This window comes from candidate division KSB1 bacterium, from assembly GCA_022566355.1.
In the GTDB taxonomy this organism is placed as follows: domain Bacteria; phylum Zhuqueibacterota; class JdFR-76; order JdFR-76; family DREG01; genus JADFJB01.
The window spans coordinates 1-57,671 of record JADFJB010000011.1 but is presented as its reverse complement, the minus strand read 5'-3'; the positions used below and the strand labels follow the sequence as shown (position 1 = coordinate 57,671).

Genomic DNA, 57,671 nt, shown 5'->3' with positions numbered 1-57,671 from the left:
TTGGATTTGGTGAACAAAACGCCAGCCAGCTTTGGTACCCCGAAGCAAGTTGATTTGATGTTATTTCACTCCGATCTGAATAATTTACTAACAACCGACCTTTCGATGAATTGGCAACGAATTCATCTTTGCAGATTATGCTTAACTTTGTTTTTTTAAATTCGTGCTGCGAAAACCAATCCAATAATTGGATCAACTGAAGCTGATCGTATAAATCGTGTTCGAACCATAGGATCACTTCTTCATAATCTCCAGACGTAGCTAACCTTTTATCCCGTTCTTTAAAATTATTGATCGCATCTTCATACTCACCCCAACCTCGTTCTGAAATAAATTTAGCCCGGATGATCGATAATTCTTCTAGAGTGAGATTTGCTGGTACAGGGCCATCATGCAAAACATCACGCCAGGGCAGAAAATCTGCAACAATCCCTGCTTCTTTGAGTGTATCAACAGCGCTATCGCCGTTCGTGATAATAAGTATTCGATCTGACATTTATGTGCAGCTAGTTAGTGAATAAATGTTATTTGCCGGTTTTTGAACCGCGCTTAGTCAACAAGTGATACGAGGTTCACCTTTTGGTAATTTCGTATTGGCAATGTACAGGAATGTGTGCCAACCTGCAATAATTTATTGAATTAGACACAGGCTGATTTTATCTTACTTTGTGTTTAAACATAGGTCCAGAAATTTGATCGATCAAATAATTAGATATCATAGATTTCAAAATTTGTCATCGGAACCTAATTTCCAAAAAATGTGAGGAACAATAAATGGCGCAAATAAAACGAGTATGTGTGTATTGTGCTTCAAGCAATAAATGTAATAAATCCTATTTGGAAGCGGCTTATAAGCTGGGCATTCAGTTGGCACAAAATGGGATTGTAACTTATTATGGCGGCGGTGCAGTTGGATTGATGGGAAGTCTTGCTGATGGTGCCATTTCCGCAGGTGGAGAGGTGGTCGGAATTATACCTGATTTTATGCAACAACTGGAATGGGGACACAAGGGAATTACTAAACTTCATATTGTAAACACTATGCATGAGCGCAAAAGTATGATTGTTTCTGAATCAGATGCTTTTGTTGCACTACCGGGAGGATGCGGAACACTTGAGGAATTACTTGAAGTCATCACCTGGAAAAGATTGGGATTACATAGTAAGCCAATAATAATCACTAACCTTAAGGGATTTTTTAATCCCTGTATTGAAATGCTTAACCAGTGTGTCCGGGAGCATTTCATGCATGAAAAACATCTGCAAATGTGGACGGTAGTAGATTCTGTCGATGAAATTATCCCGGCACTAAGCAATGGTGAAGCATGGTATAAAGATGCCCGGGATTTTGCCGTATTAAAATAAGCAAGCTCATTTTTAGACAGGATAAACAGGATTATCAGGATAAAAATCCAGTATATCTTGTTAATCCTGTCAAAAAGAAAAAGAATAAAGGTCTAAATAGATCCCTCCTGGACGACAGTGCCGATACTACCGAAGTATCCAGGTTAATTATGAAACTTTTAAAAAATTCAGGATTCGTACAAATTGCCGGTGTGATGGATTGGGTGGAAGCAAAACTGCTCATGGATGAAGGAGTGGATGCAATCGGTTTTCCACTCGGATTACCTGTTCATAGAAAAGATTTAACAATTTCTAAGTCTCATAAAATCGTTAAGAAATTAAGCAATCAAGTACCTGCAGTTTTAATCACATATTTCAATAAAGCACGGCAAATTCATGAAATTTGTCAAGCCACAGGAATTGAAGTGATTCAAATCCATGGCAGGATATCTATTGTGGAAATCAGGAAGTTGTTTACGTTTAATCCGGAATATAAACTTATTAAGAGCTTTGTGTTAAAGGAATAACATCGATGAATTAATGCAGAGCATTACACAATTCTCGCCTTTCGTAGAAGGAATTTTTACCGACACACATGATCCAATTACCGGAGCCGATGGTGCAACAGGAAAAAACCTACGATTGGAATATTAGTCGACAGTTAGTTGAAAAATCAAAACATCCAGTAATTTTAGCTGGAGGACTAAATCCTCAAAATGTAGGGTTAGCAATAACCCGAGTTAAACCTTCTGGTGTTGATGTTCACACCGGGGTTGAGGGAAAAGACGGCAGGAAAAATAGGGATTTGGTTAGAAAAATGGTTCATGAAGCCAAACTAGCATTTTCACAAAACATTTGACCATCAATTTTATTACCCGAATAAGCAAGGTTCTGCAATATATCATTGAAACGATTTCTTAATTTGAACGTTAGAGTAAACTCTTTGTTAAAACGATATTCCAATAAGAACTGGGAAAATAGCTATGAAAAAAAACCTGCTCTTGTATTTCGTAATCTGTAACCTCTGCATTATATCACACACAGTCCATGCTGATAACCTGGTAAGTGTTTTGGGATTTTACAGTATTGCACCAGCTGATGGTGCCGATATCTGGGGATATGTTGATCCCAATACCGGAAAAGAATATGCCTTAATGGGCCGTTTGAGTAATGGTTTGATGATTTTCGATGTTACTGATCCTACAAACCCAATTCTTGTTTCTCATATGCGATCGGTTCCCGGTTTTGATGTCAAAGTATGGAAAAACTATGCTTATACCGTTACCGGTAGTGGTGGGGGATTTGGAGCCATTATCGATTTAACCAATCCTGCTGAGCCGGTTCAAGTTGGCTCTTTTAATTCTTCACATAACATTTTTATCTCTGAGAATGGATACATGTTTCAGTCAGGTCCGGGTACTCGAATAATGGATTTGAATAATGATCCTACAAATCCTGTACAAATATGGCGAGTCGGCACAGATGGCCACGATGCAGCCGTTATTGGTAACCGGCTATACGATTTTCATGGTTCACCCGGAACATTTATTTATGATATTTCTGATATCTCCAATCCGAACCTCATAGGCTCGATTACCAATTCAACTATATTTTATCATCACAGTGGCTGGACTTCTAAAGATGGCGATTACTTATTTATAACGGATGAGGGCTCAAGACATCCATTCCCGGATATTACTGTTTGGGACATTCGCAATGTTAGCGAACCTCAAAGAGTTGGTGAGTGGGGAGATGCAAGAGGAATTGTGCACAATTTATATATAATTGGAGATTATGCTTTTACTTCATATTATTATTCCGGATTCCGTGTTTTCGATATTTCTGACCCAACTAACATCAAAGTAGTTGCTGAATATGATACATCACCCATTTCGCGTGAAGGCTTTGGCGGCGCCTTTGGCGTTTATCCATTTGCGCCTTCAGGGAATATCTATGTAAGTGATCAATCAGGTTTATTTATCTTTAAATTTGACCGTCAAATTACTGATATTTCACCAACTGAATCTTACGAAATACCCACAGAATTCACCTTAGGACAAAATTATCCAAATCCATTCAACCCGAAAACTCAAATTGATTATTCCATTGCTACCAGTTCTGATGTTAATATTATTGTTTACAATATTCTTGGTCAGCCGATTAGATCCCTGGTTGATCAATACCAGACAGCCGGACAGTACACAGTTACCTGGAATGGTAAAGATGATTTTGGCATCGATGTGAGCGCTGGTTATTATATCTACAAAATGCAGGCCGGTGCTTTTGTTGAAAATAAGAGGATGGTTTATTTAAAATAAGTAGAGATTACTTCAAACATTATTTTTTGATGTTCTGGCTCGTATATTTCCTTTCCTTCCAATTAACTGAATGACTAAACAAAAAAAACGGGGCAAGAATTAATGGGTAAATTATTACAAATAATTCAAATAAAAAGAACGATCTTAATTGTTCCTTTCTTTGCAATATTAAGACAGCAAAAATTAGAATTAGAAAATCTGAAAATAAAATTATTAGAAGTGCAATGATTGCGGCCAAAAAGGTATTTAAGATCACCAAAATCAGAGGAATGATTTTCGCAATAAAACTAAGTAGCATTAAGAATCTTGCAGAAAAAGAAAATCCCCTGCTTCCAATTGCCCAGCGTTTGCGCTGTAAATATAACTTTTTTAAAGTATCGACTGGATTTGTTTGTACAATCATTTCAGGTTCCGGCTGGAGAATTATCTTGTAATCCGTCTGCTTTTTAATCGCATTCATCAAGGCGTAATCCTCAACCAGGCTAAAACCAATGTTTGGAAAACCACCAATGAGGTCATATGCATCTCTGCGAAAGCTCAAGTTATTACCAAATATACCTAACGGTTTTTTTAAGCCGGAAAAGCCACTTCCGACAGATGTAGCAAAAAGCCATTCTAAAGATTGAATTCTGGCAAATAGATTGGATGGTGCCTCCTTATCGGTTAATAATGTGAAACCTCCAACCATGCCTGTCTCTGTTGTGTAATACAACAAATGTGATTTAACCCAATTTGCAGGAACCCTGCAATCCGCATCTGTGATAAAAATAAATTCGCCCATTGTCTCCTGCAAGGCAGTATGAATCGCGCTGGCCTTGCCGTTCAGGTTTGCGATTCTTTCTCTCGATTGAATCAATTTCACATGGTTATGTTTTGCACAAAACTTGGAGACTATATCTGAAGTATTATCGTGTGAGTCATCATCAACGACAAAGATTTCAAATTTCTCCGTTGGATAATCGATTGCCAGGATGCTTTCCAGGGTTTTGGCGATGTTATTAGACTCATTCCTGGCAGCAACGATGATAGAAACAAAAGGCTTATCTTTTGGTTTGTTTTTAGGAGTTTTGTTCGCCATCCATAAACCAAAGCAAACGAACAATGCCTGAAAAAAATATAAAAGGGTGATTGCTAAAAAAGGCAATTGCCAGTTATCGATAATCATTGTGAGCTATTCGGTAATAGATTTAATTCCCATATTCCTACAGATCCTGATCTAGCGAGAATCAACAATATTATCCCGAATGGTTTCTGTTGTTTTTAGAAATGCCTGATCTTTCCATTGAAATCGATTAAATAATCCAAGAAATCCAAAGAAAAGTAAATAAGGTGGATGAAGAACTTGGGTAATAATAAAATATCTCAATAACCGTTTTATTTGAAAAGCTTTCGAAGCCTTCAATAAAAAGATAAATTCAAAAATGGCCTTAATCACCCATGCAATTACAGCGGTTAGGCCATAAATTCCAGGGAAAACAAACAAAGATAAAAGCCCAAAAAATAAAAATGCATTCAAAAAATAAACAGAGATCAGACCGATTGTCATAGGAAGTTCATAATGCATGCCTTTACTTGCATAACGAATCCGTTGGTTTCGGAATTTATTCCAGGTCAATGGCGCGGCCCCCGGGACAAATGCTTGGGGTGAAAGTGCATAAGTAATAGTCCCGGGTTTCTTTTGAGCTACTTTTAAGATAAATAAATCATCGTCTCCGGAAACCCATTTCCGTATGGATTCAAATCCACCCATTGCAAAATAAGTGGAACGCCGGTAACTTAGGTTACACCCTGCTGCAGTTAAAGGTCTTTTGATGCCAATACTACCGGCTGCGACAGCTGCTACTGAGAAAAATTCTAAAGCCAGTAGACCTCGAATCATGCTATTGATGGGCTTATCGAAGCGATAAGGCGAATACCCAACGACGACTGATGTGTTTTCCCCGTAACATTCTACTGTTGATTTTACCCAGGTAGGGGGTGGAGTACAATCTGCGTCGGTAAATAGTAGGATATCTCCCGTCGTTGCCCTGATCCCAAGGTCTAAAGCGCGTTTTTTTGGAGCAAAATCGGGTATGGAGTCTGTAATTTTTATAACATAAAAATTTGAGTATTTTTCTTTGGCACAACATAAAATATCCCAGCTTTCATCTTGGGAATGATCATCGACAATACAAATTTCCAATCGGTCTTCAGGATATTGCTGGTTTGTTAAGCATTGAATCAAGCGGGGTAGGTTATGGGCTTCGTTTTTCGCTGCAACAATAATAGACACCGAAGGCAGAGCATCTGATTTGGGTTGAGAAAATTGTTGTATTCTTGCAATTCCAATGTATAATAAAATTATGGCAAGGATATAAAATAGAAATATCGTGCTAAAAGCGGCAATCAGAAGAAGTTGCATTTTAGGAAGCCTTTAAATAAAGGGCGCAAATCATTCTATTTTTCAGAATTCTTAATGCGATTCCAAATCGAGTCCAATTCTTCCAGGGAACAATCCTCAATATTTTTGGATTGTGATTTGATTTCTTGTTCAATTATATGAAACCTATGATTGAATTTTTCAATGGTTCTCCTCAAGGCGTTTTCAGGATTCGATTTTAAGAATCTGCTTATATTGACTAAAGTAAATAGTAAATCACCCAGTTCTTCTTCAATTTTATTCTCATTTTTTTCTGATATGGCTTGCTGCAATTCCGATGTTTCTTCCTTAAATTTAGACCAAACATCTGCAATTTCTTTCCAATCGAATCCAACTTGGGCTGCTTTTGATTGAATTCTATAGGCGCGTAATAAAGCCGGTAATTCTTTGGGAACACCGTCAATAACGGATTCCCGGCCCTCCTGCCTTTTTATTTTTTCCCAGTTTTTCTCCTGCTCTTCTGGTGTATCAATTTTTTGATTACCATATACATTCGGATGACGCCGGATTAATTTCTCAGTTATTGAGTCAATCACATCATTTACATTAAACTGCTTGTTTTCGCTTGCTATTTGCGCATGAAAAACAATTTGTAAGAGTAAATCACCTAATTCTTCTTTCAATGCATCCTGATTCTTTTTCTCAATAGATTCTAAAACTTCATACGTCTCTTCTAACAAATACTCACGGAGTGACTCATGTGTCTGCTGCTTATCCCAGGGACATCCGTCTTCACTCCTTAATTTCTCCATGATCTGAATGAGCGCAATGAATTTATTGTTATCCATTTAGTGTCCCTTTAAAAGTATAAATCTATTTGATTTTAATTTATAAATATCCATAATGCTAAGTTAAATTTCAACTTGATTCTTCAAAGGAATTGGTTTAATATTATCATATTATTTATAAAGCACTTATTGAAATTAGCTAAATTATCTACTCTTAAAATATTAGTAACATGCAAATTGATTTAATGGAATACCGGCTTCAATTGAAACATACTTTTCGCATATCGAGAGATTGCGGCCGAGATTTCGTTGATGTGGCTATTGTGAGGATACATCATTTAGGGTTTACTGGTTATGGAGAGGCTTCTCCTTCTAAATACTGGGGAGAAGATATTGAGTCAGTAAAAGCAGCATTTAGTGAGCTTAACTTCTACAAATATCCTGAGCTAAGTGATTATGAAGGCATAATCAAAAATATTAATTCAACGGACAACCCACCACGTTCACTCTTGGCGGCGATTGAAATGGCAATCCTGGATTGTGTAAGTAAAAGCAGGGGGCAATCGGTACGGCAATTGTTGGGAATACCATCAGATCGAAATGTTCGATCCTCATTCACCATAGGTATCGCAGATCTTAATACAATCGAATTAAAAGTGCAGGAAGCTGCAAAGTTTCCAATTTTAAAAGTGAAACTCGGCGCTGATAACGATATTCAAATCATTGAGAAAATTCGGTCACAAACTAATAAAACCATTCGGGTGGATGCCAATGAAGGTTGGACTAAAGAAGAAGCTGTTAAAAAGATTAATTGGCTGGAAAATCAAAATGTGGAGTTTGTCGAGCAGCCTTTACCCGCATCACAAAATGAGAATATGGCATGGGTGAAAGCGAGAGTGAATTTGCCGCTATTTGCAGATGAAAGTGTTAAGAATAGCTCAGACATCCCTGCATTGGTGAATTTCTTCGATGGGATCAATATCAAATTAATGAAGTGTGGTGGGATTCTTGAAGCATTATCGATGATTCAATCAGCAAAACAATCCGGAATGAAAGTGATGGCAGGCTGTATGACAGAAAGCTCGCTGGCAATTTCTGCCGGCGCTCAATTCTTGCCGTTGCTGGATTTTGCCGATTTAGATGGTTTTGAATTAATATCAAATGATCCTTTTACGGGTTTAACAATGACCGATGGCTATATAAGTATTAACAATAACCTTGGTTTGGGTGTAAGTCCAAAGAATGAATTGTATTCAGATTAATTGAATAGGATGATGATTATGTTATACCGTCAGCCAAAAACCCGCAAGTATAGTTATAGACCTCGATTCTACAAAGAAGAAGAGGAGGGTGGTGGTGCAAAACAACATCGAATACAGTTTAGGAAAAATGTCTATTCCAGAAAAAAGAAGCGATCCTATTTAGGATTCATTCTACTTCTTGTGCTGGCACTGATTGTCATGAAAGTACTGAATAAAACCCACATCGTTCCAAAAGATGTCGAGTTTGATGATATGGAAATTGTAAGGTAAGCCTGAGTATGAAAACAAAACTACAATCCAGAAGGGAATCTTTCCTTGAAGTTCTACAATCTCGTGTGATTGTAGCCGATGGTGCAATGGGAACCGTGCTATACAACCAGGGAATTCCATTCACTGCATCCTTTGACGAATTAAATTTAACCCGACCAGACCTAATTCGCTCCATTCATCAACAATACATGGCTGCTGGTGCTGAAATTATTGAAACCAATACATTCGGGGCAAATAGGATACGTTTGCGCCCGCACAATTTAGAGCATAAAGTCAAGGAAATAAATTTCGAAGGAGCCAGACTTGCAAGGGAAGCATGCAAAGACAAGGCATGGGTATTTGGTTCTGTTGGCCCTTTAGGCAAGCCGATGGAACCGGTGGGTAAGATCACCTTTGATGACGCGAAATCTTACTTTTTGGAACAAATCGAAGGGCTCATGGAGGGTGGCGTCGATTTTATTCTCCTGGAGACATTTAATGATTTAAAAGAAATCACCCAGGCTTTAATAGCGGCAAAAGAATTGGGAAATGTAACCATTGCCGCACAAATGACGTTTACAGATGATCTAAAAACTATGATGGGCGATAAACCAAAAGAGGTTATTCAATTATTGAAAGATTATGACTCCATTTTTGTTGGAGCGAATTGCTCAGTTGGACCTCAAGGTATTTATGAAGTGATGGAATTAATTGCCTCACTACCTCAAACAAAAGATATGTTCCTTTCTTCGATGCCGAATGCCGGTATTCCAAGAATGGTAAGTGGAAGATATATGTATTTATCATCTCCCGAATATTTCGCTGACTATGCCCATAGATTAACGAGATTGGGGATTAATGTCATTGGCGGATGTTGTGGAACAACTCCGGCTCATATTCAATTAATTGCTGAAAAAGTAAAAGGAACAAGGCCACAATCCCGGGTAAAAGGTAAAATTCAAGTTAAATGGATTGACGAAGTTGAAACTGAGAAAATTGATGAAAAACCTTCCTCCTTTGTTGAAAAACTCGGGAAAGAATTTTTGATCAGTGTGGAGATTGATCCTCCACGCGGAATAGATCCTACAAAACTAATTGAGGGTGCGATTTTTCTAAAAAGTAGGGGAGTAGAGGCAATCAATGTTGCTGACAGCCCATTAGCGCGTGCAAGAATGAGTTCTTTAGTCATGGGACATCTTATCAAGGAAGCAACTGATGTTGAGATCATTTTGCATTTATCTTGTCGCGACAAAAATATTCTTGCTTTACAAGCGGAATTAATGGGCGCCCATGCTTTGGGAATTCGCTCCATTCTGGCAGTCACCGGGGATCCACCAAAATTAGGTGATCATCCAAATGCTACGGGAGTTTTTGACGTTGATGCCATTGGCTTGACTAGCTTAATCACCAAGCTTAACCAGGGAACCGATATGACCGGAAGGGCGCTAAAAAAAGCGACAAATTTCAATCCCGGGGTAGGTTGCAATCCTGTTGAGATTGATATGGAGCAGGAACTCAATCGATTATACAAAAAGGTAGAAACCGGGGCGAAATATGTATTTACACAGCCTTTGTATGAAATTTCAATCCTGGAAAAATTCATGCGTACCGTAGATCAATTGAAAGTTCCTTTTTTCGTAGGTATTCTTCCTCTAAGAAATGGCAAGCATGCGGAATTCTTACATAATGAAGTCCCGGAAATGTTCATCCCTGAAAACATCAGGAAAAGAATGATAAATGCCGGAGAAAATGGTCCTTCCGAAGGTATTAAAATTGCCCAAGAATTTTTACTTGAAGCGAAAGATATGGTTCAAGGGACATATCTGATGCCGCCATTCAATAAATTTGAGATGGCCACCGATGTGATCGAGGTCCTCAAATAGTCTATAAATTCTCAAATTATCCACAAACAAAAAATCATTGAAAACGAATGTCTAACCTGGCAGATCAGATTAAAGGCTTTGCACACCAAGTAGGATTCGATCTCGTTGGAATTGCACAAGCAAAACAATACCCGGAAATGTTTTCATTCCTGGAATGGATAAAATCAGGGTATGCAGCTGATATGGAATATATCACCGAGAAAGTCTCCCCTCGCTTAAATGTAGAAGAAATTCTTCCGGAAGTGAAATCTATTATTTCTTGTGGGGTTTTATATGACACCAAAAGGAATCGCTCCATTGATAAAAAGGATAAAAATAAAACGTGGATTTCTCGTTATGCCTGGAATAAGGATTACCACTTTACTGTCCAAAAAATGCTTGATCAGTTGATTGAAAAAATGAAAAATGAGCTGCAGTCTCCATTTACTTATAAACGATATGTAGATACAGGTCCGGTTCTGGAGCGTGTTTTTGCATATCACGCCGGGTTGGGTTGGTTCGGAAAAAATAGTTGTCTAATCCATCCAAAGCTGGGATCATATTTTTTTATAGGGGAAATACTAACAGATTTAAAACTTGCACCGGACAGTGCAATCCGAGATTATTGCGGTAGCTGTACGAAGTGTATCGATGCATGTCCAACCGATGCAATCGTTTCAGATGGAGTAATCGACAGCAGGAAATGTATTTCATACCAAACAATCGAGAACCGGGGCGAAATCCCCGAATCAATTCGTGAGGATATTGGCCATCACTTATTTGGCTGCGATATTTGTCAGGAAGTATGCCCCTGGAACAATAAATCGCCATTAACTGAGCGAGAAGATTTCTTACCGAGTGAGGATAAATACTATCCGGAAATATTAAAAATGTTAGAGTTGATCTTACATAAATACCCCGAGGCTTTTTCGAAGAGTCCTTTAAAAAGAGCCAAACAGGATGGTCTTTTGCGAAATTTGTTTATTGTGATAGGAAACTCCGGAAACCCTGAATTCCTTTCAATTCTAAAGGAAATAAATCTTGAGCACAATGAAATAGTAAATGAAGCGCGGAATTGGGCGAATAGACAAATTCAAATAAAGCAGAATTCACATGAATAATTCATCGATGAATGTAATTTATGATGAAAAATAATGAAGTTAATATTTGGATGAATCTAAAGTATAAAGGCATAAAAAAAAATATCAGAAATTCATTTTTGACCAATAATATTTTTAAATGACTTATTTTTCTTCTAAGTTTATTATTATTAGTGCAGAAATCATATGTTTGAGCGAAAATGAATTTATTTAAATCCAGAACCTTTATAATCTCAGCAATTGTTAGTTTATTACTGGGATTGGTGTTTTTGAAGTTTGAAGCATCGATTTTGTCTCTGGTATTTTCTGTTTTCTCTTTGTTCGCTGTTTTGGTCTTACTCTATCATCCTTCAATTTGGATAGAGGATGCATTTGGGGCAGTTTCTTATAAGCTGAAAATTTCTTCATTGGTGGCCGGAGGATTGTTTTTAGCTATTTCCAGTTCTACACCTGAATTTTTTACTTCTTTTTCCGGGATTGTTGTTTACAAGATATTTGATATAGGTCTTGCCACAGTTCTATGGTCGGCTTTATTTAATTTATGCATCATAATAGGCATATGTTCGTTGATTAAAAGTCCACTAACGGTTGACCCGAGAATTTACAAACGGGATATGCCGTTTTATGGCGTTTCAATAATTTTGTTACTGTTATTGGCATTAGACAAAAGTTATTCTTCATATGATTTCCTGATCTTAATATGTCTCTATATCGTTTACGTAATCTCACTTTTTTTCGATAAATCGAAACCATATAGTGCAGTTAGCAATCAAAGCTGGAAATCGATTATTCTCAAATTAGTTTTTGGGATATTATTGATAAGTGTTCTATCTCATCTATTGGTTACTTTTGGATTGCGAACTATAAAATTGAGCGAAGAATTATTCGAATTTATATTTCCAATAAGCCTGCTTGCTGCGATAGTTTTTGCTCCAGGAACATCAATAAGTGATTTATTAATGTCAATATCTGCCACAAGAAAAGGAGAAGATTCTGTAGGAATTGTCAATGGTATCGCTTCAAATACTTTTGATTTGTGCATTTGCCTGGGAGTTCCGGGATTTATCTATACTTCGATGACAGGCAAGAAAATACTGATAAATATTTTCGATTCAGGTTCGATAATTATTATTCTTGTAATCGGCTATGTCCTTACCTTTCTATTTATATATTCGGAGAAAAAGGTACATAAGGGAGAAGGTGTTGTCTTAATTGCTTATTTTGTGGGTTCTATTGTCTATTTATTATTTAACGTGTGAAAGATTTACAAAAATCATATATAATTTTTTAAAAGAGGTTACTAACCTGGATAATTCATAGCCACCAAGACTCAAAGACACAAAGCTTTAAAAAATAAAGGTTAAGAAAGATTAATTTTTTATATTGACATAAAATTGGTTCATAGTACTTTTCTTTATAACTTTAATATTCTTAGTGGCTTAGAGTCTTTGTGGCAAAAATTCATGAATAGTGCAGGTTAATTAACTTGATCTATTCATAAACCTTATCACTGTCATCCAGTAGGAATCTATTTTACAACTAATTTATACTTACGATTTTACTATTTCCTTTTTATGGAAATAGATCCCGTTGCGACGGGATGACAATTAGGAAATTTTAAGCTTAAAACTATAATTCATGAATTATCCAGGTTAATAAAGTTCGGGAATTATAAATTAAATAAATAAAATAATTTGTATATTTTCAGTTTAGACAGAAATATTGAGGTTAGGCAATAGAAAAAGTTTTGTAAAAATGCCATTGATAAAAATTAAAATTTACGGACACCCGGCTTTAAGAAAAATTTGCAGCCCGATAGAGACAATAGATGAAGAAACTGAACAGTTGGCTCACGATATGGTGGAAACCATGTACGAAAATAATGGTGTAGGACTTGCAGCTCCACAGGTGGGTGTCCTGAAAAGATTATTTATTGTGAATCCAAGGGAAGATGATGAAGACTTAAATCCACAAATATTTATTAATCCAATTATTAAAAATAAATCCGGCTTTGTTACAATAGAAGAAGGATGTCTCAGTATTCCGGATATTCGTTCGGATGTAATAAGATGCGAATCTTTTGATTTTACTTCATTAAATCTTAAAGGAGAAAAGATTCAATTCCATGCAGATGGCTTACTTGCCCGTGTAATCCTTCATGAAGTAGATCACCTGGATGGGAAACTTTTTATCGATTATCTTTCCCCTGTAAAAAAAATAATGTTAAATGAAAAATTGAAAGCGCTGGAAAAAGAAAGTGCGGTTTTAAGTCGTTAATTAAAATTAATTTATAAAGAAATACGAGGTAAATAGTGTTAGAAACTGGAGCGACCATAGCGGGTGGACTTTTGCTGTTTGTAGCCGGTTGGTTCATCAATCAGTACTATCAGAAACAAAACTCACAAAAAGCAAATATGAAGGCTGGTGAGATATTAAGCAGTGCCAAAGAAGAAGCCGAGCAAACAAAAAATGATATATTATTAAAGGCAAGAGAAGAGCAATTTCGACTTCGAGAAAGCCTTGAGAAAGAATACCAGGAACGAGAATCGTCCCTTGAGCAGTTAGACCAAAAAATACAAGGGAAAGAAAATTTTTTTAATGAACGCTCTGAATCCCTGGATATCAAAGAACATGACCTGATGAAGAAAGAAGAAGGTATTGCTAAAATGAAAGAGAGCATTCAAAATAAAGACAAAGAACTCTCTCAAATTATTAAGCGGGAAAATGAAAGATTAGACTCAATTTCAGGACTCTCCGTTGAAGAAGCAAAAAAATTATTGTTTTCTAATATTGAAACAGATACAAAACTGGAAGCTGCAAAACTTTCTAAGAGAATTCTTAACGAAGCCAAAGAAAACGCTGTTCGGGAAGCAAAAGAGATTGTCACAAGAGCTGTGGAAAAAGTGGCTTCCGAGCATACCACAGAGACTACCGTATCGGTAGTTCATCTAAGTTCTGATGAAATTAAAGGTCGAATAATCGGGAGAGACGGCCGCAATATAAAAGCATTCGAGAATTTGACTGGCGTAAAAATTATTGTGGATGATACCCCGGAAGCTGTTGTTTTATCCGGATTTGATCCGGTAAAAAGAGAAATTGCCCGGATTGCTTTGGAAAAATTAATCAAGGGCGGAAAAATTAATCCGCAAAGAGTAGAAGAGGCCATTCGAAAATGCGAGAAAGAAATTGAGCAGTTGATTTGGAAATCCGCAACCCAGTGTTTAAAAGATTTGGAAATAAGAGATGTACATCCTGAAATGATAAAAACCCTGGGAAGGCTTAAATTTCGTACTAGTTATGGACAGAATGTGTTGAACCACTGTAAAGAAGTTGCATTACTGTGCGGTGCAATGGCGGCTGAGTTAGGATTAGATATAAAATTGGCAAAACGAGCCGCATTGTTCCATGACATCGGCAAAGCAATTAGCCAAAATTCAGAGAGCACCCATACTCAACTTGGGGTAGAATTGGCAAAAAAATACAATGAACACAAGGTTGTAATCAATGCAATTGCATCTCATCATGAGGATGAAATTAAAGACAATCCAATTTCAATCCTGGTTTCGGCTGCAGATTCTATCTCAGGTTCCAGGCCAGGAGCCCGTAGAGAAACACTTGAAAATTATGTTAGGAGAATCGATTCTCTGGAAAAATTAGCAGATTCTTTTCCAGGAGTCTCAAAATCATTTGCCATTTCAGCCGGACGGGAAATTCGCGTAATCGTAGAACCTGAAAGAGTGACCGATGATGAAGCATATGTTATGTCTTCAGAGATTGCTAAAAAAATACAATCTGAGATGGAGTACCCTGGCCATATTAAGGTTACCGTTATCCGCGAGACTAAATCCGTTCAAAGTATTTAGAAAAGGATCTAATTCAACTGATGGAAAAGCGGCAGAAAGTTTTTTTGCAACTTGCCGCTTTTTTACTGTCTACATATTTATTAATCAACAAGTAGTAAAAAATGATTAAATTGTCCCATAAACCAGCCGATTTTGCACCAACGCTAAAAAACATGGAATTCATTTCAACTTTCACCGATCCTGCTGAAGAAAGGATTGAAGTTGGTGTTTTGTTTGTTGGCGCCGGACCAGCCAGCCTGTCAGGTGCTATCCATTTGGCAAAATTGCTTGGACAAAAACCGGAATTGAATGAACAACTGGGTGAAGTTCCTATCGCAATTGTGGAAAAAGGGAAATATCCTGGTGCACATCTATTATCAGGAGCAGTGGTTAACCCAATTGGTTTTCAAAAACTATTTCCAAACATGACAATTGATGATTTCCCATTTTACAATTCGGTTGAAGGGGAAGCCGTTTATTACTTAACAAAGAATCACGCATTCCGATTTCCAATAATACCTCCAACTATGAAGAACCATGGAAACTACATTGCATCTCTTAGTGAGATTGGAAAATGGTTAGGTGAAAAAGCTGAAGAATTAGGGATTATGATACTTACCGAAACATCTGCAATCAGCTTAATTATAGAAGATAATAGTATAAAAGGAATTCGAACTGGAGAGAAAGGACTCTCTTCCGCTGGTGAACAACTGCCAAATTATGAGCCGGGTGTGGATATTTCTGCTAAAATCACCATTTTGGGTGAAGGTCCCTTAGGACATTTATCTCAAACACTTATCGAAGAATTTGATCTGGCGCCAACGAATCCGCAGGTCTACGCTTTGGGAGTGAAAGAAATTTGGGAAGTGGCAAAACCACTAAACAAAGTTATTCACACAATGGGTTGGCCGCTCAGAGGAGCAAAAAAATATAGTGAGTTTGGCGGCAGTTTTATCTACCCAATGGCAAAGGATAAAATATCCATTGGGTTTGTCGTTGGGCTTGATTATAGCGATTCTTCACTTTCAACTCATGATTTATTGCAAGAATTCAAAAGCCACCCTTTAATCCGAAATATTCTTGCTGACGGCAACCGTATCGAAAATGGCTGGGGAGCCAAGACAATTCCTGAAGGAGGATATTACTCGTTGCCGAAAAAATATCATGTTCCGGGAGCACTTTTGATAGGTGATTCGGCGGGCTTTGTAAATGTGCCGGCTCTGAAAGGCATCCACTATGCAATGTTATCTGGCATTATTGCAGCAGAAACATTGTATGACAAAATTCAAAATGAGGATGATAAAATTGAGAATTTAGGAGACTTTGATTTAGCAATTAAAAACAGCGTCATTGAAAAAGATTTGTATAAAGTCCGAAATATGAGACAAGCCTTTAAGTACGGCTTTACTACTGGTTCTTTTCTCGCCGGTTTAATGACCATAACATCCGGTCTTTTTCCCGGATGGCGGTTTTCAATGCATTCAGATCGCGAAAGGACAATGGTCAAGGGGACGCAAGAATATGGGAAAACCGATAATCAATTCACATTTGATAAATTAAGCAGCGTCTATGCCAGTGGAAACCGCAGCCGCGATAACCAGCCGGATCATTTAAAAGTAAACAGAAATGTTCCTGAAGTGATCGGCGAAACCTGGATCCATATGTGTCCTGCGGAAGTTTATGAGTGGAAAGACAATGATGAAGGCGCTAAAACCATTCAAACAAATCCAACAAATTGTGTTCAATGTGGGGCAATCACTGCGAAAGGCGGTAGGTTAACACCTCCAGAAGGGGGCAGTGGCCCTGAATATACAGACACTTAAAACGAAAAAAAAAGGAAAATATTTTATATGAAGTTAGGTCGGTTTGAAATTGTGCCGGTGGAATTCGGTAGATTTATGCTTGATGGGGGAGCGATGTTTGGTGTTGTTCCAAAGCCATTGTGGAATCGCACAAACCCAGCTGATGAGGAAAACAGAATTCAAATGACAACAAGGGGTATGCTAATTGGAATGGACCAGAAAAATATTCTGGTAGATACGGGAATCGGGCATAAAATGTCTGAAAAACTAAACCAGATTTATGCGGTTGATTTTTCCCGATACACATTAAAAGACTCGTTAAACCAATTAGGGTTTGAATATTCCGATATCACCGATGTCATTTTAACGCATTTGCATTTTGACCATACAGGTGGTTCAACAATTTTTGATGAAAAAAATAATCCAGCACCAACCTTTCCTAATGCAACGTATTGGATCCAGGAAAGTCAATATCAATGGGCCTTAAAACCCAGCGATAGAGATAAAGCGAGTTTTATGCCAGAGAATTTTGTTCCTTTGAATGATTCCGGCCAACTGGAAAAAGTCAATGGTGATACTGAAATTTATCCGGGCATTTCATTATTAAAAATTGATGGTCACACATTTGGTCAGCAAATGATTAAGGTTCAGGATGGCTCTGATACAATTTTGTATTGTGCTGACCTATTCCCGACTTCCGCGCATATCCCACTGCCGTATATCATGAGTTATGATTTGCAACCATTGTCGACACTTGAAGAAAAGAAAAAATATCTAGCCCAAATTTGTGACGAAAATTGGATGTTATTCTTTGAGCACGACCCAAATACAATATTGGCTAATGTTGAGAAAACTGAGAAAGGCTATGCGCTTGGCGAGAGATTGATGGTGACGGATGTCTGAAGGAATTATCAAAATATTATCCGAAAGCCTGAGTAATAAAATTGCTGCCGGAGAGATTGTCGATCGACCTTCTTCAGTTGTAAAAGAACTGATTGAGAATGCTATCGATGCAAAAGCTGGTGAAATTACCATCGCTGTGCGTGACGGTGGAAAGAATCTAGTCCAGGTTATTGATAACGGCATCGGTATGATAGAATCAGATGCTATCCTTGCTTTTGAGCGCCATTCAACCAGTAAAATCCATAGCGCAGAAGATTTGGAGAGAATTAAAACAATGGGATTTCGCGGTGAAGCGCTTGCTTCAATAGGTTCTGTTTCCAGGGTAGAAGTTAAAACCCGGGTTGAAGCCGAACCAACCAGTACTTTGCTTACATTAGAGGGAGGGATTGTCCAAGGTTTAAGTAAATCCAGTGGCAACCAGGGGTGTTCAATTGCCGTAAAAAACCTGTTTTTTAATACGCCTGCACGAAGAAAATTTTTGAAAAGTGATCGCGCAGAATATCGTCATATTCTGCAAGTAATTAATCGCTACTTCCTGGCATTCCCAGAAATTACTTTCCACTTTTTTAAAAATGACATAGAAATTTTTAATCTATCCGCAACAGATCTTAAAAACCGGATAACCCAGGTGTACGGAGATAAATACGGAGACAATGTCGTAGAAGTCAATTTTGAATTTGGGGATAAAAACGTGGATGGATTCATAGGAAACATGGATTTATTTCGGCAAACCAGGGGCGATCAGTATCTGTTCTTAATGCGCAGGTATATTCAAAATAAGAATTTAAATTGGGCAGTTGTCAGCGCTTATGAAGCGATGTTGCCAAAAGGAAGTTATCCATTTTATGCATTATTTTTAGATGTTGATCCTGAAAGCATCGATGTAAATGTACATCCATCAAAAATTGAAGTGCGGTTTGAAGATGAAAGATCCGTTTATGGATTGATCCACAGGGCTGCAAAGCAAGCGCTTCATACAAATGAAGTTATCCCTGTATTAAATAAACAATATGCAACCGTAGAAACAGATTATGAAACCGTTCCCCTGGTTCCAAAATCCGGCACATCCAAAACGCCTGGTGTAGATCATTTTCGAATCGATCAGGAAAAACAAGAGCTTGCATTTCCATTTGAATTTCGTAAACAAAAACGCGAAATTGATCCCGAATTTAGCCACAATATACCGCAAAAACCAGGAGAACCCAAAGAGCCTCAATTCGAAAGCAGAGAATTTACTGACCGGGTTTCTGTATGGCAATTGCATAATAAATATCTTTTTTCTCAAATTAAAAGTGGCTTGATAATTATTGACCAGCATCTCGCACATGAAAGAATATTATATGAACAGGCCTTAAAATTATTTAAGAGTTCTCCACCTGTGGCACAGCAGCAATTATTTCCTAAAACCGTTGAGTTGACACCTGAAGATTTCGAAGTCCTTCTTGAAATGCAATTCTATTTATCCAAACTTGGATTTGTGGTGAAGGATTTCGGCTCGAATACGGTAATTATTGAAGCAGTCCCTTCTGAAATGAAAAACCGAAATGAGGATAAAGTTTTGCAAGAAATGATAGACGAATATAAACAAAACAAAGAGCCGGATATACGTGAAAAAATAGCTACGACTTATTCCTGTAAAAATGCTATAAAAGCCGGAGATCCTCTAAAACAAGAGGAAATCGTTTATTTAATTGACAATTTATTTGCTACACAGAATCCCTATTTTTGTCCTCATGGCCGTCCGGTTATTATAACAGTACCTATAGAGGAATTGGATCGTCGCTTTCTTCGAATCTAATTTGTTTTTCCATGCATGAGAGACTCCCTTTAGTTGTTTTGGTTGGTCCAACAGCCATAGGAAAAACCCAGATGGCATTCGAACTATTCCAGCACTTCGAAAATATAGAAATTGTTTCGGCAGATTCCAGGCAAATATTTCGGTTTATGGACATAGGAACCGCAAAACCAAGTATTGATGAACTTAAGAAATATCCACATCATTGTATTGATATAAAATACCCTGATGAATATTTTAGCGCGGGTGAATTTGGCAATTTGGCACGAACAATTTGCAGAAGTTTAAGTTCAAAAGAGAAATTACCTTTAGTGGTTGGAGGATCCGGTTTATACATTCGTTCCCTGGTGGACGGTTTGTTTAAAGTGGGGGACCGTAATCCGGAAATTAAAACTAAGTTGGAAGCAGAGGAACATGAATTCGGCCTGGAAAAGCTCTATGCGCAACTACTTTCCGTTGACCCACAAACAGCTGCAAAGATTCACCGGAACGATCGACAACGAATTTTGCGTGCTCTTGAAGTCTACTTATCGACAGGTGAATCCATATCTGATCTAAGGGAAAAATCAAAACAAGATACAGGCATTGATCCTGAATATATAGGACTCATTCGGAACCGCGGGGATTTGTATAAAAATATAGAAGAGAGGGTGGACAAGATGGTAGCATCCGGATTAATCAATGAAGTAATAGAATTAAAAAATAAAAATTATACCTCAGAATTACAGTCTCAGAAAACTGTTGGGTATTCAGAGATTCATGATTTCCTTGATGGTAAGTTTGATAAAAAAACCGCCATTGATTTAATAAAACAAAATACCAGGCGGTTTGCAAAACATCAGCTGACTTGGTTTAAAAAAAACAAGTACATTCAATGGCTATCGGTTGATACTGATAAAGAGTGGGAATATGCTCGTTCATTGATAATTGAAAAGCTGTCAAACCATAAATGAATTATAGTGCTAACTATTAACGGGAACTTAAATTCCGAAGAAGTCGAAAGTCACCGAAACCATATTTATCAACAAAAACAAAATATTCACCATTGGGGTATACCCACATTTCCGATTTAGTCATGTTCAATGCATCTTTATCTTTGTAGACCACTCCAGGAACGCCATATTTCATAAAAATTTCACCTTGATCGGTTTTCCAACCAGGAGTCGATTTTGAGCCAAATGTATTGTTAACAATTGTAAAGCGGTTAAAAAAATCAATGAGTGCCTCATTCGTTTCTGTATATGGGGTTGGATCTTTTGATTTCCAAAAATCCTTTAATGCAGCAGAAATATTATCCGGGGATACTTTCTTCAATTTGTCCAATTCTTTAGAATCTGCCAAGAATTTTAATGCATCAATGGAATAAGCAATTTTTTCATTATTTGGATCAATTTTATTCGACCATCGGAAAAAAGAAGTCGTTTGAAAACTTTGCTTTCTTAATTGTTCATCAAAAATTGTTACTGTTAAATTGTATTTTCCGGTTAACAAACTTTCTATCGATGCATTTAAACTAATAGCAGCTACTTTTCCAGGTTTATTGACTCTATGCGTTTTTTCAGATTTAATATCTCCTTGCTTATCGGAAATTGTATACTGCACTAAAAAAGAGCCATCAGGATTTTCAGGACCATATTGTAGTCCATAAACTTCAAAATACAACCCCATGTTATTTTCATCTACTCCATATTCACGGCTTGGCTTTGGTACTACCCATCTTCCATTCTTATAAAATCCAAGCTCTTTATCATGATTTGAGTTGGCGAAGTCTATTCGTTGGCACAATTCGATATTACTTATTGCTAACTTATCTGCCGCGTATTTCGGTAAAGTTAGTTTGAATTTTTGAATTGATACCCGTTTGGTTTCGGTATCAATCACTCTTGCGGTGAAATCATAAGTATCAACAGGCAAAATAAAATCAAACTGGATAACCCGGGAAACAACTGCGGAAATTGTTTCATTATAATTATGAGCAATTAGTTGCTGTTTGTGGTATTTTTCTCTAAAAAAATCCTTTTCTTTATTTTCTACAATAATGCTGATTTCAGCATTTGATTTGTAACCACCGTTTTTCCTTATAAATTGGAATTCAACATTACTGAATTGGATGTAAATTTCGATCCTGGTGCTTTCTTGCCCTTTCACAGAAAAAGTTGCAAAATCAAAATCATAATAAGGATGTTGAAAATCGACTTGAGGTTCGCCATTTGGCTGGGCACGCAAAAGAGCCGCAAAACCTAAAAGACATAATGTCAAAGTCAAAATTGCCGAAAATTTATGTTCCCGTTTCATAATCCTCACCTAACTCCAAATTCTTCCTGTTTCTATGTTTTTCTTCGGCAAAAAACAAAATAAATTAAGCAATAAATTTGAAATTGATTTATGTTGTTTGATCCTGCGTATTACTTGACAATTTGCTGTCTTTTAATTTTATCAGATCTCAAATCATATCATTAGCTGCTTTAATAATTTCTCCAATCCTAAAAATTGCTAAAGATCTACATGACCAGATCAGTCAAACGCTTGCTTTGTCTAAAATTTAACCAGGAGAATTGCATAACAAACGTTGGTACAAGACATTACTCAACCATTGATAATCTGCAGGATCAAATTCAGAAAGCAATAAATGATACACGGAATTTTATATTCGAATTTGAATTAAGCCCTCCAAAGTATCGATCGGGGGATGTTAACCAAGGTTCACATGTGGTTAATTATGATTAAATTAACCACAAAAATTACTTCTCCATAAACTTTTTCTATTTTTGTGAATTCACTTATGTTGATTGAGATGTACAATAGTTCAAGTATAAACATTGTATGGTGTCGTGAATTCATCATATTAATTGTATTTTATGAAAAACTGCGTAGTATTAGGAAGCTTGCTTCGTTTGCATTCAATTGCATTTTAATAGTAACTATTTTCTTAAAAGTGGATTGCTTGGATGAGAAGCTAACATTACACAATACCCGACGAAATGTTGTTATCAGATCGCATTTGGTGTCACTACTTGTTGGCACCATATTGATGCACTCATTAATTACATCGACAATCATCATGGGAGGATATCGAGAACTTGTCATATATTTTTACCCATTAAGCTGTTTGCTTTCATGATTTGATTTCATAAAACACCTGTGATTTTTTTAATAACGCACCTAATTTCTTCTTACCCCTCTCGTAATGAATACGGGCTGAACCGATTGAAACACTCATAATTGTCGCTGCTTCTTTAATTGTCAAATCGTGATAAAACACCATCTGTAAAACCTCTTGTTGCCTTAGGGGTAATTGGTTGAGTAGGTTGTGCAAATACAATTTTAATTGATATCTATCAATCTTCTCTTCTATCTCCTGTTCAACATGCCTACCAATTTTCTTTTGCTGAAATTGAATATTTAGTAAATTTCGTACTTTCCTTTTGCGATGATGGTTTACAGCTGTTTTTTTTATAACCGCAAACAACCAAGTTTTGAAGGTTGAAAATTCTTTAAATTTTGCCTTTCCGACTAGAATATTTAAGTAAACTGTTTGCAAAACATCTTGAGCTTCATTGGAGTTTTGGTAACAGCAAGTTAATGCCCAACCATAACTTTGTTGATGAAGCTGTTCCAATTCTTTCCTTAATTTTGAATCATTCATTCATAGCCCAATGACTCTACAAACCTTTATTTGTCAAATTAGTAGTTTAAAACAATTTTTTGTAAGACTGAAACAACAGGATATAAATCAAACACCCCCCTTTGACAATTTTCTGCATGATTCTTTACAGAATGGAACAACCAGGAATGCTTCTTTTTCCAATAGACGATTTGCATTAGCAGCCATTCTTATTTTATCCATTCTGGGTTCGTTGTTTATTGTGAACAACGAAAAATCATCAGAAGAGAAAGCACTTTCACGATGGCGTTCTCCAACCAAGGCATTACTTCGCTCTCCGACAGAACTACAGCCACGAACTTTGGAACGTCCAGAAGTATTTATATCCAATTGGTCATCGCCAACTGCATCCCTGGCTAATATAAATAAAGTTGAAGAGATCATCAACTTGCCCAGTTATAAAAAATCAAGAAAAAATAATAATCATTTTAATCTTTAATTTAAGAATTCAGGAGGTAGTCATGTGGAAACTTATTTTGTTTGGTTTTGTGATGCTGATGAACAAGTTCGGCATTCGGGCAAGAATTTGAACGAGACCCGGTTGAGGAACACCTGTTTGCACCGGAACTAGTGATGAAATATCAACAAGCAATCAAACTGACCGAAGAACAGCGTACAGCAATCAAAAAAGAAATTCAATTGGCGCAATCAAAATTTACGGATTATGAATGGGATCTTCAGAATGAAATGGAAATTTTCGTGAATTTATTGGGAAAAAATAAAATAGAAGAAAAGGAAGCATTAGAAAAGCTGGAAAAAATATTAGGATTAGAGCGGAATATCAAACAAACTCATTTGGTTTTGGCTATACGTATAAAAAACTTACTGACCATTAAACAGCAGAATAGTCTTTTATTATATAGAAATAATAAACTAATTTCTAAATGACAGATTAACAGAGGGGGCAAAATCACACGGGCACAAAGTGATATAAAATATGAATCGTCAGACGCGAGACGGGGGAAGATCGACGTTAATCTCTTGAATATTTTGATACAGGTTGCACTGCAAAATTCCAATAATTTTAATAATTGAACAAAAAAAATTCTTCCTTGACCTTACAAGAACAAATTTGTATGTTTGAGTTATGCAGTGTTAGATAATCCATAAACAATCATATTAATAAAAGGAGTTTACTATGAGAGATGGATTTTATGGTTTTAGTCGTTTTAATGGATTTTTGATTCTTGTGTTATTTTGCGTCACTCTTCCTGTAATTGCACAAGAAACCGCACCCGCACCCCCCCCTCCGTCAGTTGATCTTCGAATGTATGATATCATCAAAGCCTCTTCATCGGAGAGATTGGAAAAGGATATCACAAAACTAGCAAATTTTGGAACGAGAAATACCTTTTCGGACACTGTTTCGCAAACCCGCGGTATTGGCGCTGCAAGACGGTGGATCAAGTCAGAATTTGACAAGATTTCCGCAGCTTGTGGTGGGTGTCTGGAAGTTAATTTCCAAAGAAGCCTGGTTGAAAAAAGCCGAAGGATTCCCCAGGATACCTGGGTAGTTAATGTTATTGCCATACAGCGAGGGACCATCCATCCCAATCGCTATGTGATCATGTCCGGTGATATCGATTCCCGGGCATCTCGAGGCTCGGACGGAGAAACGGATGCGCCCGGAGCCAACGACAATGCTTCGGGTATGGCCGGAACCATTGAAGCAGCCAGGTTGTTGACCCAATATAAATTTGGCAGCAGTATTGTTTATTCCGGACTTTCCGGTGAAGAACAAGGTCTTTGGGGCGGGAAGCATATGGCTAAAGTTGCCAAAGAAGAAGGATGGAATATCGTCGGCATTCTGAACAACGATATGATCGGCAATATCGAAGGCGTAGATGGCGTCATCGAAAACAATACTTTCCGGGTTTTTTCCGAGCCAACTCCTGTGACGGAAACCGAAGACCAGAGACGCCGGCGTCGTACATCTGGCGGAGAAATCGACGGAGTGTCCCGTCAGTTAGCACGTTACGTTCACAAAATGACGGATATGTACATTCCAAATTTGGATGCGATCATGATCTATCGTTTGGATCGGTTTGGCCGCGGCGGACATCACAGGCCGTTCAATGATGAAGGTTTTGCCGGAGTCCGTATTATGGAGACCCACGAAAACTATACTCGCCAACATCAAGATATTCGTACGGAGAATGGTATTCATTATGGAGATGTCATCGAGGGTGTGAATTTTGAATATGCAGCGAAACTGACAGCTGTCAATGCAATTACATTGGCCGGATTGGCTTGGGCTCCACCACAGCCAAAAAATGTCAAAATCGGCGGCGCTGTAAGGCCTTCGACGACTTTATCCTGGCAGCCAGTAGACGATCCAAACCTGGCAGGATATAAGGTTTATTGGAGATGGACGACCTCACCCCAATGGGAGCATTCCCGTTATGTCGGGACAGATACTTTGCACACATTAGAAGGAATCGTCATTGACAATTATATATTCGGCGTCGCCTCGGTAGGGGTGGATGGAAATGAAAGCGTCGTCGTTTTTCCATCGGGTCGAATACCAAGACGGAGACGATAGTAGTATTGATTATGGTTATTTGGAAAGCTTTGTAACAATCAATTTACAATAAGTGAATTCTGTCTGCATTTACGTAATAACCTAAAACCGGCTTTTTAATTATTTCAAAAATATGATTTATGATAAGTAGTTATAAAAATGATCAAAAGTATAAGAATATTAAAATTCTTTATCATTACATACATTTGTCCTTATCATACACAACGATTTTTAAGAAATTCAACGAGAAAAAACTCCGGGAGGGTAGAATGTTTTTAATTCGATCTTTAGCTGGTTTAATCTTATTCATTTTTGTAGCAATCTTCACTATTGCTGCAACTAATAATAACAACAAGGTTAAGATGATCAATTCTATCGATCAAAAGGCAGATCACCATTGGCAAATTGCCTATCAAATCTGGCAATGGGCTGAACCCGGTTACCAGGAGAAAAAATCATCAGCACTCTTAGCTGAGAATTTGGAGAAAGCCGGCTTCACGATCGAAAGAGGGATTGCAGAAATTCCTACTGCTTTTATGGCTACTTATGGATCAGGAAAACCGATCATTGGAATTCTTGGTGAATTTGATGCGCTTCCCGGTTTGGCGCAAGAAGCTCTTCCAGAAAAAAGGATCAGAGGTGGGACTAATGGCAATGGTCATGGCTGTGGTCATCACATGTTTGGCGTGGCATCTTCAGCGGCAGCTATAACAATCGCAGAGCAAATAAAATCTGGCACTTTAAAAGGAACAATTCGGTTTTATGGAACCCCAGCCGAGGAAGGCGGTTCTGCAAAAACATTCATTACCAGAGCCGGATTTTTTAATGATTGTGATGCTGTCCTTCACTGGCATCCAGGCGATTCAAATGCGGCTGGTGATCCAACCTGCCTAGCTCGCATTGCAGTTAAATTTCAATTCCGTGGAACCAGTGCCCACGCAGCAGGCGCTCCGGAACAAGGCCGTTCGGCGTTAGATGCAGTTGAACTTACCAATCATGCTGCACAATTATTGCGTGAGCATACGCCAGATTTTACTCGCATCCACCATGTTATTACAGCTGGTGGTGGTGCGCCAAATGTAGTGCCGAATTTTGCTGAGGTCTTTTATTATGTTAGACATCCGGAACCAGGAATAGTTAAGACATTATACCAAAGGTTGTTGAAATGCGCCCAGGCAGGAGCGTTGGCAACAGAAACCAATCTGAAAGTAAAGTATTTAGGAGGAACCCATAACATTTTACCAAATGATGTCCTGGCTAAAGTCACTTTACGCAATCTTCGTGAATTGACAAATTTGAATTACAACGAGGAAGAAATGATATTCGCAAAAAAGCTCCAGGAGAGCCTTCCCAAGGTAAAACCACTTAACATTATTTCTGAGGTATATGATAACAGTGGTAAAATCACTAAAGGATCAACAGATGTGGGTGATGTTTCCTGGGTTGTCCCGACCAGCGGATTACGAACAGCAACCTGGGTGCCCGGGACACCAGCGCACTCATGGCAGGCAGTTGCGTGCGGTGGAATGAGTATAGGTAAAAAGGGAATGTTACTGGCTGCCAAAGCGTTAGCGGCTACTGCATGGGATTTATTCAACGAGCCAAATACCTTGAAGGACGCAAAGAAAGAATTGCAAGAACGCCGAAAAGGCCAGGAATATAATGCACTTCTTGAACCAGGCCAAAAGCCTCCATTGGATTACCGAAATCCACCGAAACAATGACAAATGTAAGCTTTTCGGTTTGACTAAACCATAAACTTAAAAGAGGTCAATTCTTATGATAAAGCGAAGTTTTAATATCCTGATTTTGTTCATTATAGTTTTCTATCCACTTCTTAATCTTTTCGCCAGGCAATCTTCTGCTTCAAAACAAACTTTTGAAGTTTCGTTCCCAGAATCAGTCAGTTCGGAGCCGTTAACCGGTAGGATGTTTCTGGCTTTCGCTCACAACGATCAAATCGAACCTCGACTGCAGGTGAGAAGGTACGGTGTACAATTCTTTGGCATCGATTTTGTCAATCTAAAACCCGGTGAAGCAATTTTATTTGATGCGGAAATTTTGGGCTATCCAGCTGCCAGTTTAACTGAATTACCAGAAGAAGAATTTTTCGTGCAAGCTGTTCTTAACAAATATACTGAATTCAAACGATCGGATGGACACACAATTTGGATGCACAATGATCAATGGGAAGGACAGAATTGGCGCCGTTCACCTGGTAATGTCTATAGCAATGTGCAGAAGTTAAGACTCAACCATTCTAAGAAGAAAACGATTCAATTTATTGTTGATAAAATAATTCCGCCCATTAAAGTAGCCGCCGATACAGATTGGATCAAGCGAGTCAAAATAAAAAGTGAGCAATTAACTGAGTTTTGGGGACAGCCCATTTATATCGGCGCCACAGTTTTATTGCCCAGGGGATACAAGGAACATCCCAATGTTAACTATCCGACGATATATCATCAGGGCCATTTCTCTTTGCGACCACCCCTTCGGTTTAACAGAGACAGCACATTTACAGCCGATTGGAAATCTGAGAATTTTCCACGCTTTATTGCAGTGACTATACAACATCCAACCCCTTATTTTGATGATTCTTATGCAGTCAATTCGGTAAACAATGGCCCCTATGGCGATGCCATACATCAGAAGCTCATCCCGTTGCTCGAGGAGAAGTTCAGGATGATTTCGGAAAGCTATGGACGGGTTTTGACCGGTGGATCAACAGGAGGGTGGGAGGCTTTTGCATTGCAAGTATTTTATTCTGATTTTTACGGGGGTTCCTGGGCCTTTGCACCTGACCCACTGGACTTCAGAAACGTGGAAGGAATCAATATTTACAAAGATAAAAATGCCTTTTATAAAGAACATGATTGGTATAAAGTACCCATAGCAAATACCCGGGATCACCGAAACGGCGAAGTAAGATTAACCTCCAAACAACGCAATACCATGGAATTGGTCAATGGCACTATAGGAAGATCCGGCCAACAATTGGATATATGGAGTGCTGTTTTTGGTCCGGTTGGTAAGAATGGCTATTTTAAGCCTTTGTTCAACAAAAGTACGGGAGAGATTGATTCTTCTGTTGCAGAGTATTGGAAAGAAAACTATGATCTACGCTATTATCTAGAAAAGAATTGGCAGCAAATTGGCCACAATTTAGTTGGAAAATTAAATGTGATTTGCGGTCATATGGACAATTACTATTTGAACATTGGCGTCTATCATATGGAGGATTTTTTGGAAAGCACCCGGAATCCATATTATGCAGGATCGTTTACCTACGGTGCGCGTGGTGGACATGGCTGGCGGCCGTATTCGACTACAACTTTGTTGAGGCTTATGGCTGATCATATTACAAAAAATGCGCCACCCGGAACAAAAACACAGAGTTGGAAATATTAATAAATCGTATAATAACCAAACCACCAATTTCAAAAAAACAATTCCAATGATCAATAATGAATATGAGCAATGACTTAAATTCTCTTTTAGGCATATTTAGTTCTGAAGTACAAGAGTTAGCCAGGAAAACAAGAGAATTCCTGCTGAATAGGCTTCCAAATTCAATTGAGCCAATTGATGTCGGTTCAAAGCTAATCGGTTATGGCTACGGAACCAAAATGGCTGATACAATTTGTGTGCTTATGCTTTATAAGTCGCATGTGAATCTGGGCTTTTTTGATGGCGTTTTTCTTCCCGATCCGCATAAGTTATTAGAAGGTACGGGAAAGCGCCATCGTCATGTAAAAATAACAAAGGAGAATGATCTAAAAAATCCTGGGTTGTTAGAATTATTAGAAGTAGCTATCATGGCGCACCGCTCGAAAAGCCATTAAAATCGTATACGGAATACCCATCCGGGTGAGTGACTAAAATTCCTTCAAGGATCTTATATCAATATCCGGACAAATAGAGAAACTTATATGACATTCAATATATTCAGAGAATCACTTACAGACAGCGATCCACCTAAAGGGTTGACTTTATTGATTCAGGCATTATGGCAAGACGCAAAAGGAAATTGGGAACAAGCTCACAATCTAGCTCAACAAGAATCAAGCAGAGATGGATCCTGGGTGCATGCTTATTTGCACCGCAAAGAAGAGGACATTGGGAACGCATCGTACTGGTATTCACGAGCTGGTAAGCCAGTGTCAAAATTATCCCTCGATGAAGAGTGGGAAGAGATTGTAAAAGCATTATTAGAATAATTTAATTTGCAATTATCAAAGTAAGTATATTATTTGCAAAAACAAAACTCTTCCGCTAAATTTATTGTGCAAGTTTGCAACATGCGCCAGTGGCTCAATTGGATAGATTGTCGAACCTACACATTTAATTCTTCATTAAGCTCAATTTACGTGTATAGAGGGAAAGTTTTTAGAATCTTATTTAAGAAATAACAAGTCTTTAGGGGAGGTGGAAAACGTAAAGTATACCAAGCTATTGATCGTTGGTATTATTTTGCAACGTAAATTTACAATTTGGTTTGGTTTTCTTGATTTGTTTTTATAGTGCACTCTTTCTCAATTTCTGCTTTCCCCATAACCCATTTCCCACTCCAGGTTACCTTAACAATGAGTGGTTCAGAATTAACAGTATTAGATGTAGCTATAAATATTAACTTAGTAGGATTGTTCGGTAATATTTTTTGATTAAGATTATTAGGAACAACTGCCACTGGTAACATGGTGAAACTATGTTCATTTTCCATTATATGACCAAATGTTGCATCAGCTTCGCGTCCAACTGTTTTCCCCCCAGAATAGGGTGGATAACGCCAAGCCAAAGGTATCTGACCACTAAAAAGTTTTTCATGCCAATTATCATCCGGACCTTTTTCGTATATGTTTGTCAATAAAATTTCAACGTTATCTGCGGGAGACATTTTTTTATCATTCGATACTTGTAATATATAATACAACCATTTATTCCATCACGTGTATTATTAAGGCTGGCTTCTAAAAACGAAAGTTTGAGATTTGGTTTGGACCAGAATTGGCGTAACTTTTCACCCCATATTGTAACAATTAATACTGATAATGCTATAGAAACTCCTGTAGATCCAAGTACAAGAGACCATATTTCGTAATTTTTCATAAATCTATAATCTCCCTTTTACTAAGGTTGAATCAATGAATTGTTTTGAGTATAATACTTTTAAAAGATAAATTCAAGCGCCAGTAGCTCAACTTGGATAGAGTGACGGCCTCCGAAGCCGTAGGTTGTGGGTTCGAGTCCCGCCTGGCGTACGAAATATAGGAAGTGGTTTACGTAGTAAGATGGGACTCATTGATAGAGCAATAGCCTCCGGAGCTATAGGTTGTGGGTTCGAGTCCCGCCTGGCGTACTACTAGAAGTGATTTATTTGCCGGAATCATTTGGTATACTGATCATAATTGTTGCGATCATAGTCTGATACTTGAGATTTTCACAGATAATAGATTTAAGTCGCCTGTATTTGCTAGGGGAAAGATTTGATTCGTTATTTTTTCACAAAAACTTCTTCATATGCCGAGTAAGCATCAACAACCATTATTTGAAAGTTTTTTAGAAATTGCTTGATTTTTAGTATTCAATTTCTTTAAATTTTAGTTATATTAAATAATCTACACTAATAAAACCCGTCTCTAAATAATTTTAGCAGAAAACTAAATTTCGAGCGATTTCTTGACAAATATTTCATGGAGGAAGTATGAAAGAAAAAGTATTAAATATTCGTATTGATGGTGAGACTTATAATAGCATTAAAATAATGGCGGAACTCGAAGGCCAATCAATCTCAAGTTTTTGTAGAGAGTGGTTGACGATTGCAACCAATCCCGAGAAGGTATTCAATGATCTCTTTTCTTTGACGCTTGGGATCGTAAAGCAAGATGAGTATTCATTCGAAAATTATGAAAAAAAAATAAACAGAAGAATATCCAAACTCAAAGAAGCGGTTAATGCAATCGAGAGAAATGGCGAAATCATATCCATTCTTGAAGAACATGTTCGAACTGTTAAGAACAGATCGCGTGGCTTCTTTAAACATCAAAATCAAGATTTAGAAAAATCATTAGAGTCGGTTGCGGGATAAATTAATATATAATTATCAATTTATTCATTTCAGTATCGCAACATTGTGAATATCCATACTCTCGAAGTTAGAGTAGGGGAGTTTACTTTAAAATTTGACTTAAATAGAAATAAATCTTATTATCAAGGATTTATTCAATACCGACAAACCGAAAAGAACTCTATTTCTTTATAATTAGAAAAGTTATAATTACCTCCCAATGAAATTATCTAAAGCTTTTATTCCCACATTAAAAGAAAACCCTTCAGATGCGGTTGTTAAAAGTCATCAGTTTATGCTTCGGTCCGGTATGATTCGCTTACTTGCTGCCGGTATCTATTCTCACTTGCCATTTGGGTGGAGAATACTAAAAAAAATCCAAATTATCATAAGAGAAGAAATGGATGCTATTGGTGGTCAGGAATTTCATCTGCCTGCAATAAATCCAATAGAAACCTGGAATGAGACAGGTAGAGCGGATGATTTTGGTGCAGAAATGTTCAAATTTAAAGATAGAAAATCAAGAGACATGTGCCTTGCGCCAACACATGAAGAAGTCATTTGTTCGATTGCAAGAGGCGAAATACGTTCTTATAAAAACCTGCCGCAAATTTGGTATCAAATTCAAAATAAATTTAGAGATGAGCCACGACCGAGGTCAGGTGTTCTACGCACCAGGCAATTTCTAATGAAAGATTCATATTCTTTAGATGCTGATAAAGATGGGTTGGATATTAGCTACAATAAACATTCCCAGGCATACAAAAGCATTTTTGCGAGATGTGGACTAGATTTTTTCATTGTTAGTGCTTCGAGTGGATTAATGGGTGGTTCCGGTTCCCAGGAGTTTATGGTGGAATCAGAAGCGGGGGAGGATACTGTTGCGCTTTGTGACAACTGTGGTTATGCATCTAATGCTGAGATTGCAGAATTTAAAATTACACCTTTCACAAACGGTAATTACACAAAATTGGAAGAAATTTATACTCCTACTCAGAAAACCATTGATGAAGTATCAGAATTTTTAACTTTACCTAAACAGTCATTTATTAAATCTTTGGTTTATCTTATTGATTCTAAGCCCGTAATGATATTGATTCGTGGCGATTATGATCTTAATGAAAGCAAAATGTTATCGACGTTTGGTAATAAATACAGACCTGCAGAAAATGATGAAATCTTGAATATTTGTGGAGCAAATGCAGGTTTTATAGGTCCTATCGGAATAAAGGATATTGAAATTTACGTCGATAAATCATTATTGGAGCAGAAAGGATTTGTTTCCGGTGCCAACAAAGATCAATATCACATTGCCGGGATTGATCCTCAAGTTGATATTAAGATTAAGCAAATTGTAGATGTGGCTCTGGTTAATGATGGAGACATTTGTGCGAATTGTGGAAAAGTGCTGCGAATTGTAAGGGCTATAGAGTTGGGTCATATATTCAAATTAGGTACAAAATATTCAGAGAGCATGAACGCCACTTTTTTGGACAGAAATGGAAAAGAAAATCCAATTATAATGGGAAGCTATGGGATTGGAATAGAAAGAATCGTTGCGGCATTTATAGAACAAAATCTTGACGAAAATGGAATTTGTTGGGATTCTGAAATTTCCCCATATCAAGTTCATATAATTCCCATAAACTACAAAAATGAAAAAATAGGGGAGGCCTCCAATACGTTATATGAAGATCTACTTGAGATAAATATTGATTGTTTGCTTGATGATAGAGATTTTAGTCCCGGATTCAAATTTAGGGATGCGGATTTGTTAGGAATACCTATCCATATAATCATTGGAGAAAAAAATTTGCAGAATAACATGGTTGAGTTTAAATTTAGGAAAAACAATAAAAAAGAGATTTTTCCTTTTGGTAGTATTATCCCAGAAATCAAAAAAGCTTTAAGTTGTCAAAATTGAGCATACTATTAGAAATGAAACAAACAGTTAAAACGATTCACCAAAAAGCTATTTCTTGTTACAAAGATAAGCGCTTTGACGATGCAATTGCTCTTTGGGAAAAGGCTCTTGAAGTAAATCCGCAAGAAAATGAGGTCCTGTATAGTCTTGGACTTATTTATTTTGAAATAAAAAAATATGAAGAATCAATAAGCTTTTTAAAGCAGCTTCTTGATCTATCCCCTGGCCATTTTAAGGCTATGCTAATAGTTGGTACGGCATATATTAAACTAAGAAAATTTGATCTTGCTGAGGAATATATACAGAAAAGCATAGAGATAAATCCTAAACATAAATTGTCAATTCTTAACCTTGGCGCCATTTATAGTGTTCAAAAGAAATTCGATAATGCGATTGAGATGTTCCAAAAGGTGGTTGATTTATTTCCAACTGAGGTAAGAGCATATCTCGGACTCGGTAAAATTTATGCCATATTAGGTCAGATTGATGAAGCAAATAAAAACTTTAAGAAGGTAATTGAGTTCGATGCCAATGGACCAATGGGAAGTTATGCAAAAAAAGCGATTGTTTTAGAGGCTGGTGAACAAAAAAGTGAACAAGATCTTGAACAACTATATGCAGAGGGTTATAAATTTTATTTAGGAAAATATTATCATTCTGCGATCGACCGATTCCAAAACTATTTACAATTTCGTAAAAAAGATGACCTAGTATATTTTATGCTTGCTGAGAGTCAACTTAGATGTGGGATGCTTAATGAATCTTTTCTTTCATTTAAAAAGGCCATTATTAATAAACCTAGAAATGCACTGTATTACAAAGAATTAGCCATATTACTTGACAAACTTGGAAATCCATCTGATGTGCTGGCTATTTTAAATAAAGCAATGGAACTGGGTAAGGATGATACTGTTGTGTATTATTTGCAGGGAAAAAATTATAATCGCCAAGAAAGGTATAATGAGGCGATTGAAGCATTAAAAAAATCTATCAAAAAAGATCGAAATAATGTTGCTGCAAGGTATGAGCTTGCAATTGCCTACGACAAAATCAAAGATAAAGAGCATTCGAAAATGGAGTTTCAAAATATCATCGATCATCCGCTTGACACACCATTAAAAAATATTGTATTAGGTAAAATTAAAAAATAACATTAAGTTAGGGTCCAATATATTTTTCACTAAAAACGTATATAAGATATATTATGTATAGTTCAATAAGGCTAAAATGATTCTAACTGTAATTTTCTGAATTGCACCCCCCCTTTTGAATCATCCGGTTTTCTAATTAATTAGTAACAAAATTAACCAACTTTTGGGGAATAACAATACTCTTGATAATCCTCTTATCAGTAGTATATTTCTTAACTTTTTCTACCTGTAGAGCTTCCTCAATAATTTTTGATTCCTCAAGACCTGTTTCAACAGTTAATTGTCCCCGAAGTTTTCCATTGACTTGCACAACCATATTTACAGTTTTAACTTTTAGTTTATTTTCATCGTATTCTGGCCATGTTTGATTAAATATACTTGGATTTCGTCCAGTTTTACTCCAAAGCTCTTCAGATAAATGTGGCGCAAAAGGCGCCAATAAAGTGATTAAGGTTTCAATGGCAGTTGCCAATCCTGATTTATTCTGATTCGAATGATCCACGCTATTTCTGTATTTATTGATAGAATTAAAGAATTCCATTAATCGGCTTATCGCTGTATTAAATTGAAATCGGTCAAGGTCTTGGGTCACTGTTTTGATTGTGTAATGACGCTTTTTTTCCACTTCTTCAAAAACCAAGGTCTCATCACCATTAGGAGGATTTTCAGAGAAGTCATCGATTAAGCGATCAATTCGATTTAAAAATCGAAAAACGCCGGAAATTCCTTCATCGTTCCAGTCTCCCCCATCTTCGTATGATCCCATAAACATCATAAACATTCTAAATGTATCAGAACCAAATTTATTGATAAAATTATCCGGATTTACAACATTGTGTTTCGATTTTGACATTTTCGCACCCCTGTTGGTTATAATACCTTGATGTATCAACCGCTTGAATGGCTCATCAAAATTTATGTATTTTAAATCATATAATACTTTAGTAATGAATCGTGCATACAATAAATGCAATACAGCATGCTCTGCCCCCCCAACATATTGGTCAACAGGAAGCCATTTATTTGCCAATTCTATTTGCCATGGTTCAGAATCTAATTTAGGGTTGATATAACGCAAAAAATACCAGGAAGAATCAACAAAAGTATCCATCGTATCAACTTCCCTGGTAGCTGGGCCGGCACATTTTGGACAGGCAGTATTTATGAATTCTTCATTAGAGGCTAAGGGTGATTTCCCCTTTCCAGTAAAGTCGACAAATTCCGGTAGTTTAACTGGAAGGTCTTCTTCGTTGACCGGTACTTCTCCACAATTTTCACAAAACACTATGGGGATAGGTGCGCCCCAATACCTTTGCCGTGAAATCAACCAATCCCTTAGTTTGAGTATAATATGAGATTTACCGGCATTTTTTTCTTTTAACCAATTGGTTACATTATTCATTCCAGTTTTAGAATCTTGACCGTTGAATTGATCCGAGTTAATCATCATGCCATATTCAGTAAGTGCTTGTTCGAGTTTTTTGTGAGTTTTACCAATTACAGAAATAACCTGGCGAATTTCTAGATTAAACTTTTGTGCAAATTCAAAATCTCTTTCATCATGCGCCGGAACTGCCATAACAGCGCCGGCGCCATATCCAATCAAAACGTAGTCTGCTATCCATATTGGGACTTTTTCTTGATTTATCGGGTTTACTGCATATGCACCTGTAAACACACCGGTTTTTTCTCTTTCTGTGGATGTTCTTTCAATTTCAGTAACTTTTTTTGCATGCTTTTTATAATTTATCACCCCTACCCTATTCTCCTCGGAAGTGATTTTATCTACCAGAGGATGCTCAGGTGCTAATACCATGTAAGTTGCGCCAAAAAGTGTATCTGCACGAGTTGTAAACACTTCCAAGGTTTCACTATGCTGCGGAATATCAAATTTTATTAAAGTTCCTTCGCTGCGTCCGATCCAATTCCTTTGCATTGTTACTGTCTTTGCCGGCCATTGTATTTTATTGAAGTCTTCCAACAATCTATCTGCATAAGCGGTAATTTTAAAAAACCATTGTACAAGATCTTTTTTTGTGACTTCATGATCACAGCGCTCGCAATTCCCATTAATTACTTGTTCATTGGCTAAAACTGTGTCGCAATCCGGGCACCAATTTACAGGAGCTTTTTTGCGATAAGCCAATCCATTCTTGTATAGCTGTAAAAAAAGCCATTGCGTCCATTTATAGTACTGGGGAGAGCTCGTATTAATTTCCTTACTCCAATCATACATCGCACCAATTGCTTTTAATTGCTCTCGTATCTTATTGATATTCTTAGCTGTACTAATAGCAGGGTGCACGCCTTGCTTTATTGCATAATTTTCAGCAGGCAAACCGAAAGCATCATATCCTATGGGTTCCATCACAGTGAAGCCTTGCATTTTCTTGAACCTCGCCCATGTATCAGTTGGCCCATAATTATACCAATGACCAATATGCAGCTTATCACCTGATGGATAGATAAACATCACAAGGACATAAAGTTTATTGTCAGCGTTTACTAGATCAACCTCATATTGTTTAGAATTTTTCCAATAATCCTGCCATTTTTTTTCAATATCCGCAAACGGATTTTTTTTCATTGTTCTGAAGCAGCTCCTTAAAAGAGATTTGTAAAAACAGTAATACCTATGAAGAAGAATATAACTTCATATAAAAAATGCTGAGATTTTTAATTTCTCAGCAAATTTGTCGGGGCGGGCGGATTTGAACCGCCGACCTCATGGTCCCGAACCATGCACGCTATCCGAGCTGCGCTACGCCCCGAAAAATCACAACAAATATTTTATAATGATAAAACCCCCAATCAAAAGAATTATAAATAAAGTGGCAAGTAGATTAAAATATTTATCGATAAAACCTTTTATTGGTTTACCGAATTTCCAAATTAAACCAGCCACTGCAAAAAATCGCACGGATCTACCGATTATAGATGCGATCATAAATTGAAAGAAATCGAAAGAAAACATTCCGGAAGAAATCGTGAATATTTTATAGGGCAAAGGTGTAATTGCTGCGCCCAAAACAGCCCAGAAACCATATTTATCGTACCATTCTTTTATTGCCTGCATAATTTCCTGGCCATGGTAAAACTCTACAATTGGACGGCCAATGGAATCATAACCGAACATCCCGATTCCATACCCTGCTATGCCTCCGATAAGTGATCCAATTGTAGCGACCAGGGCGAAATGAAATGCCCGTGTTGGTATTGAAATAGCCAGGGCAATTAACAACACATCCGGAGGTATCGGGAAAAATGATGATTCGGCAAAGGCAATTAAAAATAATGCCCACATACCGTAAGGCGTTTCTGCCCAATGAAGCACCCAATCATACAACCGCCGAATAATATTTTTATTGTTTTCTAAAGTTAATTCATTAACTGCCATAACTTATTGTCCTACAAAGCATTATAAAAAATCTTATAGTATCTAAGCTGCGTCGAATATGGCTAATACCATTTGATAATCTTGTTGAAATCGGAATTTGAACTATCGTAGCGTTCGATTTCGCAAATTTTATAAGCAGCTCACTTTCCAATTCATAATGATCACTATATAAATTTAGTTTTTTCAGCATGTTTAGATTAATTAGCCTAAAGCCACATTGGGAATCCTTAACTCGGTAATTACAAATTAAAGATAAAATCAAACTTGACAACTTATTACTAAAGTAACGATCAATTGGGAAAGACCTTAAAGTCAACTCCCTTGTACCGATAACAAGGTCATAATTTCCATTTTTTACTGCATCTAAAAAGAAAGATATCTGATTTGGATCATGTTGATAGTCCGCATCAAGCACAATCGCATGAGAAAACCCATGCTCAATTGCATATCGGAATCCTGTTTTTAGAGCTGAACCCTTACCGGTATTTTTTTTGTGTTTTAGAAGAATTAAATTAAATCCTTCTATATCCTCAATTGTTCCATCAGTCGATCCATCATCAACAACTACAACATTACTATTGACAGTACTTACCTTCCTCAAATCGATAAGTGTCTTTCGTAAAAACTTAGCCACATTATAAGCTGGCAAAATGACAATGAACGAAGCTTCCTTATGAATTTTGGTTGCTATCGAATGAATTCGATTGATCCTTTTTAAACTAAAAAATGAAGACAAAATTTAATACATATTCGTTCTAAAATCAATATTAATAAGGCATATAATATCTTGAAAATTAGTTAATGTTTTGTTTAAATTTGCTTAACTTGTTTATGAACATTATCTTTACTTTTAAGTTTCATTCACTTATTTTTTCAGAAAAATGAAATTATTTAACTAATGGAGTTCATTTAATGAAGTACTTTGCGTATAGTTCGAAGCTTATTTTGATATTAATCATAGGACCGATTTATTTAAGTTGCGCTAAAAAAGAAGCAGTCGTGGAAGATCCAAAAACCTATGAAGCAATCGGTGTTATTGTATCTATGGATCAGGAAAATAGCTATATCACAATAAATCACAAAGAAATAACAGGGCTAATGGCAGCAATGACAATGCCCTTCTCAATTGCAGACACTACAATATTAGAGGGATTTCAAAAAGACGATAAAATAATTTTTACTCTTGAGGTGACGGAGAGTAAATTTATTGTTACAAAGATAGAAAAGGTTAATTAAAATTTAGAATAGAAAAAACAAGTCAGAATAATAATTGTTAACAACCAAACCCTGGCTCTATTCGTCTAATACGATAACTGCTATAACTAAATTGTCTTGGTGAAAATGTTAAAATCCATTAAGTATGTAATCATTACCGGTGTCGTACTTGCATTATTAATAACTGCAGATTACTACCTTATTAAGAAAAATCCCGATGTTCTTAATTTATCTATGTCAATGCTCGGCGAGAAATTTAAAGAGCTTGTACCGGAAGGCGGTGAAGCTATAAGCAGGCTATTTGACCAATTTGCTAAGAAAGTTGAAGCGCAAGAAATCGATCCGGACGATGTTGAACAAATCGCAGCCAATATACTTAATTTAAGGAACCAAAATGCAACGTTAACCCCGGAACAAGCTCAATCCGTAATATCTGTGGCATTCTTAAAGCCGAAATTTGAAGTTAATTTACTACCTGATTCAATCCAAGCACCACCTCCTGTTGTTTCGCCTGAAGAAATGCAAGAAATTGATATAGAAGCTATTGTGGTTTCCCGCCGCCTGCCTAGAAAAATTATTGATCCGGAGCGGTATGTAAGATTAGGGGAAAGATTAAAAGATGTATTCGAAATGAATGATAAAATTCAAAGAGAAATGCGAATAAAGTTAGAGCCGCATGATTTAAATAAGCATTTTCGGTTTTTAAGCGAAGATGGAATCAAACTAATTATTGATACTGAGATTAAGCAGGTAATATTCAAAATTGAGTCAAGACAACTATATAAAAAAATTCAAAATTTAGAAAAACGACAAATGCTAGTTTGGCGTGAAAATATGGCTGAAGAGATGCGAAAAGACTTGAAGGTAAAAGAATCTCAATTACAAGAATTAGCAGAATTTAAAAATACGCATTGGGAAAGGATAAAAGAGTTAAGAATCGAGAATGTATTGAGATCATTAGAACATTTAAAGAAATTAGAAACAATGGGTTACAGACCACTTTTCAGCTCAGACTCAATTCGGGTGGCAATCGAAATTAAAATTAAGGAAGTTCAACAGGAAAAGGAACTTCAAAAGGATGAAGAAAAAGATAAAAAATAGCACCTGAACTTGTCAAAACACAGCATTGTTATTTATTTTGAATCACTCCAATTTTTCCCCACAATATTTACAGAATGCCGAATCCAAGTCATGGCCGGGATTATTACACGAACCACAGGTTCTGTTTGAACTCATTTGTCTTTGAACTTGAGATAATTCCACCGTGAGAATTCCTGTCGGAACTGCAATGATAGCAAAACCAATAATCATCACAATCGAGGCAAGAACCTGCCCTATATTGGTTTGAGGTGATATATCACCATACCCTACAGTTGTTAAAGTAACTATTGCCCAATAAATACCACGAGGAATACTGGAGAAACCATGCTCAGGTCCTTCAATGACATACATAAGAGAGCCAATGACAATTACTAATGTGAGAATAGAAAATATAAAGATCGAGATTTTGAAACGGCTGGCCCGTAAGGCTTGCATCAACATATTTGCTTGCGAAATGAACTTAACGAGTTTCAGAATCCGAAAAACTCGTAAGAGCCGCAAAACACGAATAACCAATAAAAACTGTGCTCCTGGAATTAAAACACTTAGGTAAGTAGGGGCAATAGCTAATAAGTCAATTACCCCGAAAAAACTCCAGACATATGAGAGGTTTTTTTTCACACTTATAAGCCGCAACAAATATTCCATGGTGAAGAGAATAGTAAACAACCATTCTAAATCTCGTAAAAGGACACCATTCTCTAAACGAAAGGATTCTACACTTTCCAGCATAACCACCAAAACGCTGAAAGAGATTAGAATTATAAGTATAATATCAAAAAACTTTCCCCAAAAAGTATCCGATTCGAAGATAACCACAAAAAGCTTAGACTGCCATTTACTCGATTCATTTTTTTCAATTTTCATAAATAAAATACCTGGGCAATTGTACTACTATTTCGATGCGATAAATACGGATTTATATTCACTGTAATGATCCAAAGCAACCATCCCCTGCTCTCTTCCTACTCCACTTTGCTTCATACCTCCAAACGGTGCTTCAATATGAACACTACTGCTGCTATTTACCGAGATCATCCCTGTTTCAAATGCTCGAACAACTCGTAACGCTCTGCCAATATCCCGGGTCCATACTGACCCGGACAATCCATATTTGCTATCATTAGCGAATTCAACAGCTTGTTCTTCATCCTCAAAAGGCATGATCGTAACAACTGGTCCAAAGATTTCTTCCTGAAAAATTCTCATATTGGTGTCTACATCAACAAAAACCGCAGGTGTCAGGAAATTACCATTGGAAAGTTCAGCTGTTTTTGGAATTTTGCCTCCGGCTGCTTTTTTAGCTCCTTCCTGCTCCCCTATTTCCAAATATTTGCATACCGAATCACGATGTTCCGGTGTTATCAATGGTCCCATTTCAGTATTCTCATCTTGCGGTAACCCTATCTTAAGACTCTCAGCCCTTTGTACAAACCTTTCAACAAAATTATCAAAAATTGGTTTTTCTACCAAAATTCGGCTTCGTGAACAACAGTCCTGACCTGCATTGTCATAAACTGAAAAAATAGAGGATTCAATACAATCATCTAGGTTTGTATCAGCAAATACAATATTTGCAGATTTTCCTCCCAACTCCAGGGATATTCGTTTTATGTCATGCCCGGCCATTTTCATAATATTACCACCGATTTCGGTAGATCCTGTAAAAGATATTTTTCTTACATATGGATTTAAAACTAGAGCAGAGCCAACAACCTTCCCCGATCCGGGCAGAACATTGATCACACCACTCGGGATTCCAGCTTCCAATGCTAAATCAGCCAATGCTAAGGTACTTAGAGGTGTGGCTGTTGCGGGTTTGATAATAACCGTATTTCCCATTGCAATTGCGGGAGCAACTTTCCAGCTTGCAATTAATAATGGAAAGTTCCAGGGCGTTATTAAAGCACAAACCCCCAAAGGTTCACGGAACGTTAATAATGTTCCATCAGCCGCAACGGGAATGGTCTGTCCATGGACTTTGTTGATTGCTCCGGCATAATATTCAAATGTGTTCGCAGCAGCTTGAATTTCCCACCTGGCTGCGTTTATTGGTTTACCTACATTTTTCGATTCAAGTTGAGCCAGGTATTCTGATTTATCTCGAATTAAATTTGCAATCCGTTGTAACAATTGCCCTCGACTTCGTGAGTCCATTGATTTCCAAGGACCTTTTACGAATCGCGAATAAGCAATGCGAACGGTTTTTTCCACATCTCCGACAGTTGCTTGTGCAACGCGAGCATATTCTTTACCATTTGCAGGATCACATAACTTTATATCTTTTTCATCTGAACTAGGAATACGTTTCCCATCGATCGATAAACCGTAAAACTCCAATTTTTCCATTTGTATCCTCTCCTAATTGGGTGTTACGTATGCTGCTGTAATTCCACCGTCAACAATAAATTCTGTCCCTGTAATGTATGAAGATTCATCGGAAGCAAGAAAAAGTGCACTATAGGCAATTTCTTTGCTTTCCCCAAATCGTCCCATTGGAATATGCACTAACCTGCGTTGTTTTTTTTCTTCTGTATCGAGAAAATTCATCAATAATTCTGTTCGCAATGGACCAGGACAGAGAGAATTTACCCGAATCCCTTCTCGAGCGTGGATAATAGCTAATTCGCGAGTCATTGCCAATACGCCGCCTTTACTTGCTGTATAAGCGATTTGAGGTGTTGCAGCGCCCATTAAAGCGACAAATGACCCGGTATTGATGATCGATCCACCGCCAGCCCTCTGCAGCGCAGGAATTCCGTTTTTGCAACCTAAAAATACTCCTTTTAAATTTATTTCTATGGTTTGGTTCCACACCTCCGGTGTGGTTTCAACAGCATTTCCATCATCAATATGCATAATACCGGCATTGTTGAATAACACATTCAGTTTGCCGAATTCTTCTTCAGCTATTTTGATCATTTTGGCAGAATCAGATTCATTTGACACATCAGCATGAACAAAAATAGCCTGGCCATTTTGTTTATGAATGAGTTCGACGGTTTCATTCCCCGCTCTGTCGTTGATATCAACAACGACAACCTTGGCTCCTTCCCTGGTAAAAAGGAGCGCAGATTCCCGTCCAATGCCACTTCCAGCCCCGGTAATTAATGCTACTTTATCTTTTAATCTCATTTAAATAACCTTCTTACCGTATTGATTATCAAAAAGAAAAACATTGCTTCAAAACATATTTCTAGTTTTAAAATGGAATGTAGTTAACTTTTTTTTGCTTTTTTTACTAAATCTAAAAATAAATGATTTTCTAAAGGATTTTCAGCAGCATTTAGTTCCGGATGCCATTGAACAGCAAGCAATAATTCATTTTTTTTCAATTCAACTGCTTCAACAACACCATCATCCGACCATGCAACAGCATTCAATCCCTTACCTAATTTATCCAGCGATTGATGGTGCCAGGATTTAACATTCCTGACTTTTTTATTCATTATAATTGCCAAAAAAGATTTTGGCCGTATTTTTATCATATGATCAACTGGTTTTCTATCTGGAGTTCTGTGGAAGACTGTTTCCCCAAAAACGTCCGGTATATGTGGAATTAAATTACCACCCAGGACAATATTAAGGATTTGAGTTCCTCGGCATATACATAAAGTTGGTAATTTAGACTTCAGGACAATATTCATCAGTGCCAATTCAAACCGATCTCGTTCTGGATCAATATTATAATTTGTGGAATGAGAATCTCCACCGTACCAATTGGGATCTATATCACCGCCACCCGAAAATATTATTCCATCAATAAAATGAATAAGTTCTCTAAGGTCAGCCCCACCTACTGGTAAAATAATTGGCACTCCCCCGGCATTTCTAACCGCATCCACATATTCCCTCGGCAAATGGAATTCTTCCTTGGCATCCCGCCCATAGCTAACAATTCCAATGATTGGTTTTTTAGTAGGTTCTTCGTCTTTTGGTTTTTCTATATTCTTTCGAAAAATCTTTCTCGCTCCCAGTTTGTTACAACTTGATCAAATTTACTTTGCTCAATTGAAAAGAAGTGCAGATAATGATCTACGACTTCATTACCAAATGCTTTATGTGCGAATTTGCTTTTTTCCAGTATTTTAATGGCATCCCGCAAGTTGTTCGGTACTTCCGGCAAATCTTTGGCCAGATAGACATTACCGGTAAAAACATCAGGCGGCTCAATTTTGTTATCAATGCCATCTAATCCTGCTGCTAAAGTAGCTGCAAAAGCCAGGTAAGGATTTGCATCTGCGCCGGGAATCCGGCACTCAATCCGTAATGTATTTTCTTTTCCAACAATTCGAAATCCTGCCGTTCGATTATCGTAACTCCAGGCAATCTTCGTAGGAGCAAACGAACCGGCCTGGTATCTTTTGTATGAATTCACATTGGGTGCATAGAAAATTGCAATTTCCTGTGCATGGTACATCCAACCGCCCAGAAACCATCGAAATACATCTGATCCTTTTACAGGTCCGATTTTATGTGTTCCTTTAAACTGATTCTCCTTTTTCAACTCATCCCAAAGACTAACATGTAAGTGCATGCTTGAACCGGCAAGTTTTTCATCCCATTTAGCCATAAAGGTAATGGATAGTTCTTTTTGAAATGCAATTTCTTTAGCAGCATGTTTGTAGATGGAATGCCTGTCGGCCATTTCCATAAAATCACTATATTTCAAATTGATTTCGTGTTGTCCGGGTCCCCACTCTCCTTTGCTAAATTCCACTGGCACTCCACTCTCATCCATGCAATTTCGAATGCGGCCAACAAGATCTTCTTCTTTGGTTCCCTGGAGGATATGATAATCCTCAATGTACCAGCCAAATGTTTGTAATTTTAGATAATTTTTTTCTTTAGCGCTATCCAGAGTCTCTTTAAAAATAAAAAATTCAAGCTCAGAGCCAGCCATTGGTTCAAAGCCCATTGAACGGGCACGATCAATTTGTTTCTGTAGGATCCGACGTGGCGCTATTTCAACAACTTTCTCACCATCTGCAGAATAAAGATCACACATGACCATTGCTGCTTTAGGTAACCAGGAGGCTCGCCTCAGCGTAGCCATGTCTGGAACGACAGAAAAATCACCATAACCGGTTTCCCAGCTTGAGAATTTGTAACCGGGAACCGGGTCCATCTCCATGTCACATGCAAGTAAATAATCGCATGCATGCATACCCTGCCCCGATACATGATCCAGGAAGAAATGGCTCGTAATCCGTTTCCCGACCAACCTGCCATACATATCCGGAAATACAGTAAGAATTGTGTCTATATTGCCATTCTCTACTTCATGTTTTAATGTGGCTATTTCAAGCATTCCGGAAATGTTTTCTTTTGCCATACAAATTAACCTTTAAATCAATTCTTTTTCACATTCTTTGAGTAAAGCGAATTCTTCTTCAGGAGATTCTGCAACCAAGCAATGGCGGCCATGAATCCAAAAATATAAATGCCGACTGAATACCAGACGATAATTCCATAAACTCCAGGTCGATACTCTTCATTTAAAAAACAAGCAACAATTGCAACCAGTGTTAAAAAACCTGCTAAACCCGCAAACAAACTCCCACCAGGACTCGAATAAAGTCTTTCTAGTTCCGGCATTCTTATTTTGATAATAATACAACTTGCCATCATAAGCACATAAGATATTGCGGCACCCAATACAGTCATATTTAAAAGAGCTGCACCTACAATACCCGATCCAGATCGATCCGGCTAAACATACGATGGCTCCTCCAATCAATGCAACGAAAGGAGTCTTATTTTTTTTCAAAGTCAAAGACCATACCCTGGAAAAATAACCAGCCCTGGAAAGACTAATATTTGTCTACCATAAGCGTAGATAATCGAATGAAAACTAGCAACTAATCCGGTTAATCCTATGAGTGACAATGTGATTGATGTAGCACAAAGTCCAAATATCGATTCAAAACCATCCGCCAGCGGAGCGTTTGAGGATCTGATTTTTGCTGCTCCCTCACCCACTCCGGCGTTGATGGTTAATGTAAGTACGGAGAGGATCAACAGAGTAAATATGCCATACAAACATTGCTTTTGGCATATCTTTGGCAATATTTTCAGTTTCTTCTGCTGCTAGCGGTAATTCTTCTATAGCCAGGTAAAACCAAATGGCAAAAGGGATAGCTGCAAAAATGCCTTCCCAGCCAAAAGGCAAATTGACTGAATTGCCGGTGGTAGGTTCGATATTAAATAGTCGTTCGAATGACCAGGAACCGGAATAAATTGCACCTCCAATAATTGATGCAATGCAAGCTAAGACTAGCGAAACTTTGAGTGTCAACTCAATTGCCCCAATATTAATTTCTACAAAAATCGCATATGAAAAAATCCACCAAACCGGTAACGGGACATTGGGAAAAACAAAGTTCAAATACCCACTAATTCCGGCGACAATAACCGCGGGTGTGATTACACATAATGACTACTGCAAGTCCTGTTAAATATCCACCCCAGGGACCAAAAGCTTGCCGGGCAATATGAATAAGGGCCTCCGGCATAAGGTAACGCTGTAGAGAGTTCGGTCAACGAATACATCATTGCCGTGTACATGATTGCCATGAAAATTGTTGTGATCGCCACCCCCCAAAAACCACCGGCAGATAAACCAAAATTCCAACCAAAATAATTGCCTGTTATAACGGCTCCGACTCCTAATCCCCACAACAAAACCCACCCGGCTATTTTTGATAATGAGCGTTTCTCCAGATAATCCGATCCAACGTGTTCATATTCAACGCTGCCTACACGCTGTATTGATTCGGTTTTTCTTTTTGGCTTTTCTGCACTCATAGATAACTTCCAGCTAGAATGGTAGGCTCAACTAAAATAAGAATAAATTAAAAGGCTCTAAATAAAAAATCAATTTATTTGATTGATTAAAAGCAAGGTTTTCCTTTTGATTGAAGTTAATGAATATCCCTGCCTTCGCGGAGATACGGAGAGAAAATCCACAACATTTTTTCGCCACACAAGAAAACCAATTATTCATATTCTTCAATCATAAGCTGTCGCCCCAAGCCTTGAAGATCAGGAAAAATCACATGGTAATCTAGACCAGCGTCTTGCAAAAAGCGCCGTGCCTCCTCATGAAGATTGACAGGGATGGTTAACTTTCGTACACAATTTTGCGCGATGTCCTCAAGGGGGGAGCTCATATCAAAGTGTAATGTGAACATTGCTTATTGCGCTTGCATACGCCGATCGAACCGTCTGTGTATACACCGCGAATGCCGCTGAGGAGTAATCAAACTTCTCGGCTCGCTGGATGAAGAGTTGCTCGTAGCCTTCGACGAAATCACGGTTGAGACGAAGCAAATCTGATTTTCCACCTAATAAGTTATGGCAGGAAGGATCGAGGATCCAGACAGCACAATCGGATTCAGTATCTAGAAGCGCAAAGTAGAGTGCAACACCAAACGACTGAGATCAATCTAACAAGCGCGTCGGGACGCCATAATGCTGCATCAAAACGAGAATGTCCCATGAATCTGCGCTGGGTGGGATATCCGCTGCTCCTCTGGTCATGAACTTGCCGAACAAGCGTGATTCCTTCGTTTTAATCCCACGGGCAGATTCGTTCGACTTTAGTTTCCTCGCTAGTCGTGGCTTGAGTTTCCATGATGCGTCCGTGTGTCCACGAAAAAACGGATCCGAAATATTGAGGTCATTCAAGAACTGCTGCAACTCGTCAAGTATGATGTTCCAAGAAGCCATCAACTATCCTCAAAATATTCCACAATAGCCCTCCTTGTATCCTAATTTAACAAACCCATACAGAAAAAGTCAACCCTTTTTTCGCCGTAAATCTCTCTTGAGAGGCTGGGCCTGAGCCTGACTCAGGGGTATGTTCTTTTATAACTGTTAAAATGATTTGCGCAAATTTACGTTATTACTGCGTTTCAATTCTTCTCATAACTTTGCGCGGGTACTGACTCAAAATCACGACCCTGTCCGTTGCGTCCAACTCGATTTGTTTATTAGGCATTTTTCATTTTTCTTTATTCCACAGTCTCGATAGCCAACAAATTTATCGAGCAATGCCATTATCCACTGCCATAATTTTTGGTCCCATAAACATGGTGAATTCTTACAAATCCCTAAATCATACTTTTGCAAAATTTTATAGCATTATTTGGCATATAGGAAATAACAACTTAATTGTCCAAAACATTACGAATTGTAAATACTATTGTATTAGATTGTACCGTAAACCTATTTTAAACTCAAAATATCTCATTTGAATTATGTTATTATCGGTGCCAAGAGCATCTTGCTTCACACTTGAGTTTAATGGAGGTTGCAAAGAATAACTAGAACTCTGTTTTGATAATGTAGCATTTACTGAATTATATTTAAAGGAAGGTGCAAATTCAATTCTACCAACAGGAATACTGAACCCGCCACCAAAACCTATTCCATATCCTGATTTCGATCGCATTGTAGATGATCCTGAAGCTACAACATCTTCATTTTGAAATATAAATCTTGCTCTGAAATTCGTCTGTGCTAAAAATGATTGCCTTTTCAATTCAACAATCAAAAAGGGTTTGAAACCTCTTGCAGTTCGCATTAGGTCATACATGAAACCAAAAGAAAAACCAGATGTTTTGTAATTCGTAGTAACATTTGTAAAATCAGAAGTTGGGTATGGGAAATATAAGTAGACTTGTTTCACGAAAAGAAAAGGTGTTTCAATATTATCGTGAAATTGACTTAAATGATATCCGATATATGGGTACAATCTAAATCGAGTATTGAGCAATATGCGACCTTCAATCCCCAAACCGCCTGTGACATTTTGTAGCCATTTATCTCCAAAAGCTCTATTCTCATCAAACTCGCCAAAAGCTGTGAAACTGTGTCCAAAACTGAGTTCTAACCTGACTCCAAATGTATCTTTTCTTTTATTATTTGATACAGGCGATTCAGTCTCGCGCTTATCGAAGTTATATTGCAAGCCAATTCCGATCTCACTATGACTAAGGTTGATCTTATGTCCTTCGGGGATAGTAAGATCTCCTTTAACAGTAGCAACCGATCCATAAGGAGGTTGCGCATAAGTGTTCTGTAAATTTCGATTTGCAACCTTCATTTTAGCTGAAATATGTTTAAACATTGGTGTTAAAACGAATTGTCCAACAGGAATATTGAATCCAACACCGATGCTTTTCTCGATTGAAGCTTTTGTTTCAAGTCTTGAACGTCCCCAAAAGTTTACTATTTCACCTAACTCAGGATTAGACAAAATACCTTTTAGGTAAGTACCCGCCCTGAATTTTTGGTGCCCTAATTCGCCAAAAACGAAGGGGACTATGGGAAGGTTTAAATAGTCAAGCTCATGCATCATACCGAATTTGAATGTCTGTGTTTTGTAATTTGTTGCAGATTGCATTTGTTCGAATGGGAAATCAAAGTCTAACAAGTATATATGTTTCCACAACTCTGGATTCTCGTTCTTTTCATTATAAGAATCATAATTAAATCCAAAATAAGGTTTCAAAAAAAATGGAATTCTGAAAACAACCTGTCCTTCTATTGAAAAACCATCTGATACATGACTGAGCCATTGGTCAGCATAAACAGTAAAGTCTGAAACCACAATATCTCGAAAAGAATTTGATGGAACAATATTATGCTTGACTATGATCTTGTAGCTCAACCCAAATCCGTTCCCCTGAGCATATAAGTTAGAATGACTATGAATGCAAATAAACGTAACTATAAAAATAATAATCTTTTTCATATTCTTTAACTGAACTATTTTCGAGTAGTATTGACAATTTTCTAAAAAGACAAGTGAAACAACTTGATAATCAAAAATGAATAACCTTAAGGTGTCTATGTGTCAACACATCTCCAATACAGAACACTTTAACATAATATAAATCGAGAAGTTCTATTAACAGTTGCTTTTTTACTAGCCTAACATAGACGAACTCGTAAAAAGTCGGCAACCTTTTAGTGAATACAATATAATGTGGTTAAGCTACCAGCGTATCCGCAACCTGGAGAAAAAAGGGTTGGGGATCTATACCGTTGGCATACCACTCTAAGTTTTTAATAGATTCGTTCTTTTTCTATTACCTGTTGTAAAATTCAAATATTATTTTTAACCTATATGTGTGGTGGTTAACCTCAGCAAAGATATCTTTTATCAGGATGTTCTCTAAAGTACTCTAATTAAATTCAATCAAATTTTCAAAAGTCCTAATGTCACTCAAACTCTTTACCAGTAATCGTTTGGAAAACCTGTCAGAGGCTTTAGCAGAGACATTAATTCATCCTTTATCTTCACCATTCGATTCGGAAATCATTGTCGTGCAAAGCAAAGGGATGGAACGCTGGATTTCCATGGAATTGGCCAGGAAAATGGGCATCTGCTCAAATATTCAATTTCCCTTTCCCAACAAGTTTATTTACGAAATTTTTCAATCCATTTTTCCTGACCTTCCGGTAAGATCGAGCTTCGATCGCGAAATCATGGTTTGGAGAATCATGAAACTGTTGCCATTCTGTATCCAACAATCCCAATTTAATGCTCTCAGGCAATACCTTTCAGAACCCAGATCTGAAATCAAGAAGATACAGTTATCTGAAAGAATTGCTGATCTTTTTGATCAATACATTCTATTCCGCCCCGAAATGATATTTGATTGGGAAGCCGGAAAAGAAAACCATTGGCAAGCCGAATTATGGCGCGAAATGGTTAAGGGATCAAATAGCAAACACAGGGCAACCCTTGGCAGGGATTTAATCAAAACATTGGAAAAGACAAAAGTAAAATCCGAAAGCATTCCCGAAAGAATCGCGGTGTTCGGAATTTCTGCTTTGCCGAAATTTCACATTCAGATATTTTCTGCTCTTGCAAAAATTTCAGAAGTCAATTTATTTCTCATGAACCCATGCCGGGAATACTGGGGTGATATCCTATCCGATGCCGAAATCAAAATCATCGAAAGAAAAAAAATACCCGGTACACTCGATCTGTTCCATATAGAAAAAGGCAATACTATCCTGGCGTCAATGGGTAAACTGGGCCGCGATTTCTTCGACCTCATCGAAGAATGGGACACTGAAGAATTTTCCAATTACCAGGATCCGGGAAACGATACACTTTTGTCAAGTATTCAATCCGATATTTTACGATTACAAGATCGCAGTTTAACCAGGGAGCGTAAAAGGAAAATTGATCTTTCGGATCAAACGATTCAAATTCATTCCTGCCATAGTCCCAGGCGCGAGATGGAAATTCTCCAGAATCAATTGTTGGAGCTATTCGAGGAAAATCCATCACTTAAACCGGGTGATATTTTAGTCATGGCTCCGGATATTGAACCTTATACTCCCTTCATTCAAAGCGTTTTTGAACTGCCCTTTAACGATCCAAGACGGTTTCCTTTCAGCATTACGGATCGGAGTTTGAGCACAGAAAACTCCATTGTTAACACCTTCTTCGCAATCCTGGATCTGCCTGGCAGCCGTTTTAATGCTCCACAAATTTTTGCAATTTTGGAATATCCAGCGGTTCGGCAAAAATTTAATATTTCCGATAACGACCTGTCATTGGTGCAATCATGGATTAAAGAAACACGAATTCGATGGGGGCGGAATACAGAAAATCGTAGAGATCTTGGATTACCGGAATTCAATCAAAACAGTTGGCAGGCGGGTTTGAATAGGCTGCTACTTGGATACGCGTTACCCGGACAGGAACGCAATTTCTACGAAAATGAACTTTTACCCTTTGACGATGTCGAAGGCAGCCAGGCAGTTGTTTTAGGAAATTTTCTGGAATTTATAGAGCAATTATTTGAGACGGTTGATTCTCTCAAAATAAAACGAACCTTAGCGGATTGGTATCAAATGTTAAACGAGGTGCTCGAATTATTTTTTGCTACCAATGATGAGACTGTGCTGGATATTCACATTATTCGACGATTAATCGGAGAATTTGAAGAATATCAAGATCTTTCGAAGTTTGAAGATAAAATTGAGCTTGAGGTAATAGTCCATCATTTAAAAACCAGGCTCAACAATGAAGGATTTGGTTATGGATTTATGACCGGTGGTGTTACATTTTGCTCCTTGCTGCCTATGCGAAGTATTCCGGCAAGGGTAATTTGTTTGATTGGTATGAATAGTGATGCATATCCCCGCCAAAACAGACAATTGGGTTTTGACCTACTCGCTAAATCACCGCAAAAGGGCGACCGGTCCCGCCGCAATGACGACCGCTACTTATTTCTTGAAGCCATCCTTTCTGCCAGGGATAAATTATACATTAGTCATATCGGCCAAAGCATAAAAGATAATTCCGCTATTCCACCTTCGGTTCTGGTTAGTGAGTTGCTGGATTATATCCATTCAAATTTCGAAATAGAAAATTGCAGAATTATTGATCAAATCAAAACAAACCACAGGCTGCAAGCGTTTAGTCCTGAATACTTCAAAAGGTATAATGATCTGTTCAGTTATTCCGGTGACAATTTAGAGATCGCTAAAAGCCTGCTCGATTCTCAAAAAGAGCAGCCAATTTTCATTTCAGAAAAGCTTCCCGAACCTGACAAAAAATTTAAAGAACTAAGGTTACAAGACCTGTACCGGTTTTTTAGAAACCCAACCCGCTTTTTACTAAACAAGCGGTTAAATCTGTACCTCAGAGAAAATCAGGTTACAATTGAGGAAAAGGAGACATTTGCGTTAGCCGGACTCGATCGTTATGCCGTCTCGCAATCACTTGTGAAGAGTTCCTCAAAATATGATGAAACCCGGCAAATCAAAAAAGTCACATCATCAACCGGTATGCTCCCTATAGGCGCTGTAGGTGATTATGATTTCGATCGATTGAATAACAAAGTTCGGCATTTTGTTAGTAAGACAGAAGAAATTTTCCAACTCGCACCCCTGGACCCTGTTCAAGTTGATCTAAATATAAATGAGTTCCATGTAACAGGAAGATTAGATCACGTTCATGAAAATGGAAATGTACTTTTTCGATATGCCCGTGTAAAAGCCAAAGATCATCTTAATGCATGGTTAAACCACCTGGTTTTGAACTGTTACAGTTCCGGTAATTATCCTGCTCATAGTTTTCTTGCCGGTGTTAATAATGCAACGGACGGACAATGGGTTGGATGGGTTTTTCAACCGCTACAAAACAGCTTTGATATTCTCAGCAACCTGTTAGATATCTATTGGGAAGGTCTCTCCTACCCCATTCGGTTTTTTCCGGATTCGTCTTATACCTATTTTCGCTTAATTAAAGAAGAACAAAAAACGGTTGAAACAGCTTTGGAAAATGCCCAAAAAACATGGTTCGGAACTGACCGCCAACGAGGGGAAATTGAAGATGTCTATTTTCAACTTTGTTTTCGCAATAATGAAGATCCATTATCGGGTGATTTTGAAAAGCTTTCCCAGGTAGTATATGAACCGCTAATTGACAATCGTGAGGAATTGTTATAGTGCAAACTGCAAAAGAGTTTGATCTTCTCAATAGTCCTCTCGGAGGCATGAACCTGATTGAAGCCAGCGCCGGTACGGGTAAAACGTTTACGATCACTGGAATCTTTATCCGGCTGCTTATCGAGACCGGACTTACTGTCGACCAAATCCTGGTAGTCACTTTTACCGAAGCGGCGACAAATGAATTGAAGGAACGGATTCGCAACAAACTTCGAGAGACCAAAGAAGCACTATCAATTAAAAGCAGCAATGATCCGCTTCTTGTGAATTTGATCAAAAACAATCCATCTGAAAATGCAATAAAAAAAATAAACGTTGCAATCCGGGATTTTGATGAGGCTGCAATTTTTACCATTCATGGGTTCTGCAACAAAATACTGCGAGAACAAGCCTTTGAAAGTAAGGGTTTGTTCGATACCGAATTGGTCACGGAACAAACAGAAATACTTCGGCAGGTTGTTGAAGATTTTTGGCGAAAACAGATGTATGGTGAATCCGGATTATTTGTTGGATATGCTTTTGAAAAGATGAACCCGAACTCTCTTCTGGAACTTGTGATTGATAAAATCGGGCTCCACTTTCTTCAAATTATTCCGGAAGTATCTGTGGCCGACTCGAAAGAACTAGAAATTCGTTTTGAAGAATCTTTTCGAGGAGTTAAACAGCTTTGGCCAACATCTAAAGAAATAGTTAAGAAAATCTTTGATGATGACAATCGATTAAATCGTAATCGTTATCGAAAAGACAATATTCCATTCTGGCTCAAAGCGATGGATGTTTACACAACCTCTGAAAATGCTGCTCCGGTTCTATCCAGGGGTTTTGAAAAATTTACGACTTCAACCCTGGCAAAAGGGATGAAGAAAGGTTATTCATCCCCTGCCCTGCCATTTTTCGATGTATGTGAAAACCACCATCAAAATTTTCAAAGGCTTGAGGCAAATTACAAAAATCGATTGATTGCTCTTGAAACCGAATTATTCGATTATGCGCGCAAGGAACTGAAAAAACGAAAACTGGAAAAGAACATTTTCTTTTTTGATGATTTACTTTTGAATTTACATGCAGCCTTAAATCAAAATGGCAACGAAGTCGCCTCTACGATTAGAACAAAATTTAAAGCTGCCCTGATCGATGAGTTCCAGGATACAGACCCGGTTCAGTATGAAATTTTTAGAAAGATATTTGATCACAAAGACTCCGCCCTATTTCTTATTGGTGACCCAAAGCAGGCCATTTATGGTTTCAGAGGTGCAGATATTTTTGCTTATTTGCGTGCAAAAAAGGAAATTCCCAACAGTTATACCTTATCGAAAAACTACCGGTCAACGCCGGAATTAGTCACTTCGATTAACACGGTGTTTTCAAGAATTCAAAATCCATTTGTTTATGAAGCCATTCCTTATCATAAATGTGATTCCCCGGAAGCAGGCTACAGAGAACAACTTAGGTTCATGAATAAGACGGATACGCCTTTTCGATTGTGGTTTTTAGATGCGGCTAAATATAGCGACTCCGGAAAGCCAATTAGCAAACCGCAAGCGAGAAAAATATTATCGGATGCGGTTGCATCAGAAATTGTAAACCTGCTCACTCAAAGTCAGCAAGGCACAGCATTTATAGGTAACAATCCTTTGGAAGAAAAAGATATTGCCGTGCTGGTTCGAACCAACATCGAAGCACAACTCATGCAGGATACTTTAAGAAAACTGAATATCCATAGCGTGCTTTACAGCTCCGCAAACTTGTTTGAATCAAATGAGGCGCTAGAACTGGAAAGAATCTTAACAGCTTTGGTTGAGCCGAAAAGACAAAGATTGGTCAAAGCTGCCCTGGCAACAGATATCATTGGGATTCGAGGCGAGGAATTGTTGGGGTGGCAGGACGATGAGACCCGGCTGGAAGAATGGTTTGAAAAGTTTTTACTTTACCATAAATTGTGGCTGGAACATGGCTTTATTCGCATGTTCAAAGAACTCCTTACGCAGGAAAACCTGCAAAAACGCCTGATGTCTTACCCCGATGGCGAAAGGAGAATTACCAATTTACTTCACCTGGCTGAGATTCTGAATCAAACTTCTTCCGATCTAAATCTCGGCATGACAGGACTTCTAAAATGGCTTTCCGAGCAAATAGCTTCTAAAATAGGGCCAATCGAAGAACATCAACTTCGATTGGAAAGCGATGAGAACGCCGTGAAATTGGTAACGATGCATATGTGCAAAGGACTGGAATATCCAATTGTTTTCTGTCCCTTTACATGGTCCGGTTCTTACGTAAGAAATGCGGACACTCTAATATTCCATGATGAAAACCGTGAATGGTTATTTACCCTTGATCTTGGCTCTGACCGGATTGAGCAGAATAAAATCTATAAGGGAAAAGAGGAATTGGCAGAAAATTTACGATTGCTCTATGTTTCTTTAACTCGTGCAAAAAATCGCTGTTATCTTGTCTGGGGTAATTTTAGTGAGGGTAAGACTTCCGCACTGGCCTACTTATTTCATAATCCTGAGACATTGAATTCAGAAGACATTTTGAGCAGTTTAAAGGATCATTTAAAGAATATCGATGATCAAAGTTACCGAGCAGATTTGTTAAATAATTTAATCCCCAATTCGAAAGGCACGATCAAATTAACCGGTTTACCTGATCCTGCTGTGAGTCCTCTCATAAAATCAACTTCAGAAGAAATTGAACTAAGTTGTCGAGATTTTAAAACCAAAATTAAAATTTCGGAAGGAATCTCCAGTTATTCTTCCCTGGTTTCTCAAGTTCATCATACGGCTGAGTACCCGGATCATGATTCAATAGGAGTTATTCAATTTCCTGAAGCATCCCAAGAGGAAAAAGGTCCGGAGGATAAGTATTCTTCTTTTCTCAATTTTCCAAGAGGAGCAAAAACCGGGACTTTTATTCACGATATTTTCCAGAACCTGGATTATACCCTGGGTTTTTCTGCAATTGAGGATATGGTATTTTCTAAACTACATGCCTATGGTTTTGAGATTGAATGGTTAAATGCAGTTAGTAGCATGATTTCTAAATTGCTTGGGCACCCATTAACCGGCAAAAATTCATTTTCGCTTTCACAACTGCCAAACAAAAACCGTTTAAATGAATTAGAATTTTATTTTCCCCTCAGAAGTACCTCGCCAAATAATTTAAAAGAAATATTTACTAAAACCTTGGAATCGGAAACTTCACCAAAATTCATAGATAGAATTGAAGAAATGAACTTCGCCCCGATCGAGGGATTTATGAAAGGTTTTATCGATTTAGTATTTCACGAAAATGGTAAGTATTATATCATCGACTGGAAATCAAATTACCTGGGTAACTCAATTGAAAATTACAATCGTGCTTCAATGATGGAATCGATGATTTCGAATTTATATATTCTGCAATATCATATATATGCCATTGCACTCAATCAATACTTAAAATTGCGCATAAATGATTATAATTATGAACAACATTTTGGCGGACTTTTTTATATCTTTTTGCGTGAAGTGGAAACGGAGT

At 37.6% G+C, this 57,671-nt stretch carries 46 protein-coding genes, 3 tRNA genes and 1 pseudogene (1 of these 50 running past the window's edge); 30 read left to right on the top strand and 20 right to left on the bottom strand.

What is annotated here, in order from left to right; all coding sequences use genetic code 11:
• Positions 1–496: the 5' portion of a DUF1835 domain-containing protein gene (locus IIC38_03780; GenBank protein ID MCH8125066.1), read on the bottom strand. It extends 494 nt beyond the left edge of the window; the window shows 496 of its 990 coding nt (coding positions 1–496); its start codon is at positions 494–496; the stop codon falls past the left edge of the window.
• Positions 497–774: 278 nt separating this feature from the next.
• On the opposite strand from IIC38_03780, the gene IIC38_03775 reads away from it, so the two are divergent.
• The 4 genes from IIC38_03775 (at position 775) to IIC38_03760 (ending at position 3,662) form a co-directional block, all read left to right on the top strand.
• Entirely contained in the window at positions 775–1,365 is a 591-nt protein-coding gene (locus IIC38_03775; protein MCH8125065.1) for a TIGR00730 family Rossman fold protein, read from the top strand.
• A gap of 149 nt (positions 1,366–1,514) precedes the next feature.
• A complete protein-coding gene (locus tag IIC38_03770) occupies positions 1,515–1,871 on the top strand; it encodes a hypothetical protein (GenBank protein ID MCH8125064.1) in 357 nt (118 codons plus the stop codon).
• Between the two features lie 68 nt (positions 1,872–1,939).
• A complete protein-coding gene (locus IIC38_03765) occupies positions 1,940–2,203 on the top strand; it encodes a hypothetical protein (GenBank protein MCH8125063.1) in 264 nt (87 codons plus the stop codon).
• Between the two features lie 124 nt (positions 2,204–2,327).
• On the top strand, positions 2,328–3,662 hold the full coding sequence (locus tag IIC38_03760) for a choice-of-anchor B family protein (protein ID MCH8125062.1): 1,335 nt from the start codon (positions 2,328–2,330) through the stop codon (positions 3,660–3,662).
• Positions 3,663–3,681: 19 nt separating this feature from the next.
• On the opposite strand, the gene IIC38_03755 is transcribed toward IIC38_03760, so the two are convergent.
• The 3 genes from IIC38_03755 to mazG form a co-directional block, all read right to left on the bottom strand.
• Complete coding sequence (locus IIC38_03755) at positions 3,682–4,740, bottom strand: glycosyltransferase (GenBank protein ID MCH8125061.1); 1,059 nt, start codon at positions 4,738–4,740, stop codon at positions 3,682–3,684.
• 138 nt (positions 4,741–4,878) lie between these two features.
• On the bottom strand, positions 4,879–6,063 hold the full coding sequence (locus tag IIC38_03750) for a glycosyltransferase (GenBank protein ID MCH8125060.1): 1,185 nt from the start codon (positions 6,061–6,063) through the stop codon (positions 4,879–4,881).
• Positions 6,064–6,098: 35 nt separating this feature from the next.
• Positions 6,099–6,869, bottom strand: a complete 771-nt coding sequence (gene mazG / locus IIC38_03745) for a nucleoside triphosphate pyrophosphohydrolase (protein MCH8125059.1) — start codon at positions 6,867–6,869, stop codon at positions 6,099–6,101.
• 185 nt (positions 6,870–7,054) lie between these two features.
• Here mazG and IIC38_03740 point away from each other — a divergent pair, with 185 nt between their 5' ends.
• The 11 genes from IIC38_03740 to miaA all read left to right on the top strand — a co-directional run bounded on the left by IIC38_03740 (position 7,055) and on the right by miaA (position 20,577).
• A complete protein-coding gene (locus IIC38_03740) occupies positions 7,055–8,071 on the top strand; it encodes a dipeptide epimerase (GenBank protein MCH8125058.1) in 1,017 nt (338 codons plus the stop codon).
• 18 nt (positions 8,072–8,089) lie between these two features.
• A complete protein-coding gene (locus IIC38_03735; protein ID MCH8125057.1) occupies positions 8,090–8,341 on the top strand; it encodes a hypothetical protein in 252 nt (83 codons plus the stop codon).
• Positions 8,342–8,349: 8 nt separating this feature from the next.
• Complete coding sequence (locus tag IIC38_03730; protein MCH8125056.1) at positions 8,350–10,203, top strand: bifunctional homocysteine S-methyltransferase/methylenetetrahydrofolate reductase; 1,854 nt, start codon at positions 8,350–8,352, stop codon at positions 10,201–10,203.
• 47 nt (positions 10,204–10,250) lie between these two features.
• On the top strand, positions 10,251–11,303 hold the full coding sequence (gene queG / locus IIC38_03725) for a tRNA epoxyqueuosine(34) reductase QueG (GenBank protein MCH8125055.1): 1,053 nt from the start codon (positions 10,251–10,253) through the stop codon (positions 11,301–11,303).
• A gap of 179 nt (positions 11,304–11,482) precedes the next feature.
• Entirely contained in the window at positions 11,483–12,541 is a 1,059-nt protein-coding gene (locus IIC38_03720) for a sodium:calcium antiporter (protein ID MCH8125054.1), read from the top strand.
• Between the two features lie 496 nt (positions 12,542–13,037).
• On the top strand, positions 13,038–13,559 hold the full coding sequence (gene def / locus IIC38_03715) for a peptide deformylase (GenBank protein ID MCH8125053.1): 522 nt from the start codon (positions 13,038–13,040) through the stop codon (positions 13,557–13,559).
• 32 nt (positions 13,560–13,591) lie between these two features.
• Positions 13,592–15,145, top strand: a complete 1,554-nt coding sequence (rny, locus tag IIC38_03710) for a ribonuclease Y (GenBank protein MCH8125052.1) — start codon at positions 13,592–13,594, stop codon at positions 15,143–15,145.
• Between the two features lie 101 nt (positions 15,146–15,246).
• Positions 15,247–16,947, top strand: a complete 1,701-nt coding sequence (locus IIC38_03705) for a 4Fe-4S dicluster domain-containing protein (GenBank protein MCH8125051.1) — start codon at positions 15,247–15,249, stop codon at positions 16,945–16,947.
• A gap of 27 nt (positions 16,948–16,974) precedes the next feature.
• Entirely contained in the window at positions 16,975–17,829 is an 855-nt protein-coding gene (locus tag IIC38_03700) for an MBL fold metallo-hydrolase (protein MCH8125050.1), read from the top strand.
• Positions 17,822–19,627, top strand: coding sequence for a DNA mismatch repair endonuclease MutL (mutL, locus tag IIC38_03695; GenBank protein MCH8125049.1), 1,806 nt, complete (start codon positions 17,822–17,824; stop codon positions 19,625–19,627). The genes IIC38_03700 and mutL overlap by 8 nt, the downstream gene beginning before the upstream one ends.
• Before the next feature lie 11 nt (positions 19,628–19,638).
• Positions 19,639–20,577 carry a tRNA (adenosine(37)-N6)-dimethylallyltransferase MiaA gene (gene miaA, locus IIC38_03690; GenBank protein MCH8125048.1) on the top strand — a complete coding sequence of 313 codons (939 nt, stop codon included), beginning with the start codon at positions 19,639–19,641 and terminating at the stop codon, positions 20,575–20,577.
• Between the two features lie 16 nt (positions 20,578–20,593).
• On the opposite strand, the gene IIC38_03685 is transcribed toward miaA, so the two are convergent.
• The 3 genes from IIC38_03685 to IIC38_03675 form a co-directional block, all read right to left on the bottom strand.
• The gene (locus IIC38_03685; protein MCH8125047.1) at positions 20,594–21,919 is read right to left on the bottom strand and encodes a GWxTD domain-containing protein; all 1,326 of its coding nucleotides are present in this window, start codon (positions 21,917–21,919) and stop codon (positions 20,594–20,596) included.
• Between the two features lie 820 nt (positions 21,920–22,739).
• On the bottom strand, positions 22,740–23,270 hold the full coding sequence (locus IIC38_03680; protein MCH8125046.1) for an RNA polymerase sigma factor: 531 nt from the start codon (positions 23,268–23,270) through the stop codon (positions 22,740–22,742).
• Between the two features lie 87 nt (positions 23,271–23,357).
• Positions 23,358–23,672 (bottom strand): hypothetical protein, encoded by a 315-nt coding sequence (locus IIC38_03675; protein ID MCH8125045.1) that lies wholly within the window; start codon positions 23,670–23,672, stop codon positions 23,358–23,360.
• Between the two features lie 189 nt (positions 23,673–23,861).
• Between IIC38_03675 and IIC38_03670 the strand changes: the two genes are divergently transcribed.
• The 6 genes from IIC38_03670 to IIC38_03645 all read left to right on the top strand — a co-directional run bounded on the left by IIC38_03670 (position 23,862) and on the right by IIC38_03645 (position 30,029).
• Positions 23,862–24,176, top strand: coding sequence for a hypothetical protein (locus IIC38_03670; protein MCH8125044.1), 315 nt, complete (start codon positions 23,862–23,864; stop codon positions 24,174–24,176).
• Between the two features lie 250 nt (positions 24,177–24,426).
• Complete coding sequence (locus tag IIC38_03665) at positions 24,427–25,830, top strand: M28 family peptidase (protein MCH8125043.1); 1,404 nt, start codon at positions 24,427–24,429, stop codon at positions 25,828–25,830.
• Positions 25,831–26,078: 248 nt separating this feature from the next.
• A complete protein-coding gene (locus IIC38_03660; protein MCH8125042.1) occupies positions 26,079–27,533 on the top strand; it encodes an amidohydrolase in 1,455 nt (484 codons plus the stop codon).
• Positions 27,534–27,588: 55 nt separating this feature from the next.
• Positions 27,589–29,220 carry a hypothetical protein gene (locus tag IIC38_03655; GenBank protein ID MCH8125041.1) on the top strand — a complete coding sequence of 544 codons (1,632 nt, stop codon included), beginning with the start codon at positions 27,589–27,591 and terminating at the stop codon, positions 29,218–29,220.
• A gap of 56 nt (positions 29,221–29,276) precedes the next feature.
• Entirely contained in the window at positions 29,277–29,654 is a 378-nt protein-coding gene (locus IIC38_03650; GenBank protein MCH8125040.1) for a DUF1801 domain-containing protein, read from the top strand.
• Positions 29,655–29,741: 87 nt separating this feature from the next.
• Positions 29,742–30,029 (top strand): hypothetical protein, encoded by a 288-nt coding sequence (locus IIC38_03645; protein ID MCH8125039.1) that lies wholly within the window; start codon positions 29,742–29,744, stop codon positions 30,027–30,029.
• Between the two features lie 266 nt (positions 30,030–30,295).
• Here the strand turns inward: IIC38_03645 and IIC38_03640 are convergent, their stop codons facing one another.
• Positions 30,296–30,706 (bottom strand): hypothetical protein, encoded by a 411-nt coding sequence (locus tag IIC38_03640; GenBank protein ID MCH8125038.1) that lies wholly within the window; start codon positions 30,704–30,706, stop codon positions 30,296–30,298.
• Between the two features lie 289 nt (positions 30,707–30,995).
• On the opposite strand from IIC38_03640, the gene IIC38_03635 reads away from it, so the two are divergent.
• The 5 genes from IIC38_03635 to IIC38_03615 all read left to right on the top strand — a co-directional run bounded on the left by IIC38_03635 (position 30,996) and on the right by IIC38_03615 (position 34,951).
• A tRNA-Arg gene (locus IIC38_03635) sits at positions 30,996–31,070 on the top strand.
• A gap of 20 nt (positions 31,071–31,090) precedes the next feature.
• Positions 31,091–31,168: transfer RNA gene (locus IIC38_03630), tRNA-Ser, on the top strand.
• Positions 31,169–31,513: 345 nt separating this feature from the next.
• Positions 31,514–31,897 (top strand): hypothetical protein, encoded by a 384-nt coding sequence (locus IIC38_03625; GenBank protein ID MCH8125037.1) that lies wholly within the window; start codon positions 31,514–31,516, stop codon positions 31,895–31,897.
• A gap of 199 nt (positions 31,898–32,096) precedes the next feature.
• On the top strand, positions 32,097–33,800 hold the full coding sequence (locus tag IIC38_03620; protein MCH8125036.1) for a proline--tRNA ligase: 1,704 nt from the start codon (positions 32,097–32,099) through the stop codon (positions 33,798–33,800).
• Positions 33,801–33,814: 14 nt separating this feature from the next.
• Positions 33,815–34,951, top strand: a complete 1,137-nt coding sequence (locus IIC38_03615; GenBank protein MCH8125035.1) for a tetratricopeptide repeat protein — start codon at positions 33,815–33,817, stop codon at positions 34,949–34,951.
• A gap of 136 nt (positions 34,952–35,087) precedes the next feature.
• Here IIC38_03615 and IIC38_03610 read toward each other — a convergent pair whose 3' ends face one another.
• The 4 genes from IIC38_03610 to IIC38_03595 form a co-directional block, all read right to left on the bottom strand.
• Complete coding sequence (locus IIC38_03610) at positions 35,088–37,538, bottom strand: leucine--tRNA ligase (GenBank protein ID MCH8125034.1); 2,451 nt, start codon at positions 37,536–37,538, stop codon at positions 35,088–35,090.
• Between the two features lie 109 nt (positions 37,539–37,647).
• Positions 37,648–37,722, bottom strand: a tRNA-Pro gene (locus IIC38_03605).
• 5 nt (positions 37,723–37,727) lie between these two features.
• Complete coding sequence (locus IIC38_03600) at positions 37,728–38,309, bottom strand: DedA family protein (protein ID MCH8125033.1); 582 nt, start codon at positions 38,307–38,309, stop codon at positions 37,728–37,730.
• Positions 38,310–38,337: 28 nt separating this feature from the next.
• Positions 38,338–38,982 (bottom strand): glycosyltransferase family 2 protein, encoded by a 645-nt coding sequence (locus IIC38_03595; protein ID MCH8125032.1) that lies wholly within the window; start codon positions 38,980–38,982, stop codon positions 38,338–38,340.
• 278 nt (positions 38,983–39,260) lie between these two features.
• Here IIC38_03595 and IIC38_03590 point away from each other — a divergent pair, with 278 nt between their 5' ends.
• Positions 39,261–39,584 carry a copper-binding protein gene (locus IIC38_03590; protein MCH8125031.1) on the top strand — a complete coding sequence of 108 codons (324 nt, stop codon included), beginning with the start codon at positions 39,261–39,263 and terminating at the stop codon, positions 39,582–39,584.
• Between the two features lie 105 nt (positions 39,585–39,689).
• Positions 39,690–40,664, top strand: a complete 975-nt coding sequence (locus IIC38_03585) for a hypothetical protein (protein ID MCH8125030.1) — start codon at positions 39,690–39,692, stop codon at positions 40,662–40,664.
• Between the two features lie 42 nt (positions 40,665–40,706).
• On the opposite strand, the gene IIC38_03580 is transcribed toward IIC38_03585, so the two are convergent.
• The 8 genes and pseudogenes from IIC38_03580 to IIC38_03545 all read right to left on the bottom strand — a co-directional run bounded on the left by IIC38_03580 (position 40,707) and on the right by IIC38_03545 (position 50,424).
• Positions 40,707–41,531: an ion transporter gene (locus tag IIC38_03580; GenBank protein ID MCH8125029.1), complete on the bottom strand. Its 825-nt coding sequence runs from the start codon at positions 41,529–41,531 to the stop codon at positions 40,707–40,709.
• A 27-nt stretch (positions 41,532–41,558) separates the two neighbouring features.
• A complete protein-coding gene (locus IIC38_03575) occupies positions 41,559–43,013 on the bottom strand; it encodes an aldehyde dehydrogenase (GenBank protein ID MCH8125028.1) in 1,455 nt (484 codons plus the stop codon).
• A 12-nt stretch (positions 43,014–43,025) separates the two neighbouring features.
• Positions 43,026–43,799 carry a glucose 1-dehydrogenase gene (locus IIC38_03570; protein MCH8125027.1) on the bottom strand — a complete coding sequence of 258 codons (774 nt, stop codon included), beginning with the start codon at positions 43,797–43,799 and terminating at the stop codon, positions 43,026–43,028.
• An 83-nt stretch (positions 43,800–43,882) separates the two neighbouring features.
• The gene (locus tag IIC38_03565; GenBank protein MCH8125026.1) at positions 43,883–44,641 is read right to left on the bottom strand and encodes a gamma-glutamyl-gamma-aminobutyrate hydrolase family protein; all 759 of its coding nucleotides are present in this window, start codon (positions 44,639–44,641) and stop codon (positions 43,883–43,885) included.
• Positions 44,608–45,999: a glutamine synthetase gene (locus tag IIC38_03560; GenBank protein ID MCH8125025.1), complete on the bottom strand. Its 1,392-nt coding sequence runs from the start codon at positions 45,997–45,999 to the stop codon at positions 44,608–44,610. Before IIC38_03560 ends, IIC38_03565 begins: the two co-directional genes overlap by 34 nt.
• Before the next feature lie 12 nt (positions 46,000–46,011).
• A pseudogene (locus tag IIC38_03555) lies at positions 46,012–47,435 on the bottom strand (amino acid permease).
• A 672-nt stretch (positions 47,436–48,107) separates the two neighbouring features.
• Positions 48,108–48,395, bottom strand: coding sequence for an FRG domain-containing protein (locus tag IIC38_03550; GenBank protein ID MCH8125024.1), 288 nt, complete (start codon positions 48,393–48,395; stop codon positions 48,108–48,110).
• 472 nt (positions 48,396–48,867) lie between these two features.
• A complete protein-coding gene (locus tag IIC38_03545; GenBank protein ID MCH8125023.1) occupies positions 48,868–50,424 on the bottom strand; it encodes a hypothetical protein in 1,557 nt (518 codons plus the stop codon).
• Between the two features lie 467 nt (positions 50,425–50,891).
• On the opposite strand from IIC38_03545, the gene recC reads away from it, so the two are divergent.
• Both recC and recB read left to right on the top strand, forming a co-directional pair.
• Positions 50,892–54,146: an exodeoxyribonuclease V subunit gamma gene (gene recC / locus IIC38_03540; GenBank protein MCH8125022.1), complete on the top strand. Its 3,255-nt coding sequence runs from the start codon at positions 50,892–50,894 to the stop codon at positions 54,144–54,146.
• A partial coding sequence (gene recB / locus IIC38_03535; GenBank protein MCH8125021.1) for an exodeoxyribonuclease V subunit beta occupies positions 54,146–57,671 on the top strand: 3,526 nt, incomplete at its 3' end. The genes recC and recB, both read left to right, overlap by 1 nt.

Coding starts and splice junctions, on each gene's coding strand:
- IIC38_03765 (MCH8125063.1), top strand. CDS start 1,940: ATGATCCAATTACCGGAGCCGATGGTGCAACAGGAAAAAACCTACGAT.
- IIC38_03620 (MCH8125036.1), top strand. CDS start 32,097: ATGAAATTATCTAAAGCTTTTATTCCCACATTAAAAGAAAACCCTTCA.
- IIC38_03615 (MCH8125035.1), top strand. CDS start 33,815: ATGAAACAAACAGTTAAAACGATTCACCAAAAAGCTATTTCTTGTTAC.
- IIC38_03570 (MCH8125027.1), bottom strand. CDS start 43,799: ATGAGATTAAAAGATAAAGTAGCATTAATTACCGGGGCTGGAAGTGGC.
- IIC38_03735 (MCH8125057.1), top strand. CDS start 8,090: ATGTTATACCGTCAGCCAAAAACCCGCAAGTATAGTTATAGACCTCGA.
- IIC38_03750 (MCH8125060.1), bottom strand. CDS start 6,063: ATGCAACTTCTTCTGATTGCCGCTTTTAGCACGATATTTCTATTTTAT.
- recC (MCH8125022.1), top strand. CDS start 50,892: ATGTCACTCAAACTCTTTACCAGTAATCGTTTGGAAAACCTGTCAGAG.
- IIC38_03675 (MCH8125045.1), bottom strand. CDS start 23,672: ATGATCTCTTCAACTTTATTTATATTAGCCAGGGATGCAGTTGGCGAT.
- IIC38_03700 (MCH8125050.1), top strand. CDS start 16,975: ATGAAGTTAGGTCGGTTTGAAATTGTGCCGGTGGAATTCGGTAGATTT.
- IIC38_03545 (MCH8125023.1), bottom strand. CDS start 50,424: ATGAAAAAGATTATTATTTTTATAGTTACGTTTATTTGCATTCATAGT.
- def (MCH8125053.1), top strand. CDS start 13,038: ATGCCATTGATAAAAATTAAAATTTACGGACACCCGGCTTTAAGAAAA.
- IIC38_03775 (MCH8125065.1), top strand. CDS start 775: ATGGCGCAAATAAAACGAGTATGTGTGTATTGTGCTTCAAGCAATAAA.
- IIC38_03560 (MCH8125025.1), bottom strand. CDS start 45,999: ATGGCAAAAGAAAACATTTCCGGAATGCTTGAAATAGCCACATTAAAA.
- IIC38_03640 (MCH8125038.1), bottom strand. CDS start 30,706: ATGTCTCCCGCAGATAACGTTGAAATTTTATTGACAAACATATACGAA.
- IIC38_03580 (MCH8125029.1), bottom strand. CDS start 41,531: ATGAAAATTGAAAAAAATGAATCGAGTAAATGGCAGTCTAAGCTTTTT.
- mutL (MCH8125049.1), top strand. CDS start 17,822: ATGTCTGAAGGAATTATCAAAATATTATCCGAAAGCCTGAGTAATAAA.
- IIC38_03665 (MCH8125043.1), top strand. CDS start 24,427: ATGAGAGATGGATTTTATGGTTTTAGTCGTTTTAATGGATTTTTGATT.
- IIC38_03575 (MCH8125028.1), bottom strand. CDS start 43,013: ATGGAAAAATTGGAGTTTTACGGTTTATCGATCGATGGGAAACGTATT.
- IIC38_03705 (MCH8125051.1), top strand. CDS start 15,247: ATGATTAAATTGTCCCATAAACCAGCCGATTTTGCACCAACGCTAAAA.
- IIC38_03685 (MCH8125047.1), bottom strand. CDS start 21,919: ATGAAACGGGAACATAAATTTTCGGCAATTTTGACTTTGACATTATGT.
- IIC38_03730 (MCH8125056.1), top strand. CDS start 8,350: ATGAAAACAAAACTACAATCCAGAAGGGAATCTTTCCTTGAAGTTCTA.
- IIC38_03760 (MCH8125062.1), top strand. CDS start 2,328: ATGAAAAAAAACCTGCTCTTGTATTTCGTAATCTGTAACCTCTGCATT.
- IIC38_03755 (MCH8125061.1), bottom strand. CDS start 4,740: ATGGCGAACAAAACTCCTAAAAACAAACCAAAAGATAAGCCTTTTGTT.
- miaA (MCH8125048.1), top strand. CDS start 19,639: ATGCATGAGAGACTCCCTTTAGTTGTTTTGGTTGGTCCAACAGCCATA.
- IIC38_03650 (MCH8125040.1), top strand. CDS start 29,277: ATGAATATGAGCAATGACTTAAATTCTCTTTTAGGCATATTTAGTTCT.
- IIC38_03625 (MCH8125037.1), top strand. CDS start 31,514: ATGAAAGAAAAAGTATTAAATATTCGTATTGATGGTGAGACTTATAAT.
- IIC38_03550 (MCH8125024.1), bottom strand. CDS start 48,395: ATGGCTTCTTGGAACATCATACTTGACGAGTTGCAGCAGTTCTTGAAT.
- IIC38_03585 (MCH8125030.1), top strand. CDS start 39,690: ATGTTAAAATCCATTAAGTATGTAATCATTACCGGTGTCGTACTTGCA.
- IIC38_03720 (MCH8125054.1), top strand. CDS start 11,483: ATGAATTTATTTAAATCCAGAACCTTTATAATCTCAGCAATTGTTAGT.
- mazG (MCH8125059.1), bottom strand. CDS start 6,869: ATGGATAACAATAAATTCATTGCGCTCATTCAGATCATGGAGAAATTA.
- IIC38_03770 (MCH8125064.1), top strand. CDS start 1,515: ATGAAACTTTTAAAAAATTCAGGATTCGTACAAATTGCCGGTGTGATG.
- queG (MCH8125055.1), top strand. CDS start 10,251: ATGTCTAACCTGGCAGATCAGATTAAAGGCTTTGCACACCAAGTAGGA.
- IIC38_03740 (MCH8125058.1), top strand. CDS start 7,055: ATGGAATACCGGCTTCAATTGAAACATACTTTTCGCATATCGAGAGAT.
- IIC38_03680 (MCH8125046.1), bottom strand. CDS start 23,270: ATGAATGATTCAAAATTAAGGAAAGAATTGGAACAGCTTCATCAACAA.
- IIC38_03655 (MCH8125041.1), top strand. CDS start 27,589: ATGATAAAGCGAAGTTTTAATATCCTGATTTTGTTCATTATAGTTTTC.
- IIC38_03590 (MCH8125031.1), top strand. CDS start 39,261: ATGAAGTACTTTGCGTATAGTTCGAAGCTTATTTTGATATTAATCATA.
- IIC38_03670 (MCH8125044.1), top strand. CDS start 23,862: ATGAAATATCAACAAGCAATCAAACTGACCGAAGAACAGCGTACAGCA.
- IIC38_03660 (MCH8125042.1), top strand. CDS start 26,079: ATGTTTTTAATTCGATCTTTAGCTGGTTTAATCTTATTCATTTTTGTA.
- IIC38_03610 (MCH8125034.1), bottom strand. CDS start 37,538: ATGAAAAAAAATCCGTTTGCGGATATTGAAAAAAAATGGCAGGATTAT.
- IIC38_03645 (MCH8125039.1), top strand. CDS start 29,742: ATGACATTCAATATATTCAGAGAATCACTTACAGACAGCGATCCACCT.